This window comes from Vibrio zhugei (assembly GCF_003716875.1).
Lineage (GTDB): Bacteria > Pseudomonadota > Gammaproteobacteria > Enterobacterales > Vibrionaceae > Vibrio > Vibrio zhugei.
Genome location: NZ_CP033078.1, coordinates 1,672,475 through 1,730,145, shown reverse-complemented (window position 1 = coordinate 1,730,145; position 57,671 = coordinate 1,672,475). Strand labels below are relative to the sequence as shown.

Genomic DNA, 57,671 nt, shown 5'->3' with positions numbered 1-57,671 from the left:
CTTCAATCCAGCCGATCCGTCTTGGTCGCAGACGGCCTGGGGTTCTGATATCCACAATGCAGGCGGGCTATTTGGTGCGTGGGTGGCGGATACCTTGTTTTTTATATTTGGCTCATTGGCGTATAGCATTCCTTTTTTGTGTACGCTAGGTGCTTGGATTGTGCTTCGCAAGCGTTCCAGTGACGAGGAAATTGACTTTACCTTGTGGGGCACTCGCTTACTCGGTGTGGTGGTGTTAATACTGACCAGTTGCGCCTTAGCCGATATTAACTTTGATGATCTGTGGTATTTCTCTTCTGGCGGTGTGATTGGTGATGTGATCACTAGCCTGTCGTTGCCGACGCTGAATGTTCTTGGCACGACGCTGGCCATGTTGTTTTTGTGGGGGGCGGGGTTTACCTTGCTGACGGGAATTTCGTGGTTGCGTATTGTCGAAGGACTCGGCGAGACCAGCATTAAAGTGTTCCACTGGTTATTAGGGCGTTTACGTAAAGAGAAAGACGAACTGGTGACGCCAGATCTTGGTTCGCCATTGATGACCGATGAGGCGCTTACTTCGGACACGCAACTTTCCGATGAAGACGATGACGTTGTGGTTGCGCCAACAGTATCAGATACCAACAGCGATGATCCTTTGTTGACCTCGCAATCGGCAGTGCCCTCAGAGTCGTATGAGTCCGAGCCTGTCGACTCGGTTGAGACACCGGACGAGCCCGCACCGCGCCGTTTTAATATTCATATGCCGCAAGTGGCGCCAGCTCGCCAACCTGAACCGACTCGTTATACGTATCAAGATGACCAAGATGATTTGAGCGTATCACGCAGTCACCAGTTGGATGCGACGATAGAGTCATTAGATGAAGACGCGCGAAGTCACAACGATTATGCGGAAGACACTGAGTTCGGAGCGTCCCAATGGGAGACGCCAGAGCCCGTCTATGTCGATGCTGACTCACAGACGCACAGTGAGGAGCCATCTCACCCTTCCATTTCTAATTTTGATGCAGTTGACGATGAAGCGCCGCTCATGTCTTTAGATTCGACTGACCCTGAATTGTCTACTGCTTCTGCGCCGTTTGCACAGACAGAGGAAAGCGAGTCTGATTGGCGAGAAGACGATGATGAGACCGACGAAGCAGAGGATGTCGATGCGGATGTGCAAGCATTCCAAAGTTTGGTGTCCGATGCACAAGCGAATATGGCAGGTCAGCAAAATCCATTTTTAGTGAGTCAGGAAGAAACGTTACCTGTACCAGAAGAACCGATGCCAACGTTTGACTTGCTTTACCACCCAGAGAAGCGTGATAACTTTATTGATCGTGATGCATTGGAAGAGATTGCGCGCTTGGTTGAATCGAAGCTGGCTGATTATAAAATCAAAGCCAAAGTGGTGGATATTTTCCCAGGCCCTGTCATTACCCGTTTTGAGTTGGACTTAGCACCGGGCGTTAAAGTCAGCCGTATTTCCAATCTTGCGACGGATTTGGCGCGTTCATTATCGGCGATGGCGGTGCGCGTGGTGGAAGTGATTCCGGGTAAACCGTATGTCGGTCTCGAGTTGCCAAACATCACTCGTCAAACGGTGTACCTGTCTGACGTTATCAGTAGTGAAGAGTTTCAACAATCGAGTTCGCCGACTGCCGTGGTTCTTGGCCAAGATATCGCTGGTGAAGCGGTGATCGCTGATTTAGCAAAAATGCCGCATGTTCTCGTGGCGGGGACGACCGGTTCTGGTAAATCGGTTGGTGTGAACGTCATGATTTTGAGCATGCTCTATAAGGCGACGCCAGAAGACATTCGTTTCATCATGATCGATCCGAAAATGCTTGAACTGTCGATTTATGAGGGCATTCCTCATCTATTGTCGGAAGTTGTTACCGATATGAAAGATGCCTCGAACGCGTTGCGTTGGTGTGTTGGTGAAATGGAACGTCGTTATAAATTGATGTCGGCGTTGGGCGTACGTAATGTGAAGGGCTTTAACCAAAAACTCAAAATGGCCGCCGAGGCCGGACATCCGATTCATGATCCTCTTTGGCAACCTGGCGACAGTATGGACGCAGAAGCGCCTTTACTAGAGAAACTCCCCTTTATCGTCGTGATTGTTGATGAGTTCGCGGATTTGATGATGGTGGTCGGTAAGAAAGTTGAAGAGCTGATCGCCCGCTTGGCTCAAAAAGCCCGAGCCGCAGGGATTCACTTGATTTTGGCGACGCAGCGTCCATCGGTGGATGTTATCACTGGATTGATTAAAGCGAATATTCCAGCACGTGTCGCGTTTACCGTCTCGACCAAAACAGACTCACGGACGATTTTAGACCAAGGTGGGGCAGAATCGTTGCTTGGTATGGGGGATATGTTGTACTTACCCGCTGGCTCAAGTCATGCAGTACGTGTGCATGGCGCGTTTGCCTCTGATGATGATGTGCACGCCGTGGTCAACAATTGGAAGGCACGAGGTAAGCCGAACTATATTGAGGAAATTACGTCGGGCGATCAAGGACCTGAAGCGATGTTACCCGGTGAGAAAAGTGAAGCGGAAGAAGACACCGATCCACTGTTTGATCAAGTGGTTGAGCACGTGGTGCAAAGTCGCCGGGGCTCGGTATCTGGTGTACAACGCCGTTTTAAGATTGGTTATAACCGAGCTGCACGCATTATCGAGCAACTACAAGCTCAAGGCATTGTCAGTGCGCCAGGCCATAATGGTAACCGCGAAGTACTCGCACCAGCACCGCCACGCGAATAGACCGTTGTTATCATGTCATCGATGAAAAGAGCGCCAAACGGCGCTCTTTTTATTTTTAGGAGGCGCTATGACGAGAGGTTACATTGAGCGTAATGGTTTCACGCATTGAGAGGTGATAAGCAGCGCAAATGCGACAAGGTTTCCGATGAAAATGATGACCAACCATTGTGGCATGGACAGTGATAAGAATTGCCATACAATATCACCACAGTCGCCGTACGCTTTAAACATCCATGGCATCCAGTCATTGAGTGGTAGCCAACTTGGTAGTGTGACAAACCGATCACAGGTGGTGAACGGAGAAGGATGAAACTGAAGGTTGACGTGTTCTAATGCCAGCCTTACGCCTTTATATGTGCAGCCTCCCCACAGCAACAGACCGACCCAGCGAAAGACTCGGTTGTTAGGGGCTATCGCACCGATTAACGCGGCACCACCGATACCTAACATAGCGATACGCTCGTAAATACACATGACGCATGGTGCTAATCCCAGTACATGCTGAAAGAATAACGCACAGCCTTCAAAAAACACCACAAATGCGAACAGCAGCAACCAAGGTAAACGCTGGCGCGAAATAGTATTCAAATAGGAAAATAGAGTCACAATGATATCCTCGAAAAAAAAGCTCTGACATATCAGAGCTTTTTAAGCTAAATGAGTTCCTTATAGTAAGCCACTTTTAATGGCTTGTCCCTGATTGACCCGATAAAATCTCTGAGTGATGTGATATCCAACCCAGGTCATAAAAATGTTGAGTCACGGGATCCAGGAACACCATGATACCGAGTAAGCCGACGAGCGACAGGACAATGGTATAAGGCAGTGCCATCAACACCATTCTTCCATAGGATAAACGGATTAAGGGCGCCAGCGCTGAGGTCAGCAAGAATAGAAAGGCAGCTTGTCCATTTGGTGTCGCGACGGAAGGTAAGTTGGTACCGGTGTTAATGGCAACGGCTAGCATGGCAAACTGATCCGTATTGATGATGCCATGCATGAGGGCGGCTTTCACTTCGTTAATATACACCGTCCCCACGAACACGTTATCCGATACCATCGACAGCAGACCATTCGCGACATAAAACAGCGCGAGCTGCGTCCCGTTATCTTCAATATGTAATACCCAATCAATGATAGGAGTAAAGAGGTGCTGGTCGATGATGACCGCCACCACCGAAAAGAACACCGCCAATAATGCGGTAAATGGCATGGCTTCTTCAAACGCTTTGCCCAAGGCATGCTCTTCAACCACACCAGTAAAGGCGGTTGCCATGATGATGACCGAAAGTCCAATTAAGCCTACCGCCGCTAAGTGCAACGCTAAGCCTGCAATTAACCAAACCGCAATGACCCCTTGCACCCACAACTTGGCTACATCTTGACTGGTGCGATTCTCACGTTCTTGACGGTTAAAATCGACGAGAATTTTACGCACGTTGGTAGGCAGTGGGGAGCCGTAGCCAAAGGCTTTGAATTTTTCGACTAATATGCACGTGATGATGCCGGCAATAAACACTGGAAGCGTGACAGGCGCCATGCGTAAAATAAATTCGCCAAAAAGCCAGCCGGCCTTATCGGCAATAATTAGGTTTTGTGGTTCTCCGACCATGGTCGTCACGCCGCCCAGTGCCGTACCAATGCCCGCATGCATTAAGAGTGACCGTAAAAATCCGCGATATTGTTCTAAGTCATCACGGGTTAATTCGCTGATGTTTTCATCTTTGGTATGATCGTGATTGGAATTAAAATTCTGACCAGAAGCGACTTTGTGATAAATCGCGTAAAAGCCGACAGCGACACTAATGATCACCGCGATGACGGTTAGGGCGTCAAGGAATGCGGAGAGTAGGGCTGCTGCGACGCAGAACGCGACAGACAAGGCTATTTTGGAGCGAATACTTAATAAGATTTTAGTAAAAATGAACAACAGCAGCTGTTTCATGAAGTAAATACCAGCGACCATAAAAATCAGCAGTAGTAACACTTCCATGTTGTTGGCTAACTCGTGTTTCACCTGTCCTGGACTGGTCATCCCAATGATAATGGCTTCAATGGCCAGCAGACCGCCGGGTTGTAATGGATAGCATTTCAGCGCCATGGCTAGGGTAAAAATAAACTCAACAACGAGTAGCCAGCCAGCAACAAACGGACTAATAAAAAAGAAGACGAACGGGTTAATAACGAGAAACGCGATAATGGCAACTTTATACCAGTCAGGAGCTTTGCCAAGAAAGTTCTTAATAAACGCGTGTCCTAAAGTTATTGGCATGGTAATGACTCTTATCTGTAGTGTGTAGTTATGGAATCTCAGTGTAATTAAAGGCTTGGTCGCTTGAAAAGAAAGAATAATAGTGTGTTTAAACGTGACGACGAATGGCAATGCTGACCATTGATTGTCGTAGCGTACTTAACGACGTTCGCTTTTACCTTTGAAACCGTAACTGTCCTTTAAACAGTGAACAAAATAGGAACTTTTACTTCACTGCGCCTTGTAGCTCAGTATCTTATACAGGCTAAATCCTAATGAGCATATCACAACCTTGTCCTGCGAATCAGCAAAACTATTGACCAATTGAAAAAGCAATAAATCCCTACAAATCGCGTGTTTTTGTCGGTAATGGTGTGATAAACCCAAGACGTTCGCGTCTTTTCGTTATTGGAATTGTCAATATAGCACTGTGATTCGTGCAACAGGAAATATTTTGAAACACAAAAGGAATTCGGATTTTGTAACAATAAATGAGTGCTCTGGTTATTTTGTTAATGACGATTCAAAATAATGTAATAAATTGAACACTTTCTTGAAGATGGTTTTCGAGATCTCGCTTATAGTGGTATGATGAGTACTATTAGATTAATAAATAAAAACTGGAAACGTACTTAATGGTCATTAAGGCAAAGAGCCCAGCAGGTTTTGCAGAAAAGTACATTATTGAGAGTATCTGGAATGGACGTTTTCCACCAGGCTCTATTTTACCGGCCGAGCGCGAGCTCTCTGAGTTAATTGGTGTCACAAGAACGACACTTCGTGAAGTGTTACAACGTCTAGCGCGTGATGGTTGGTTGACGATTCAACATGGGAAACCGACCAAGGTCAATCAGTTTATGGAGACATCAGGGCTACATATATTGGATACCTTGATGACGTTAGATGCTGATAATGCGACTTCGATTGTCGAAGATTTATTAGCCGCAAGAACCAATATCAGTCCAATTTTTATGCGTTACGCTTTTAAAGTGAATCCAGAGCATTCGCAGCGTACCATTACCAATGTGATTGAATCTTGTGAAGCCTTATTACATGCACCGACATGGGAGGAATTTATTACTCATTCTCCTTATGCCGATAAAATTGTGCAGAATGTGAAACCCGATTCTGAGTGTGAAGAAGGGATGCGTGAGATTCATCTGGTCGCGAAAACGTTTAATTTTTACGATTATATGCTTTTCCAACGTTTAGCCTTTCATTCGGGCAACCAAATTTACGGTCTCATTTTTAATGGCTTGAAAAAGTTATATGATCGCGTGGGCAGTTATTACTTTTCTAATGCGGAAAGTCGCGAGCTAGCCTTGCAGTTTTATCGCGATCTTCTGAAGATTTGTGAAAGTGGTAATAGTGAACAGTTACCCAATACCATTCGTCAATATGGTCTAGACAGTGCGCACCTGTGGAATGAGATGAAAAAGACGTTGCCTTCGAGCTTTACTGAAGACGACAGCTAATTGAAGCGATGTGATTGCATAAAAAACCTGATGTTATCCGCATCAGGTTTTTTTATCTCATTTATAAACCTTGAGTTCGGCCGCCAGCGGCTTTAAACCAAACCGCAAGATGTTTTTTAAGATCTTTTAATTCATCCGGGCCAATCAAGGCCAATCCTAAATCTTCTGCTCGAGTGATGTCATTGTGACGCAGAGGTCGAAAGCTCACCAACATGGCTCGTGCTTGCAAGCCACCGAGTAAATCACGTAATGACTCAAGCTTGTACAAGGTGTCATCACCGTCGTCACGCATTCCTTTTGTTTTGCATTCGATAATATGCAGCTTATTGTTCACCACGCAGGCAATGTCTAACTCATTGCGAATTTCCCGCTCACCTCGTTGGCGATAGACTTGTACGTTGAGCGAGCGATCTTGAATCGTTGGCATATCGTCTTGAATTTGTTTCACCGTAGTATGAACAAGGGTTTCCAACCATTCCCCATTGGAAAAACGACGGGCATCCTCGTTCAAAAAGGTCAAAATGCCGTTCTCGTAAGTGGCAATTTGCGCACCGACAAGATCTTCCAACAAAATGTTCAGCTCGCGGTAGCCTTGTTGTTTTTCTGATAACTCAACGTCTAAGCGTTGCTCTTTACGACAGGTTGTGGCTAAGTAATTCAGTGTTGCTAGCCCTGGGCCTAATTCCAGTGCATGGCTTGCCCAGCGCTCTCCTAATTCGTACAACTTGCGATCCAATTGAGGGGATATTGGGTGTTCGGTAAATTCACCTCGTGCACCGAAAATGGTCAGATAATCGGATATGGTAATGTGGTCTTGTACTTGTCTATCTTTATTTTCATCAGGATAGAGCCAACACAACAAATCGCTGTTGGGTTCGACCACAAAAATCGGCCAATGATAAGAACGAAAGACTTCGTAAACGGCGAGTAAATGATGCCTTGCACCACAGCTCGCATTGAGGCAGACATTGGCATCACGTGATTTTAAATCGATGGCCAATTTGCGTGTGCTGTTTTTTATATCCGTAATATTGGTGCCTGGGGGGATAATAAAAAACTCGGTGCGAATACCGCGGTTATTCAGAACGGTTTCCAAGCGTTGATAGATGATTTCTTGATCTTGATTACCTACGAACACCATTTTAGAGCATTCGATTCTATCATCTAATAACGGCGTGATCAGGCGGATAGGATCTTGATCGATAATGCCAACATGAATATCCATTGAAGTGTTTATCCTCATGTACGACTTGCAAACTAATGACATAAAAGGGGGCGCGCAAGCGTATAACGGTTTAAAAGTAAAAAACGAGTGATTCTGCTATTGGAATCAAATAGAGCACGTGACTCTAAATACGACAATATCATGGTCAATTATTATCATATTCACACTATTATTCAGTATTTTGCGATACAAATGACATCATAGCGTAAAAGATTAGACAGCCTGATTGATAATAGTTCATCTTAGGGAAAATAAATCGTCCGTTCTCACAAGGATGAGCGAGTGAATCGGGTTTCTTGTTGAGCTTTACGAACCCATGTCGCATACTCATAATTATTTACTAACTCTCTCATTTACTTGGAGTCTACTCATGGCAGAAGAAACCATCTTCAGCAAAATTGTGCGTAAAGAAATTGCTTCCGATATTTTGTATCAAGACGATTTAGTCACCGCATTTCGCGATATCACGCCTCGCGCCCCGAGCCACATTCTGATTATCCCTAACAAGTTGATTCCAACCGTCAACGATGTGGAAGAAGAGGATGAGCTCGCGTTAGGTCGTATGTTTACCGTGGCAAAGAAAATTGCTCAGCAAGAAGGTATCGATGCGGATGGTTATCGCTTAATCGTCAATACTAATGCGTATGGAGGACAAGAGGTCTATCACATTCACATGCACTTATTGGGCGGACGTCCGCTCGGTCCTTTGTTAATGAGTTAAGTGTCCATGGGCTGGATGTGAAATTGACAGGAATGTGTGAATGGTGTGGTTATCAAAAGGAAGCGATCAGTGAATAGCTATCGACGCTATGTAATGTTAGGTCTAAGCACCTTACTTTTAAATGGGTGTGCAACATTTACCGCCAGTAATTTGTTTAGCCATTATAGTGCGCAAAACAGTGATGTTTATGAGGCGGTTGCGGCCGGAAGTTATACTGATGCGGCAGAGGCTTTAGATGATGGCACCATTGGTGGTGATATTTTAGATAATATGGAGCGTGGGCGTGTTTATTGGCTCGCTCAACAGTATCCCAAAAGCATGCAGGCGCTCCATGCATCGGACCACGCGGTCGACGTGTTGCAGCAGAAAGCCAAAATTTCATTAAGTGAAACCGCCAGTTCGCTGGGCGTCTTGGCGGTGAACGATAATCTGCATACGTATACGCCAGCGGATTATGAATTGGGTTTTTTACATTTATACCTAGGTTTAAATTATCTGCGTGATAACCACCTAGAAGATGCCATCGTTGAAATGCGACGTGCCAATGCGGTACAGAAAAAAGCCCGTGAACAAAGAGAGAAAGAACTGAACTCAGCACAGCGCAAGCTGTCTTCAGAAGGGGTTTCACCGAATCTCGGCAGTGTGTTAGCGCATTACCCGAATGCGGGAAAAACCTTGGATGCCGTTCAAAATGGGTACTTATTTTTATTGTCTGCTTTGTTGTATGAAGCCCAAGGAGATTTGAACGACGCGTACGTTGATTATCGACGTGCGTTGGCGGTTGCACCGAACAACCCGACGGTCATTCAAGGGACGCTGCGCGTGGCCAAGTCCCTCGGGATGCAGCAAGATTACGCGCAGTTACACGCTCGTTATGGCAAGCCAGTCACCCTAAGTGCGACACAAGGGCGTGTGATTATTATTGATGAGCAAGGAGTGGTTGATCAATTGAGAGGCTGGGAACTGTCATTACCTCTGTATGGCGGCCATGGAACTATGGCGTTGTATTCTGTCGCGCTCCCTCATTATCCGACGCGTTCTCATCCACCCTTAGCGCCACTCGTGATTAATGGTGATTCTCGGCAAGTGGCGTCATTGGTGGATGTGAATCGCATGGCGAAGTACAACCTGAGTGAGCGGATGCCTGTACTACTCTTGCGTCAAGCGATTCGAGTGGTGGCAAAAGATGAACTGCGTAAAGAAATGGCCAAAGAAGATCAAATTAGCGGTTTGGTTATGAACATATGGAATACGTTGACTGAGCAGCCGGACACACGAAGCTGGATGATGTTGCCCGCTCAGGTCGGAACGCTAAGTCGAGTGGTGCCTGCCGGAGAACAAACGTTAACGGTGTCTGGGCACAACTATCACTTTGATGTAGCAGCAGGAAAAACGGTGCTTGTATGGATGTCCCGACAAGGGCAGCAAGCAACATTGTGGCACAAACAATTGGGACAATTACAATGAAACTAGCATTAATAGGATTACTTGCCGTCACAGGACTGGTGGGGTGCAGCACGAATACCTCCGGGCTGCAAATTGATGGCGCCAACCAGCGGGTGATTTTTGGTCAGTCCGCGCTAGATGATGCGCTGAAAGTGGCCGATATCTCAACGGAAAAAGTGCACCATCATGTGCGCGGTTCTGTGTTCTTGGTCAATCAAACTACTCATGACCAGTCCGTCCAATACCGTTTTTATTGGTATGATCACCAAGGATTGCAAGTCAATATGCAGCCTTCTGCGTGGCAACCGTTATTGATACATGGTGGGGAAACGGTGACCGTCTCCGAAGTGTCAATCAGCCCACAAGGGCAGCAGTTCCGTTTACAGATTCGTGAAAACAAATAAGTCATTTAAAATTTTTGAGGATAAATAATGAAGAAAAGTCTCTGGATTGCACTAGGTCTTGCGATGGCGCTAAGTGGCTGTTCGAATACGGTGAGCTATGGCGATGCCCAAGGCGTAGAAAGCGTTAACGTTGATTTTGGCTCAACCGATTTACAAAAAATTGCCGCCAATATGGTCGACAGCATGATGAGCTCAGGTTCTGTCGCTATGCTGACCAAAGATCAGCGTCCGATTGTGTTTGTTGAGCGTATTAAGAACAAGACCAGTGAACACATTGATACTGAGTCGATCACCGATACCATCAGCACCAAAATGTTGAACTCAGGAAAATTCCGTTTTGTCGATATGAGCCGTGTTGAATCGGTACGTAAACAACTTCAATTCCAAAATAACGATGAGCTTGTAGACCAACGTTCTGCGGTGAAGTTTGGTAAAATGGTCGGAGCTCAATACATGCTCTACGGTAACCTATCTAGCATCGTTAAAAACAATTCGGACGTCAAAGATGTGTACTACAAGATGACGATGCGTTTAATGGATTTGAAAACCGGTTTGATTGAGTGGGCTGATGAAACTGAAATCCGTAAAGATGAGAAGAAAAGTCTATTTGGTTTATAGGCCTCGTACGGTTTAGTGGAGACGTGAATGGCAAAAATAGCTTGGGCTGATGCGTGTCAGCTCGATACCTCGTTGGCATCCTTGGAGCAATACTTCAATGCCACGCCTGCCTATGCACAAACATTGGCGGGAGGCTTAACGAATCGGTGTTGGAAAATTGACATGCCAGGGCAAGGGTGTTTTGTGTGGCGGCCGATATCGTCACTGACTCAAGCGTTTGCTATTTCACGTTTCCAAGAGTATCAAATTCTCAAAGCCCTTGATGCTGAGCCGTTTGTTCCACAAGCGGCTTTTATTAATAACGAAGGACTGTTAGTTGAATGGCTGGACGGCGAGCTTGTCTCTGCGGATGAAAACATCACTATGACGTTAAAATGTATGATGCATATTCATCAAATTGACCCACAGCGTATTCCCATCGCGCCTTTTAATTACACTGCGCGGGTGGATCACTATTGGCGGCAACTGTCGGCAGATGTGAAAGATGAGGCTCTATTAAAACTCTATCAAACCTGGCGGGATGTACCGGTTTTACCTCATGTCGACCTCACTCTGTGCCATTTTGATTTGGGGTTTCATAACTTGATCAAGCAAAGTGAGGGAGTGGTGGTCATTGATTGGGAATATGCCTGCATTGCCGATCCCCGGCTCGATCTCGCCTTGACGATTGGCATGGCTGATGTGAATTTACCGACTACGGTCGCTCAATACTGTCAGTTGCGTAATATCAAGGACATTGATGGTTGGATCAATGGGGTGAAGATCTGGCAACCTCGTACATTGCTGCTAGTGCTACTTTGGTGTTTGCTTGCGTTTCAAATTCGAGGTGAAGCGACGTATCAAGAGCAAGCACAAGACCTCAAAGCAAGGTTATGCCGTTAGGATCACGGTTTATTTAGCGGAATAATTTAGTCTAGGCTGAAAACACGTCGTGGAATCAATGAGAAGGAGCGATTCGGTATGATCATTTATTTGCATGGCTTTGATTCGACAAGTCCAGGTAACCACGAAAAAGTATTACAACTTAAGTTCATTGACGATGATGTCCGGTTTGTCAGTTACAGCACCTTGCATCCTAAGCATGATATGCAGCATCTGCTCAATGAAGTCCAAAAAGCGATTGAGACCAGCCATGACGAGCAAGCACTCATCTGTGGCGTCGGCTTGGGAGCGTATTGGGCAGAGCGTGTCGGCTATTTGTGTGGCATAAAGCAGGTGTTGTTTAATCCCAATTTACATCCAGAAAAAACCTTGCAGACCGCGATAGATCGCCCTGAAGAATTTGATGATATTGCCACCAAATGTCTGCCAGATTATCGAGAGCGTAACCAAGCTCGGTGTATGGTGATCCTGTCACGGCAAGACGAGGTTCTCGACAGTCGCGCAACGGCATCGGAGCTTGCGCCATTTTATGCCATTACCTGGGATGAAGAGCAGGGGCATAAATTTCCCAAAATCAGCCAGCATCTGCAAGCAATGAAAACGTTTAAAGCGGCCTAAAAAAGTCAAGCATACAAACGTAGCGGTGAAGCGGTAACAGTGCGTTCACCGCTTTTTTCATTGGATGCTTGATATGCTAGACTGAGGCACATTCTTTAGTTACAACACAGCCATTCGCCTTTATAATAAGGAAGAATTCAATATTACTGATAAAAATACCAATATTTTTTGAAATAAAGTGAAACTAAAGTAAAAATGGATGTCTAAGAAAGCCTGAAACACACTTATCAAAATACAATCGTGAATAATCGTGTTTTTCCAAGGCTGTTATCGCCTCGTATTCAATGAGAATTCCTTTGGTTCGAGACAATCGGGCCAAATTATAATTATTCACTTTTATTTTTGAGGATCTTTGTTTTGACACGCATAATTGTTGTAGGCGGCGGTGCTGGTGGTCTTGAACTTGTGACCAAGCTAGGCCGTACGTTAGGTCGAAAAAAGCGAGCACAAGTCACTCTTGTGGATCGAAATTCCAGTCACTTATGGAAACCGTTGTTGCATGAGGTTGCAACTGGCTCTATGGATGAGGGCGTGGATGCATTGAGTTATCGCGCGCATGCTCGTAATCACTCATTTGATTTCCAGTTAGGCAGTTTAGAAAATATTCACCGTGAGAGTAAGAAAATTACGCTTGCCGAAGTCCGCGATGACGATGGTGAGTTATTGATTGCGCAGCGGGAATTGGAATACGATATTTTAGTGCTAGCGATTGGCTCTACGTCGAACGATTTTAATACTCCTGGTGTTCGCGAACACTGTATTTTCCTCGACAGTCCAGATCAGGCAAATCGTTTTCGTACCCATATGAATAACGAGTTTTTGAAATTGCATGCCAAAGAAGGCCATGGTGAAGTAGACATCGCCATTGTTGGCGGTGGTGCCACTGGGGTGGAATTGTCTGCTGAATTGCACAATGCTGTGAAAGAGTTGAAAAACTACGGCTTTGGTGAACTCGATTCAAGCAAGTTAAATGTCAATCTGATTGAAGCGGGTGAGCGAATTTTACCAGCACTACCCCCGCGTATTTCAGGGGCTGCGCATCAAGAGCTCACTAAGCTTGGGGTAAATGTACGTACGGCCACCATGGTCACGCAAGCGGACAGCGACGGATTGACCACGAAAGAGGGTGAGAAAATCCATGCGCACATTATGGTGTGGGCGGCTGGCATTAAAGGCCCAGATTTTATGAAAGACATCGCGGGCTTGGAAACCAACCGAATCAATCAGCTTGTGGTGAAAGATACCTTGCAAACCACACGCGATGAAGACATTTTTGTGATCGGTGATTTAGCGCAATGCACTCAGCCTGATGGTAAATTTGTGCCACCACGTGCGCAAGCCGCACACCAAATGTCGACACGTGCCTATAAAAATATCATTGCGAAAATCAATGGTAATGAAATGAAAGGGTATATCTATAAAGATCATGGTTCGCTGGTGTCATTGAGCCGCTTCTCAACCGTGGGGAGCTTGATGGGGAACTTGACGAAAGGTTCGATGATGGTCGAGGGACGTATTGCTCGTATGGTATACATTTCATTGTATCGCATGCACCAAGTGGCGCTTCATGGCGTGATAAAAACAGGACTGGTGATGTTGGTGGGCCGGATTAACCGTGTGCTCAGACCTACGTTAAAGCTGCACTAAGCGATTGCAGTTCTTAATAAAAAACAGCGCGTTGGCGCTGTTTTTTTATGCGTGTTGCTGGCGAGGTAATACCGCATAGACCGCGCCATCTTTGGGGTGATTATGATCAATAAAGCGATTACGTGCGATAACTTCGAACTGTGCACCGCACGCTTGGGCAAGGGATTGACTGGGCTGATTCTCGGGATCACACACAATCTCTAAGCGAGTGAGTTTTAGTTTTGCAAAGCCAAATTCAATCAGTGCATTGAGCGCTTCTTTGCCATAACCGTGTCGCTGATGCGCGTCAGCGATCCAGTAGCCGAGGCTCGCCATATTGAATGTCGGATAAAATTCATTAATCGCGACCATGCCGACGAGCTCCTGCGTACGTTTGCAATAGACACCGAAACCATAGGCCTCCGACTTAACCCAATTAAGCCGCGTTGCTGAAATAAACCGCTCCGCTTCTATCAGAGAAAATGCCTCATGGCACCAGTCTATCCATCGATGCAGAGAGGGTGAGTGGCGAATACAGCGCGCCAAAGGCACGCCTTCTTCAACACCAATGAGTCTTAAGATTAAGTGCTGCGTAATGATATGAAAATCTGGAGCCATGGTTTCAATCCTTAAATCACATGGTCTGCACCATTTGGCATCATGCCAGTTATGATTTCACTTTACGCACTTGGATAATCATCCCCATCAATGGGTGATCCAAATAATGGGTTTCCCCACTGCGCATGCGACGTTTTTGATCCATACGATACGGTTTTAAGAAGGTTTCGACCGTTTTCGTCGGTGAAACGGACTCTAAATGGCCCAATTGAACGTCACTATCCGTATCTTCAGGACCCATTTCTAAATCCAATGGACGGTCTTTCAGTCCCACTTGCTGTGTCGTTGGCTCTTTTAAGTCCAATTCTGTTTGTACGTATAAATAGTGTTGTACGTAAACCTGTAACGTACCATCGAGTTCCGGAATGGGTTTCGATACGTTCTGCTCTTGCACACCGTCGCCTAAGCCGGCTTGATCTTGAGATGACGTGGTATCTTGCGACGCGTCAGACTCGGGTTCATTGGTAATTTCATGACCATTGGCGCGGAATTGATCTGAGTAATCTTTCCCAGCTTGAATGTGGAAGATCGGCGCTTGCTGGCTTCCTTCATCTCCTTGTCGCCAAGCCGTGTGTAATAACACGGTGTAGCCGGCATGCTCTCGTAATGTGTTGGCCTGTTGATCAAGTTGATAGGCCGACTTAGGCAGTAAAGTGACGCCTTTTTTCTGTAAGTAACTGGCATCACTAAAACTGCCTGCTCGTTTGAGCGAAACAGGCGGTAGGTTATTGGGCCACGATTCATTGACTTGCGCAGGATCCACCGAGCGCTTAAATAGAATGACTTCAATATCAAATTGGCGTTTTGCCCAAGTTGGCACAGATACCAACAACAGCAGTAAAGGGATCAGTGTTTTCATTATGACTCCATAATTAAGTGTTCCTTATCAAGCGTGAGGGACTCGTGAGTCACCCTGTCACGCTTAATAGAGCAAAGCTAAGCCGCTGGCAATAAGTTTTGTTCAAACTCATTGAGCATATGTTTAATAAATTCAACGCGTTCTCTACGATCAACCAACGGTAAAGTAAACTTGAACTTAGTCGGACCATCCATCGAAAATTGTTGTGGTTGCGCTTGTAGCAGCTTAACCAAAAACATAGGATTGATGTCAGCATTCGGATAAAACTCAATGTAACCGCCTCGTTCATGGGCTTCTATTTTACGAACTTTTAGCCGTGCTGCGTGCAGTTTCAGTTGTGATATTGTTAATAGATTTTGAGTGGCTTCTGGTAGGGCGCCAAAACGGTCAATTAACGCAACTTTCACCTCAGTCAATGCCTCTTCACTATCGACACTGGCGATTTGTTTGTACATCGACAATCGCGTGTTGACGTCGGGCAAATAGTCCTCTGGCAACAGTGCAGGAATACGGATTTCTACCTCGGTTTGCTCGCGCAGTAACTCATCTAGCGAGGGCTCTTTACCGGATTTTAGGGCTTCAACCGCTTGATCGAGCATTTCCATGTACAAACTAAAGCCAACGGATTGAATTTGCCCACTTTGCTCGTCGCCTAATAACTCGCCAGCACCACGAATCTCTAAATCGTGCGTGGCTAAGGTAAAGCCAGCGCCTAAATCTTCTAATGAGGCAATGGCTTCGAGACGCTTCACTGCGTCTTTGGTCATGGCTTTAGGAGGTGGCGTTAACAAGTACGCATAGGCTTGGTGATGAGAACGTCCGACACGCCCCCGTAGCTGGTGTAACTGTGCTAATCCGAGGTTATCCGCGCGGTTCATGATGATAGTATTCGCCGTCGGTACATCGATGCCTGTTTCTATGATGGTGGTACACACCAAGACGTTGTATCGCTGGTGATAAAAATCATTCATGATTTTTTCCAGTTCACGCTCTCTCATTTGACCGTGTGCGACGGTAATCCGCGCTTCTGGAATTAACGTTTCTAAATCCGTCGTCACCTTATCAATGGTTTCGACTTGGTTATGCAGAAAATACACCTGACCGCCACGCATGATCTCACGCAATATGGCTTCGCGAACGACGCTACTTTCGTTTTGACGAACAAAGGTTTTGACCGCTCGACGACGAGCGGGTGGGGTGGCAATGATCGACAAGTCACGCATCCCACTCATGGCCATATTCAAGGTTCGCGGAATCGGAGTAGCCGTTAGCGTTAAAATATCGACATCAGCGCGCATGGCTTTGACTTTTTCTTTTTGGCGCACGCCAAATCGATGTTCTTCATCGACAATCAGTAAGCCTAAATCGCGGAATTTTAGGTTATTGGAAAGTAACTTGTGCGTTCCGACCACAATATCGACTTTGCCTTCTTCGATATCGCTCATAATGGCTTTTTGTTCTTTCGCTGATTTAAAGCGCGATAAAACTTCCACTCTGATCGGTTGATTGGCAAAGCGATCTCTAAAATTATCAAAGTGCTGCTGAGCTAACAGGGTGGTTGGCACTAAAACGGCGACTTGTTTGTTATTATCGGTGGCTAAGAACGCCGCGCGCATCGCCACTTCTGTTTTACCAAAGCCGACATCGCCACAGACCAGTCGATCCATCGCTTTTGCTTGGCACATATCAGAGAGGACGGCATTGATCGCCATCGCCTGATCATCGGTTTCTTCAAAAGGAAAGGTGGCGGTAAAGTTGGCATAGGCTTCTCTGTCCAGTTTAAATGGATAGCCTGGTTTGAGCTCACGCTTGGCATACACATCCAGCAGTTCTGCGGCCACATCGCGGACTTTTTCCGCCGCGCGTCGACGCGCCTTCGCCCAGGTTTCTCCGCCCAATTTATGGATGGGGGCACTGTCTTCGGCGCCGCCAGAGTAACGACTGATTAAATTCAGCGATGAGACGGGAACATAGAGTTTCGCTTCGTTTTGGTACTCTAACGTGACATATTCGGTCGTCATGCCGCCCGCTTCTAGGGTTTGTAAACCTAGGTAACGTCCGATGCCATGATCAATGTGAACGACAGGCTGACCGGGTTTAAGCTCGGCTAAGTTACGGATCACCGCGTCACTATTGATATTTTGTCGGTTGTTTTTGCGACGACGTTGCAATACACGCTCGCCTAAAATATCGCTTTCGCAAATGAAGGCAAGTGGCGCATCGTCGTACACAAAACCGTGCTCAGTGTAGCCGGTAATCAAGCAAAGCTTGGCTTTATCATTCAGTGCATCAGTAAAAGACGCAAAGTAAGTCGGGCGCAGTTTTAAAGGGGCGAGCAGCTCCAGTAGCGCGTCACGTCGGCCTTCCGATTCGACGGAGAAAACCAATTTCCCGCTGAAGGATTCACAAAACTTACGCAGTTTAGAAAACGGTTCTTTTTGTTGCTGATTAACACTGAGATCGGGTAACGCTTGCAGGGGTATATTATGGCGGCCAGTTTTGGCTTGGACGGCGTCCACATCAAGTTGCACAACTGGCCATTGTTTGAGTGCACCAAACAGTTCGTCTTTCTTCAGCCAAAGTTCGTCCGGAGGCAGTAACGGGCGCAGTGGATCCACATTACGCTGGTCATAGCGCATTGCGGTATCGGTCAAGAAATGATCGACGGATGGTTCCAGCGTGCCTAAGGTCAGAATTTGGGTATTGTCTGGCAAATAATCAAACAGTGTTTCGGTTTCATCAAAAAACAGTGGCTGCCAGTATTCGATACCCGCGGGCCAAGTCCCTTTCGATACCTGCATGTAAACCGACTCTGGCTCCCGGCGTGCATCGAAACGTTGGCGCCAATGATTACGAAATTCCTCGATGGCTTCGTTCGTAGTTGGAAACTCATGGGCGGGCAATAAGCAGACATTGTCGATTTCATCGATAGAGCGCTGGGTTTCAGGATCAAATGTGCGAATGGTATCGACTTCATTATCAAAAAAATCAAAGCGATACGGTATATTGCTCCCCATGGGGAATAAGTCTAGTATCGAGCCTCGACTGGCGTACTCTCCGGGACCAAACACTTGATCAACATGGCGGTACCCCGAGTTTTCAAGCTGCTGACGCAATTTATCGAGAGAAAATTCGTCGCCGCGCTTCACGATTAACGTGTTTTGCAGTAAGTAACTGCGCGGTGATTGGCGCTGAAGTAAGGTGCTGACAGGCACAATGGTCAGCCCTTGCTTGAGATTAGGCAGTCGGTATAAACGGGCAATACGGTCAGAAATGATTTCTTGATGAGGAGAGAAATGATCGTACGGCAAGGTTTCCCAATCGGGGAAGAGTGCCACTTCCGCTGCTAAAAACTGTTCAATTTCATGTAAAATTCGTTGCGCCGTTTGTGGATCGGGCACGGCTAAAACGGTATGACTGGTGTGAGTTTTAGTCAGTTCTGCGATCGCGAGTGCAAGACTGGCGCCTGGTAAGTTGGCGTTGATTTTTTTGTCGCCTGCGCCGCTTGACGCAACGAGTGGCAATAATGTCTGTGTTGTCATATGACTTGTTATTATTTATTCCGGTCGAGTGAACGTTGACGTAGTAATTTTTGCTGTTGATGCAAAGCGCTCTTGATCAAGAGATCTTGATCGATTTCTCTTAGTAATTCGTATCTTACCGTAATTTTGTAGCCTTGTTCATCTTCTTCACAGTGCGTTATCACACCATAACAATAAATGGCCGCCGCGGGATACTCCAAAAACAGTTTTGCTCTGACTCGTGAGTGGACAGGTAACGCTTCATCCGCTAAATAGGAAAACTGACTGGCACCAAAGGTTGTCGTTTTATAGCGCAAGCCTTCATTGTCTTGTTGAGAGAGCATGAAGGTTAATAATAAATTCAATTTCGCGTTCTGTGTGTCAAGTAATTGGCAAACATGACTAAAACTGTTGTTTTTAAGCTCGGATTTCGCCTGTTCAGTGAGAGAGTCTAAATGACTGAATTCACTGGCCACGATGAATGGCGTTGGAATTTCTGACTCGAATCTTTCTACCGTTGGCAACGGAACTTCTGGGCCAAGTGGCTCTACATTAATAGTGAGGGCGTGATGTACGATAAAAAATTCTTGGTCGTTCATGTTAGATTCCTGCATTGTGCTTGTTTTGATTATCGTCATACAGCTCAACTAATCAAGCCAGTGAAGCCGGATAAACGTGAAAGACCTCGTCTCTTACAGAGATTTAGCAAAGAAAAGCTACACCCTGAGCCGGATTCCCGTTACAGTATCGCCATTCAAGTAGTATGGTTTGTATTATGTTTCATCCAATTTCAACCTTTATAGGGCTGCGATACCTGAGAGGTCGTTCTGGCGATCGCTTTAGTCGCTTCGTTTCCTATATGTCCACGACGGGGATCACCATTGGTGTGATGTCGTTAGTGACCGTGCTTTCAGTGATGAATGGTTTTGAATCACAACTGAAAAGTCGCATTCTCGGAGTCTTACCACAAGCGGTGGTGTCACAGGACTACGATAAAACAGCACGCACCAAAACACCACCAGAGTTTGTTCGTCAATTATCGACGGCGAGAGCCCCTGAGCCGATCGTGCGCAGCGATGCGGTTATCCAGAGCGCCAGCGAGTTGAGTGCCGGTATGTTGATTGGGATTGAGCCGCAAGACCACGATCCTATTGCACGTTATCTGATTGGCGGTAGAGTCAGTGATTTAACCTCGGGGACGTATCGTGTGTTTCTTGGACAAAGTTTAGCGCGCCAATTGAATGTGAAAATTGGGGATAAGGTGCGTTTGATGGTCACCAGTGCCAGTCAGTACACGCCTTTTGGCCGGATCCCGAGTCAGCGTAATTTTCGCGTTGCTGGATTGTTTAATACTGGCTCTGATGTGGATTCTCAACTGATCATCACCGATTTGTCTGATGCGGGACGCTTACTTCATTATTCGACCCAAACCATTTCAGGATGGCGTTTGTTCTTTGATGACCCATTTGTGGTCGGTGAATTGTCTCACCATTCATTACCGCATGGTTGGCATTGGAGTGATTGGCGATCGCAACGAGGTGAACTGTTCCAAGCCGTCGGCATGGAAAAGAATATGATGGGTCTCATGCTGGGTTTAATTGTCGGCGTTGCGGCGTTTAATATTATTTCCGCACTGATTATGGTGGTGATGGAAAAGCAACCAGAAGTGGCGATTTTAAAAACTCAAGGTATGACTGACCGTCAGGTATTAGCGATCTTTATGGTGCAAGGCGCCAGCAGTGGCGTAATTGGCTCATTGGTGGGCGGCGTATTCGGTGTATTACTCGCCGATAACCTTAATACGATTCTCCATGCCGTTGGTGTGGATCTGTTTGCACTGGGCGGCGCACTTCCTGTGGTGATTAATCCATGGCAAATTGCCATTGTTATCGTATTGGCCATTCTTTTGAGCTTATTGGCGACTCTCTTCCCATCTTACCGAGCATCCACTGTCAAACCCGCTGAGGCTTTACGTTATGAATAATTTATTATCTTGTCAGAATGTGTATAAAACGTATCAAGAAGGCGAGTTCCAAACCCAAGTATTGCAAGGGGTGACCTTTGACATGAAACCGGGAGAGTTGGTCTCGATTGTCGGTTCATCGGGGTCAGGCAAAAGTACGTTGCTGCATGTGTTGGGTGCGTTAGACGATATTTCTGAAGGTAGTGTATCGTTCCTTGATCATGATTTGAGTCAGTTGAGCTCGAATCGTCAAGCCAAAATTCGTAATACCCACTTAGGCTTTGTCTATCAGTTTCACCACTTGTTGAGTGATTTTACGGCGTTAGAGAATGTGTCGATGCCACTGTTGATTGGTGGCATGAAAGTGTCACAAGCCAAGCAAACGGCGCAGGCTCTACTGGAACGGGTTGGGCTCGGACATCGTACTGAGCATCGGCCATCTGAATTGTCAGGCGGGGAAAGACAGCGTGTCGCGATTGCACGCGCGCTGGTTAATAAACCGGATTTAGTGTTGGCGGATGAGCCAACAGGGAATTTAGATCATCAGACCGCATTGTCCATTTATGATCTGATGCGTGAATTAAATCAGGAGTCTGGAACGGCATTTTTGGTCGTGACTCATGATACGCAACTTGCGGCAAAAATGGATCGGCAGATGTTCATGCAAGATGGATTGCTTGTTGAAACGAAGAAGGAGGCGTAAGTGTTCTCCAGTCTCTCGCTTTTTATTGGCCGTCGGTTTAGCCGCGGCAAGCAACGTAACAAAATGGTTTCGTTTATCTCCATTTCTTCTACCATTGGCATTGCCGTAGGCGTTGCGGTCATTATTATTGGATTGTCGGCGATGAACGGCTTTGAGCACGAGCTCAAAAATCGCGTGCTTTCCGTTATTCCTCATGGTGAATTCGAAGGGGTAAAAGGTCCAATCGAAGATTGGCAATCGATCAGTACTCGTGCGCAAAGTAATCCTCATGTATTGGCAACAGCCCCTTATGTACGTTTTACTGCATTGGCTGAGCGTGGTAAGCAGTTAAAAGCGATTCAAGTCCGTGGCGTTGATCCTAAGCAAGAAAGTCAGGTTTCGAAATTATCACAGTTCATCACCAACAAGGCATGGCAACACTTTCAACCTGGCCATAAGCAAGTCATTCTTGGTAAGGGAGTGGCGGATAAACTCGGGGTGAAAGTGGGCAATTATATTACGCTCATGATCCCTAAGACCAATAACATTGGGCGAGTGGAAGCGCCGCAACGTGTACGAGTCAAAGTCACCGGCTTGTTAGTGTTGAATGGGCAGATTGATCATAGCTTAGCCTTATTGCCCATTGAAGATGCGCAGCAATACACGATGATGGGCGACAAAGTGACTGGCGTGGCAATAAAAGTTGATGATGTTTTCCATGCCACTCGGATTGTGAAATATGTCGGGCAGCAACTGAATCAATATGTGTATTTGCGTAGTTGGAAACAAAAATACGGCTATTTATACCGTGATATCAATATGGTCCGCACGATTATGTATTTGGTGATGGTGTTAGTGATTGGTGTGGCGAGCTTTAATATTGTCTCGACGCTAATGATGGCGGTCAAGGATCGTGCCTCCGAAATTGCTATCTTACGTACCATGGGTGCCAATGACGGCTTGATTAAACGTGTCTTTGTTTGGCAGGGCGTTTTCTCCGGTGTACTGGGCAGTCTTGTCGGAAGCGTAGGCGGCGTATTGCTGGCTTGGAACTTAACCGCGATTGTCAATGTGTTGGAAGAGATTGTCGGACATCATTTCTTATCCGGTGACATTTATTTTGTCGACTTTTTACCGTCGGAAGTACATCTCACCGATGTCATACTGGTGTCTGGAACCGCGATTGTCTTAAGTTTATTAGCCACCTGGTATCCCGCTAAGCGAGCCAGTCAACTCAACCCTGCTCGGGTATTAAGTGGCAAATAAAATCACGCTAAAATAAAAAAAGGACCCGCCAGGGTTAATGCCGATCAGTTAAGACTAAAATGATCGGTTGAAGGATCCATCTAACGTGTCAAAATCCGAGTGTATTCATGCACTCGGATTTTTTTATGTTTTTAAGACAAGCACTTAACCAAGTACACAAATTTTCTGCTGAACAACTTTCGGGGTTATCTGACCTACTTTCCCCTGAACTCATTTCGCAATGTTTAGAAGATACCGGAATTACCACAGTTCGTAGACGAAGATTGCCTATGGAGATGATGGTATGGAGTGTCGTTGGGATGTCTTTATATCGTCACTTGTCTATGGAGAAAGTTGTGTCGAAACTGGATATCCTCCTTCCAGGTAAGAAGCCATTTGTTGCTCCAAGTGCCGTCATCCAAGCCAGACAACGGTTGGGCTCCGATGTCATGAAATCCGTTTTTACTCAAACACAGAAAATTTGGCATGATAAAACGCCTCATCCAGACTGGCATGGACTCACGCTTCATGCAGTCGACGGTGTCGTCTGGCGAACGCCAGATACGAAAGAAAACGGTGAGACATTCAGTCGGACTCGGAATCAAAAGTGCTCGTCCGAATATCCTCAAGTGCGCATGGTCTGCCACATGGAGCTGACTAGTCATCTTCTAAATAGCGCTTCGTTCGATTCCACATCAACAAGTGAAGTGGACCTAACAACGGAGCTCATAGAGCAATCACCAGATAATAGCCTGACTATCTTCGATAGAGGTTTTTATGCGCTAGGGCTTTTACACCGTTGGCAGACAACAGGGACAGAAAGACATTGGCTAATTCCCATGCGTAAAGGGGCGCAATACACGACACTTCGCCAATTAGGACGTGGTCAAGAGCTGGTTGAGTTAACGCTATCCCCACAAGCGAAGAAAAAGTGGCACGATGCACCAGAAACACTCGAGGCTCGATTAATCACCAAGACGATAAAGGGGAAGGAAGTTCGGTTATTAACCTCAATGACAGACCCCTTGCGTTACCCAGGGCAAGACATAGCCGAGCTATATAGCCATCGGTGGGAAATCGAACTTGGTTATCGAGAAATGAAGCAATATATGCTGCAAAACACCCTAACCCTAAGAAGTAAAAAGCCTGAGCTAGTAGAACAAGAATTATGGGGCATGCTGCTGGCTTACAACTTACTTAGGTTCTTGATGTGCCAAATGGCTTACGATCAAAACAAGGTCATGCCTTACCAGATAGGGTTCAAACAAGCTTCGTTGTTCTTAATAGGGCAATTACAGCAACTGCCGTCAGTGGCACCGGGAAGGATCCCGGAGGTGATGAATTACATCTTAGATATGGCTGAGAGTTTTACGCTGCCAGAAAGGAGAGAACGAAGCTATTCAAGAGCAGTAAAAAGAAGGCCCAGTCGCTATGCGACCAGGCCTTCTAAAAGATGTTAAATGCCTCTTAACTTACAAGCATTACCCGCCAGGGTCCTTTTTTTATTGCTGGATGAAATGGTATTTAGGGCTTGCAAGAAAAACTGCTCGGTCACTCGCGTCGCTTACCTTGGCCTATCTGTTTATTCCATTCAGTCCAGTAAACTCTCTCAACACGGTTCAGTGTGAGGCTCGATACGTGGCGATTTACAATCTAGCGGCTTTATTATGTTGACGTTTCTGCCAACTACGGACGACAGAATAACGCCACAGGCCAAGAATCCCAAAATATCCGATGACGGAGGCAACAACGGCACAAATACCACTACCAACAAACAAAGGAACGACGATGGTATGGAATTGATCTTGTAAAAATTGCCAACTGAGCTCGAAATGAAACGCTTGAGACGGAATATGCATCACAAGAGCGCCTAACTTGTAAGTGAAATAAAAAATCACTGGCATCGTAATCGGGTTGGTAATCCAAACCAGAGCAATGGACAACGGTAAGTTCACACCAAACATCACCGCTAAACCTGCCGCCATGATCATTTGACTTGGCAGAGGAATAAACGCCATAAATAAACCCACAGCAAAGGCGCCAGCAGCAGAACGGCGGTTTAAGCACCACAGATTGGGGTTATATAACAAGTTGCCGAAAATTTTTAATGCCTTTTGGCGTTTGATGACGTCATGGTTAGGCATTAACCGCTTAATTAATTTCCTAGGCATGGGGGCTATGACTCGCTTATTCTCTAATTGGACGTTGATGACATTTGTACTCACGGTGATGTCTTCACCTTTATGGCCACCGATTCCTGGTTGGGGAGCGGTATGGAGTACTGTGATTTTTGTTGTTGTGAGCTCCGTCATACCAAGGTTGCGTGTGTGTGTCGGTATGGCAATTGCAGTGTTGCTGATCTTAACACATTGCCAGTTAATGCGAGTACAAAAACACGTAATTTTTCAATCCGAAAGCCCTATTTGGATCGAAGGTCGGGTAAATCAGGTTTTTGCTTCTTCACAGTCTGGATTCCGAGGGCCGATAACCATTACTGCCATCAACCATGTCGCCCTTTCTTGGTGGCAGCGACCCACGATAAAGTTGTTCTCTCCTATAAGAGTTTATCCGGGGCAACAAGTTCAGTTTTCTGTGACGATTAAGCCAATTTATGGGCAACTCAATGAGGTTGGCTTTGACTATGAAAAATACGCCATTAGTCAGGGGTGGGTGGCGCAAGGGCGTGTGACGAATCAGGGCCGCTATCAGATCCTCACTCATTATTCCCTGTTATCCACATTGTATCAAAGGGTCAGCCTCGCGACACACAACTCACCCGCTCAAGGTTTGATATTGGCGTTGCTATTTGGTGACCGCAGTTTGCTCTCGACGGAGCAATGGCAAGCTTTGCGTAATAGTGGTTTGTCCCATTTAGTGGCGATCTCTGGATTACATATCGGCATCGCGTTTGGTTTTGGTTTTTTACTCGCACAATTACTCAGCCGTTTTCATCCATCGTTATTATGGACCCCGTGGTGGGTTGGGTTGAGTATGGCCAGTGGCTATGCATGGTTAGCTGGATTTACCTTACCGACGCTGCGTGCTTTGCTGATGTGCCTGACCATGGTTGTTATTTTACGATTGCGTTTGCATGTTACGACGCTCTGGCGGTTATTATTCATTCTTGCCTCAGTTCTGACGGTTGACCCGTTTGCCAGTTATTCGAGCAGTTTTTGGCTGTCGTTCAGCGCGGTGATCGTTATTCTTTATTTGACCAAACGCCCAACATTCCCTGTTCGCTGGTGGTGGCAAATGCTGTGGTTGCAAGCGGGTATTTCTTTGTTGATGCTGCCGATTAGTATTGGTCTGTATCACGGCGTAAGTTATGTATCACTGCTATTTAATCTTATTTTTATTCCTTGGTTCAGTTATATCGTGATGCCACTGCTCTTTATGGCGTTGGTTTGGCTTGTGTTATCTCTACCCGGGTACGCTTGGCTCTTGCAGCTTGCTGAGCAGACATTGTCACCGGTGCTGACGACGCTGCATAGCGTTCCCTCAGGTTGGCTATCGGTCAGTGATACGATGATGTGGGTGGTGGTCGGTGGGCTGGTTGTGTGGCGTAGCCGAGATTGGTTAAGGGGACCGGCCATTGCGGCGTTACTGACCATTTTTATGCTGGCATGTTTTCACCAACCGAAGTTGTTGCAATGGCGAATGGATGTGCTCGATGTCGGTCATGGTTTAGCCATACTGATTCAACAAGGAAATCGCGCGTTGGTTTTTGATACTGGCGCCAGTTGGCAAGGTGGCAGTATGGCGCAAAGTGTGATTTTACCGATACTCGCGAAACGAGGGATAGCATTAGATAGTATTGTCATCAGTCATATGGATGACGACCATGCAGGGGGCTTGTCTGTATTGCAGCGGGAAGCGCCTGATGCTCGGGTGTTCACCAGTCAATCGTTGCCGAGTAGCCAAGCGTGTTTACGTGGAATGAATTGGTGGTGGGGCTCCTTGAGTATTGAGGTGTTATGGCCACCGAAACGCGTGACTCGGGCCTATAATCAGCATTCTTGTGTGGTACGTGTCCGTGATATGTATGGGCATTCAGTACTGATGACTGGCGATGTGGAAGCGGTAGGAGAATGGTTATTGGTAAGAAACCAATCGCATTTAACGTCTCAAGTCATGGTGGTACCTCATCATGGCAGTGCGACGTCCTCCACTCAACAATTGATAAAACGGGTTTCGCCAAAGTGGGCACTGGCATCCATTAATAAAGGAAACCGCTGGCGATTACCTTCTCCTCATATTGTCAAACGCTATCAACAATCGGGAGCCACATGGTTGGATACGGGATCCGCGGGACAAATTTCGGTCTTTTTTCATCCCAATGACATGAGAATAATGACGAAGAGGTTAGATGATAACCATCGATGGTATAGGCAGATGCTGCGTAACGGGTTAGAATAGGGAGAATTTTTTAACCAGTGATATTATTTCTATGTCGATAAATACTGACGAAACCACTTGGCAAACCTTCAAACGTTTATGGACTTACATTCGTAAGTATAAATCAGGGTTGTTTGTCGCGACTATAGCGCTAGTTATTAATGCGTTATCAGATACTTATATGATGTCACTGCTGAAGCCCTTGCTTGATGACGGGTTTGGCAAAGCAGAATCAGACTTTCTAAAAACACTGCCCTTTATTGTGATGGGGGTTATGGTCCTACGTGGCGCTAGTGGCTTTATTTCTACCTATTGCTTGAGTTGGGTCTCTGGGAATGTGGTGATGATGATGCGCCGCTCGGTATTTTATCAATTCATGCACATGCCGGTCAGTTTTTTTGATAAAGAATCCACGGGTAGCCTGTTGTCGCGCATTACGTATGATACCGAGCAAGTGGCCAATGCGACCAGTCGGGTCATGGTCAGTATTGTGAGAGAAGGCGCCAGTATTGTCGGCTTACTCGCGCTGATGTTTTGGCATAGTTGGCAGCTGTCTTTGGTATTGTTAGTGATTGCGCCTTTGGTGGCGGTCGCGATTGGTGTGGTATCTAAACGCTTTCGTAAAATCTCTAAAAATATGCAATCCGCAATGGGGCGTGTCACCGAGTCCGCCGAGCAAATGCTCAAAGGCCATAAAGTCGTATTAAGTTACGGTGGTCAGGAAGTGGAAGCGGAGCGTTTTGACAAAGTGAGTAATCGCATGCGTCAGCAATCGATGAAACTGGTTTCTACGCAAGCGATAGCCAACCCATTGATTCAGATGATTGCGTCATGTGCGGTGGTAACGGTGCTATTTCTCGCCAGTTACGATGACATTCGAGCCACTTTGACCCCGGGAACCTTTACGGTTGTCTTCACTTCAATGTTCATGTTAATGCGTCCAATTAAGGCGCTAACAGGCGTGACATCGCAGCTACAAAAAGGGGTGGCCGCGAGCCAGACGTTATTTGCGTTTATGGATATGGATCGAGAAAAAGATACGGGCATGTATGAGGTGGACTCAGTCCGAGGTGATGTGTCAGTAAAAGATGTCACTTTCACGTATGGCACGAAAGAAACGCCAGCACTAAAGAATGTGTCATTTGATATTCCTGCGGGTAAAACAGTGGCCTTGGTAGGACGCTCTGGCTCCGGCAAATCGACGATTGCCAACCTATTCACTCGTTTCTATGATGTGGATTCTGGCTCCATTGAGCTTGATGAGCATGATATTCGCGATTATAAGTTAAAGAACTTGCGCTGCCATTTTGGTTTAGTCTCGCAAAATGTGCATTTGTTTAACGATACCATCGCTAACAATATTGCTTACGCTGCCGAGAATGACTACACCCGTGAACAAATTGAAGAAGCGGCACGCTTAGCTCATGCGATGGAATTCATTGAGAACATGCCGCAAGGGCTGGATACCATGATTGGCGAAAATGGGACGAGTTTGTCCGGTGGTCAGCGTCAACGTTTGGCGATTGCTCGTGCACTTTTACGTGATGCGCCTGTGCTGATTTTAGATGAAGCCACCTCGGCTTTAGATACGGAATCAGAACGTGCTATTCAGGCGGCATTGGAAGAATTGCAAAAGAATAAAACCGTATTGGTGATTGCTCACCGTTTATCAACTATTGAGAACGCGCATCAAATACTGGTGGTCGATGACGGTCATGTCATTGAACGAGGTTCTCATAAAGAGTTGATGGCCAAAGGTGGAGCGTATGCGCAATTGCATACGATTCAATTTGGTGAGAACGCGTGATTAATAAATTATGGTTTAAAAAAACGTTTTTCTACTATGTGATGTGGCCAATATTGTGGCCACTGAGCCTTATTTATCGCATGGTGAGTCAATCACGGCGTAAAAGTTATCGTAAGGGTAATAAACCGACATATCGTGCTCCTGTACCTGTGTTGGTGGTGGGAAATGTAACCGCGGGCGGGAATGGCAAAACCCCGACGGTGGTTTGGTTGGTTGAAATGCTCAAGGCGCAAGGCCATAAGCCTGGCGTGGTCTCCAGAGGCTATGGGGGAAAAGCGCCACAGTATCCGGTGTTAGTCGATGATACGACGGCGACACAGCATTGCGGCGATGAACCAAAACTGATCCAACAACGCACAGGGGTCCCTGTTGCGGTCGATCCCAATCGGTCGCAAGCCGTGCAAACCTTACTTGCAAACCATGATGTGGATATTGTGATCACGGATGATGGTTTGCAGCATTATGCGTTGGAACGCGATATTGAGTTTGTCGTTGTCGACGGAACGCGACGTTTTGGCAATCAGAAGTTATTACCCCTAGGGCCATTGCGAGAACCCATCTCGCGTCTTACGAAAGTCGATTTTATTGTGACGAATGGTGGCATCCCTAAGCAAGGTGAGATTGCCATGACCTTGAAGCCTAACCTAGCGATCAATTTAGTGACGGGGGAAGCGCGTCAAGTCAATGAGTTACCACAATTGGTCGCGATGGCGGGAATTGGTCATCCTCCGCGCTTTTTTGCTACTTTGCAGGGGCTGGGGGCGAAAGTGTTAGCTCAAGAAGGCTTTGCCGATCATAAAGCATTTTCACAATCAGAGATCAATAGCTTAAGTGCGAAAGGTCAGCACTTAATTATGACCGAAAAAGATGCGGTAAAATGTCGTGACTTTGCGCAGGATAACTGGTGGTATTTGCCAGTGTCTGCTGAGATCAGCGCACGTGATACGCAGCGTATTATGAAAAAAATTAATGAGGTAACAGAACGTTATGGATCATCGACTTCTTGAGATTGTGGCTTGCCCTGTGTGCAAGAACAAATTGGCATACGATAAAGAAAAACAAGAGCTGATTTGTAAGGCTGATCGCCTTGCCTATCCCATTAAAGCAGGTATTCCCGTATTGCTAGAAAGCGAAGCTCGCTCAATGGGTATGGACGAGGGACGTTAAATGGCCTTCACGGTAGTGATTCCAGCCCGTTATCAATCGTCGCGTTTGCCGGGTAAGCCTTTAGTGGATATCGCAGGCAAAACAATGATTGAACGCGTGTACTCGCAAGCGTGTCTTGCAGGCGCAGAACATGTCATCGTGGCGACGGATGATGAGAGAATCGCCAGCGTTGTCAGAGGGTTTGGTGGGGATGTATGTATGACGTCTCCTGAGCATCAGTCAGGCACTGAGCGATTGGCTGAAGTGGTTGAACTTAAAAATATTGCCCCAGATACGATTGTCGTCAACGTTCAGGGTGATGAGCCGTTGATTCCCCCTCAAGTGATCAAGCAGGTTGCCAGTAATTTACATCATTATGCCGCTCCAATGGCGACGTTAGGCGTGAATATTTCTGATCCAGAAGAAATATTTAATCCCAATGCAGTGAAAGTCGTGACCGATAAATCAGGGTATGCCATGTACTTTAGCCGTGCTTCTATCCCTTGGGACCGAGAGCATTTTGCTACTCAGCAGGTGATACAGCCAGTACTGCGTCATATTGGGATTTATGCGTATCGTGCTGGGTTTATTTCTACGTACCTTAATTGGCAGCCAAGCCCATTAGAGCAGATTGAGAGCTTAGAACAATTGCGTGTTTTATGGCATGGTGAAAAAATTCATGTTGATGTCGCATCAGTCACCCCACCTGCGGGAGTGGATACACCAGCGGATTTAGAAGCCGTCAGACGTCATGTGCTTCAGGAATCTTGAGGCATCAAAACAAACGGGTTGTGGGTTAAGACGATGACCGTTTTATAGGATGATCACTTTATAAAAAGGCGCTTTCCAATGGAAAGCGCCTTTTTATGGTTTGACTTGTTGTTTGGTGTACCGAGAGATTAAAAAAGCAAGCGTGTTATTCTCATTCACGTTTGGGGCAGGTCGCGAGCAACTCTCTGCGTCCGGTTTCTTTTACTTCCTCTAACTTTACTTCGAACCCCCATAAACGGTGGAGATGTTTCAGTACTTCTTCGTAGCTAGAATCCAGTGGAATTCGGTCTTGTGGAACGTATTGCAGCGTTAATGAACGATCACCACGGATATCGACATTGTAGACTTGGATGTTTGGCTCAAGGTTACTGAGGTTATACTGATCGGCTAATTTCTCGCGGATCGCTTGATAACCTATCTCGTCATGAATGGCATTCACTTCAATGAAATTCTTGCGGTCATCATCCCCAATTGAAAACAGTTTAAAGTCACGAATCACTTTCGGTGACAGATATTGGCGGATAAAACTCTCGTCTTTAAAGTTATGCATCGCGAAGTGCACGGCGTCCAACCAATCTGTGCCCGCTAAGTTAGGGAACCATTCATAATCCTCCTCAGTTGGCTGTTCACAGATACGTTTAATATCTTGGAACATAGCAAAGCCAAGAGCATAAGGATTGATACCGCTGTAGTAAGGGCTGTTATATGGAGGTTGGGCAACGACGCTGGTATGACTGTGCAAGAACTCCAAAATAAATTTATCTGAGACAACGCCTTCATCGTAAAGATAATTCAAAATCGTGTAGTGCCAGAAAGTAGCCCAACCTTCATTCATCACTTGTGTTTGCTTTTGGGGATAGAAATATTGGCTGACTTTTCGCACGATGCGAACAATTTCCCGCTGCCAAGATTCGAGCAGTGGCGCATTCTTTTCAATAAAATAGAGAATGTTTTCTTGTGGTTCGCTCGGGAAACACGGAATATCTGGGACTTCTTTTTCCATCTTAGGCACGGTGCGCCACAGCTCATTGACTTGAGACTGTAAATACGCTTCGCGTTCTTCTTGACGCGCTTTTTCTTCGGCAATGGAGATTTTTTCAGGGCGTTTATAACGATCCACGCCATAATTCATCAGCGCGTGACAACTGTCGATGAGCGCTTCTACTTCCGCTTCTCCATATCTTTCTTCGCAGCGGTGAATGTATTTCTTCGCAAACAGGAGATAATCGATAATAGAAGACGCATCGGTCCACGTTTGGAAGAGATAGTTGCCTTTGAAGAAAGAATTGTGCCCATAGCAAGCATGCGCCATAACGAGTGCCTGCATCGTCACCGTGTTTTCTTCCATGAGGTAGGCGATACAAGGATCAGAGTTAATCACGATTTCATATGCTAACCCCATTTGGCCGTGTTTATACCCTTGTTCAGTTTGAATGAATTTTTTACCAAAAGACCAATGATTATAATTAATCGGCATCCCGATGCTTGAATAGGCATCCATCATCTGTTCTGAGGTGATGATTTCTATTTGGTTGGTATAGGTATCTAAACGGAAATGTTCGGCCGCTTGACGAATTTCAGTATGATACTGTTCGAGCAGATCAAAGGTCCAATCGGGGCCATCTGGCAGTCTTTCACGTTTGGACGCGTTTGCTGTTGACTCGGAGTTTTGGGTTTTTGTCGCCATACACTCGTCTCCCTATGCGGTCTCTTTTTGGAACAATTCACGAAATACCGGATAAATGTCTTCGACACTGCGAATATTTTTAATCGCAAAGTTCCCAAAGGATTCTTGTAGTTTTTCGTATTCGTGCCACAGCGTTTGGTGTGAACGCCGTGTGATCTCGATGTAGGCATAATAACGGCACTCGGGGAGTAAGGTGTCACTCAGTAACTCTTTACAGCGAGGTGAGTCGTCTGCCCAGTTATCACCATCAGACGCTTGCGCGGCATAGATATTCCATTCGTTCAGTGGGTAGCGTTTAGCAATGATGTCTTGCATGAGTTTGAGTACGCTAGAGACAATCGTGCCCCCAGTTTCTTGTGAATAAAAGAACTCTTGTTCGTCGACCTCTTTTGCTTGCGTATGATGACGGATATAGACAACTTCTACGTTTTCGTATTTACGGGTAAGAAATAAGTATAAGAGGACGTAAAAGCGTTTGGCGATGTCTTTGGTGGCTTGATCCATGGAGCCGGAGACATCCATTAAACAAAACATCACTGCTTGGCTGGATGGAATGGGGCGTTTCTCGTAATTCTTAAAACGTAGATCGAAAGTATCGATGAACGGGACCGATTCAATTTGGTGGCGCAGCGCTTTAATTTCCTCTTGTAAACGGCCCTCTTCAGTGGCTTGCGCAGGTTCTTGATGTTGTAATTGCTTTAATTCGGCTTCCAGTTCTCGCATTAAGCGGCGTTTGCCAGCCGTCATTGCGGTGCGGCGTGCCAGTGATTGTTGTAAAGAACGAACGATAGCAATGTTCGAGGGAATCCCAGCCGTTTGGTAGCCAGAGCGATGACTTTTCCACTCGGTAATTTTGCTGACTTGGTTTTTTTCCAAATTGGGGAGCTCTAAATCTTCAAAAAGCAGATCGAGATACTCATCTTTGGAAATTTGGAAGACGAAGTCGTCTTGGCCTTCGCCATCTTGGCTGGCGTCGCCTTCACCGGAACCGCTGCCCCCTTGTCCACCAGAAGGGCGCTCGATCCTATCACCACGCGTAAATTGATCATTGCCAGGATGAACGCGTTGACGTTCACCGCCTTTTCCTTGATGAAACGACGGCTCTTTGATGTCTCGATGTGGAATGGAGACATCTTCCCCCGTGTCAGTGTTGGTAATGGAGCGACGGTTAACCGCATCCGCTACGGATTCTTTGATTTGTTCTTTATAACGGCGTAAAAAGCGCTGGCGATTGATCGCACTTTTATTTTTACCATTTAATCTTCTATCAATAAATTGCGCCATGCATTCCCCCTTATACGTCACCACGCTCAATGGAGGATGAGCGTGATGCCGAATACCGTAGCCAGAAGACATATTGGGGCCTCTGGCTAGGGTTAATCAATGGATGTTATTACGAGGATTTGCGTACTCGTAAATACCATTCAGAAAGCAAGCGAACTTGTTTTTCCGTATAGCCTTTTTCCATCATACGAGCCACGAAGTTATCGTGCTTTTTCTGATCCTCGGAAGAGGTTTTGGTATTAAATGAAATCACTGGCAACAGTTCTTCGGTATTGGAGAACATTTTTTTCTCAATTACCGTACGCAGTTTTTCGTAGCTGGTCCATAGTGGGTTTTTCCCACTGTTATTGGCGCGCGCCCGAAGTACAAAGTTAACGATTTCGTTACGGAAATCTTTTGGATTACTGATCCCGGCTGTTTTCTCAATTTTTTCCAATTCACCATTGAGTGATGAACGGTCAAAGAGTTGGCCGGTTTCTGGATCGCGATATTCTTGATCTTGAATCCAGAAATCTGCATAGGTGACGTAGCGGTCGAAAATATTCTGACCATACTCAGAATAAGATTCGAGATAGGCGGTTTGAATTTCTTTACCGATAAATTCGACATATCGAGGAACCAGATAGCCCTTCACAAATTCTAAATAACGCTCTGCAATATCTTGTGGGAATTGTTCGCGTTCAATTTGTTGCTCAATCACGTAGAAAAGATGAACTGGGTTGGCGGCCACTTCAACATGATCAAAGTTAAACACTCGGGATAGAATTTTAAAAGCAAACCGAGTCGAGAGCCCTGACATGCCTTCATCAACGCCAGCATAATCTCGGTACTCTTGATAACTCTTCGCTTTTGGATCGGTATCTTTGAGTGTCTCGCCATCGTAAACCCGCATTTTGGAAAAAATCGAAGAGTTTTCTGGGACTTTTAGACGCGAGAGCACGCTAAATTGCGCAAGTAACTCAAGGGTGCTTGGGGCACATGGTGCGTGAAATAATTCACTATGCTCAAGCAGTTTTTCGTATATTTTGACTTCTTCTGAGACCCGTAAACAATAAGGGACTTTGACAATATAGACGCGGTCTAAAAACGCCTCGTTGTTTTTGTTATTGCGAAAGGTTTGCCACTCAGATTCATTTGAGTGGGCCAAGATCATTCCATCGAAGGGCAGTGCGGATAAGCCTTCGGTGCCGTTGAAATTACCTTCTTGCGTCGCGGTTAATAAAGGATGCAAGACTTTAATCGGCGCCTTAAACATTTCGACAAATTCCATCAAGCCTTGGTTCGCACGACACAACGCCCCTGAGTAGCTATAAGCATCTGGATCGTCTTGTGAGTAATGCTCGAGTTTGCGGATATCGACTTTGCCGACCAAAGCAGAGATGTCTTGGTTGTTTTCATCGCCAGGCTCGGTTTTGGCTATGCCCACTTGATCGAGTATGGACGGCCGCACTTTGACGACTTTAAATTTGGTAATATCGCCACCAAATTCATGCAGGCGTTTGGCGGCCCAAGGTGACATGATTGAGCGCAAGTAGCGCTTTTCAATACCATATTCTTGTCGTAATAACTCACCGTCTTCATTGACATTAAATAAGCAAAACGGGTGATCATTGACCGGACTGCGCTGTCCATTTGCTGAAAGCACATAGATAGGTTGTTGCTGCATGAGTGCTTTCAGTTTTTCTGCTAACGACGACTTACCGCCACCGACAGGGCCAAGCAAATACAAAATTTGTTTACGTTCTTCAAGACCCTGAGCAGCGTGTCGTAGATAGGAGACGATTTGTTCAATGGCATCTTCCATACCATAGAACTCTTTGAAAGGCTCATAGCGAGCAATTACACGATTAGAAAAAATTCGACTTAGACGAGGGTGCTTAGATGTATCCACCATTTCGGGTTCACCGATGGCTAGTAGCAAACGCTCTGCTGCATTCGCATAAGCACTTTTATCATCTTTACATTGTGCTAGAAACTCTTGTATTGATAACTCTTCATCCTTGGCGGCTTCATAGCGTGCCTGAAAGTGGTCAAAAATACTCATAGTGATTCCCCTCTAATAATGTCGGTTGACGTAAACCGCGAGCAACGCAATTCGTCCACTCTTTAATCCTAGTTCGGCTTGTTCTATTTTGCTTAACAATTATGCATTTATTTACATTCGCGAGTGGCATTATGCTTCATGCGGCCCTAAGATTACTGTCGTGAATGTTAGGTCAGTGCGACTTTATTTTGATTCATCCTATTACTAATTTAGGCTAAAAAAACAGCAATTGACTATTAGTTACATGAAGGAAGTCACATGAAAGTGATCAAAGTGTCATTTTGACTGAAAAAGGTGAGGTATGACGAATATATCGAGAACGATCCTGATGGCGGTCGCCAGTATGGCATTAGTTATCTCGTATTCTGTTCACGCACGTTCTGATGGGGTAGCCGTTGGTGGTGCTTATCATTACAGTAGCGACATTTATAAAGATACGGATAGTCACAATGAGGGATTTCCGTTGATCAGTTATCGAGGAGAGCATGTCTATTTTCAGGGAGTAGAGTTGGGTGTTGGATTGATGCCGCTTGATGCTCCACACAATATCTTATGGCAGGTGACGTATGATGGACGTCATTTTGATCCCGATGACTCTGATAATGCGGCCATGCAAGGCCTTAATGAACGTCATGCAACAGGGTTGACCGGGCCTGAATTACGTTATTCTTTGCCGGTCGGCCAGCTCGCGGTCAAAGCCGCTTTGGAATTTACCAATGAACACCATGGGTATTTGCTGGATGCATCATGGCTGTATTCCTACCGTTTTCAAGGAGCAACGGGACTCACCACACAGATCGGTTATCAATACAACTCATCGAAGATGAGCAATTATTTATATGGGGTCTCTGAGAGTGAATCAGCGCAGACCGGGATTACGTCATACGATGTCGGGGGTTCTGGATCCTGGTATGCCGCGTTGGGCGGTTTCGCGGAGTTAACCTCAAGCATTCGCCTTTTTGCAGGCGCTAAATTGACTTACTTTGATAAGGATATTTACGACAGTCCAATTGTGACTCATGAAGTCACCCACAGTCTCAATGTTGGGGTGGCGTATCGTTTTTAATCTGAGCGGTTAAATTTGGAATGGAAAAGGCGCCTAACGCGCCTTTTTTATATTGTGAAAAGGGGATATCACGCATTGAGGATTTGATGGAGTTCGGCCACAGATAAGTGATATTGCCTTGGACATTGCTGCCAAACCGCGAGCATTTTTTGGTATTTGTCTGCCATTGGTACTTGGCTATTAAATTCATGTTCATTGGGCAAAAATTGTGGATAACGCTGCTCAGTGTGCACGAGAAAACGCACGTAATTCATCGCTTGAGTTTCTGTTACAGCATCGTATCCTAAAAAACGGAGTCGACGTGCATCGATATCGTTTTGAGCCTCTTTGGACAACATATGATGGGATTCTTGCATCGCATGAAACATGTCCATAGTACTGATAATTGTCTGGCATTGTTCTTCAGGTAAGCAGTCAAACGCACGCGTTAATTCTTTGATTTGCAGATCGTAACCACGCTCTACTATGGTTTTTAAACGTTCATAATGTTCAGCATTGGCATTATCTAGCTGTGACATCAAAGTGTATTGATTCGATAAAATCAGGCGTTGTGCATGGGTCATTTCCATAAAAGGCCTCATGAAATTGCAGTGGTTAACTGAGTGTCTAGATGTAGATTACCCATCTTTTGCCCCGCAAAATATGATCTGACAACAGGGTTGCGGCGTATTTTGCATAAAAAAACCGAATAATGTACATTATTCGGTTTTCATGATCTTTGTTGCTATGAATCGATCAATTTCTCTTTCAATAAGGCGAATGATTAATAAGATACGTTCGATTTATAGTGTAATAAAATGCTTTTAATGCGCTCCATGGTGTCCTTGCTGGGCGGATTCACGCCTTCTAACGGATACTCTTCTCCCATTGCTTCCCATTTATGCGCCCCTAACTTGTGATAAGGCAACATTTCTATTTTTACAATATTGTCCATATCTTTAATAAATTCTCCCAACAAGTGGGCAGATTCATCATCATCGGTATAACCAGGAACAACCACATAACGTAGCCAAGTTTCTTTGCCGATTGTGTGTAGGTAACGAGCGAAGTCGAGAATGCGCTTATTTGAAACCCCGACCAAATTTTCATGCACGCTATTTTTCATTTGCTTAATATCAAGCATCACGAGGTCTGTCGCGTCCATAACTTCATCAATGACCTTGGTATATTTACGGACATAGCCATTGGTATCAAGACAAGTGTGAATGCCTTCAGCATGGGCTGCTTGAAATAAATCACGGACAAATTCGGGTTGTAACATAGACTCGCCGCCTGAGCAGGTAATACCGCCACCGGATGCATTCATAAAATGGCGATAGGTTTTTGCTTCGTTGATGATGTCTTCGACGGTAGTCTCTTTACCAATGTGTGTGTCCCATGTATCACGGTTATGACAATACTTACACCGCAATAAACACCCTTGTAAGAAGATGATAAAGCGGATACCGGGACCATCAACAGTACCGCAGGTTTCATAGGAATGTATGCGACCAATTGTAGACATGAGCATTTCTCTCTTCGGGAGTTTTCATGGTTATTTTATGACAAACTGACAGTGGAAAATAGGCGGTTAGGACATATTTACTTGGATTTATTCAAATAACGCCTTGATGATAAACCGATATAAATATGGCCCTCTATAAAGTTGGCCGATAAAAAAGCCTCGCCGTAGCGAGGCTTTTTCAGCATCAAGAATCAGCGTAAATTACATCGTTTCTGTAAATGTACGTGAAATAACATCTTGTTGTTGCTCACGAGTGAGCGAGTTGAAGCGAACCGCATACCCTGACACACGGATGGTCAATTGTGGGTAGTTTTCTGGATGCTCAACAGCGTCTAACAAGGTATCACGGTTCAGCACGTTGACGTTTAAGTGCTGGCCACCTTCGACATTTTCTTGATGGTGGAAGTAACCATCCATCAACCCTGCGAGGTTAGAGCGTTGTGAGTTTTCTTCTTTACCTAGCGCGTTCGGTACAATAGAGAAGGTATATGAAATACCGTCCTGTGCATCCGCGAATGGCAGTTTACCCACCGATGTCAACGACGCTACTGCACCTTTTTGATCGCGTCCGTGCATTGGGTTTGCACCTGGGCCAAATGGTGCGCCAGCGCGACGACCGTCAGGTGTGTTACCTGTTTTTTTGCCGTAGACAACGTTCGAGGTAATGGTCAGAATTGACTGAGTTGGAATCGCATCACGATAGGTTTTAAGCTCGCGAATTTTGTTCATAAACACGCGAACCAATTCACAGGCAATGTCATCAACACGTGGGTCATTATTACCGAATTTTGGATAATCACCCTCAATATTGAAGTCGATAGCTAAACCGTCTTCGTCACGCACAGGGGTCACTTTAGCGTATTTAATGGCAGACAACGAGTCAGCGGCAACCGATAGACCTGCGATACCACATGCCATTGTACGTTTTACGTGTAAGTCATGCAGTGCCATGAGTGATGCTTCATAGCTGTATTTGTCATGCATAAAGTGGATAGCATTCAATGCGGTCACGTATTGTTTTGCTAACCAGTCCATGAAGTGATCCATTTTCTCCCAAAGTTCATCGTAATCAAGAACTTCAGCCGTGATTTTTGGCATTTCAGGACCAACCTGAATTTTCAGTTTTTCGTCCACACCACCGTTAATGGTGTACAGCATGGTTTTCGCCAAGTTAGCACGAGCACCGAAGAACTGCATTTGTTTACCAATGACCATTGGGGAAACACAACATGCGATGGCGTAGTCATCGGAGTTGAAGTCTGGGCGCATTAAATCATCATTCTCATATTGGATTGATGAGGTATCAATAGACACTTTCGCACAGAATTTTTTGAAGCCTACGGGCAGTTTTTCTGACCAAAGTACGGTTGTATTTGGCTCAGGAGAAGGACCCATAGTGTATAAACTATTCAGGAATCGGAAGTTTGTTTTGGTTACCAATGGACGACCGTCAAGTCCCATACCACCGATAGATTCTGTTGCCCAAATTGGGTCACCAGAGAATAACTCATCGTATTCTGGTGTACGTAGGAAGCGGACCATACGAAGTTTCATCACAAAGTGATCAACCAACTCTTGTGCTTGGTCTTCATTCAGACGTCCTGCAGCCATATCACGTTCAATATAGATATCGAGGAAGGTTGAAGTACGACCAAGTGACATTGCAGCGCCGTTTTGTGATTTCACCGCTGCAAGGTAGCCAAAGTAAGTCCATTGAATCGCTTCTTGTGCGGTTTCTGCTGGGCGTGAAATATCACAGCCGTATTTTGCTGCCATTTCTTTGATTTGAGCAAGAGCGCGATGTTGCTCAGCCACTTCTTCACGAAGCTGAATGGTTGCCGAAAGATCGACACCGTTTTCGAAGTCTTCTTGTAAAGAGGTAAATTGAGCGTATTTATCTGCCATCAAACGATCAATACCATAAAGCGCGATACGGCGGTAGTCACCGATAATACGCCCACGACCGTAAGCATCAGGTAGACCTGTTAAGATACCCGCTTTACGACATTTTAGGATAGACGGAGTGTACACATCGAACACACCTTGGTTGTGTGTTTTACGATATTCAGAATAGATTTTTTTAGTGACAGGATCTAATTCACGGCCGTAGGCTTTGCATGAGCCTTCAACCATACGAATACCACCGTTAGGGATAATCGCACGTTTTAGTGGCGCTTCAGTTTGTAGACCAACAATTTTTTCTAGGTCTTTGTTAATATAGCCAGCGTCGTGAGATGTCACGGTAGAAATAACCGATGTATCGAAATCAACAGGGGCATGTGTCGCGTTTTCTTGCTTAATGCCTTCCATGACTTTGGCCCAAAGCGATTTGGTTGCTTCAGTACCTTCAGAAACGAGGAAAGACTCGTCACCTTCATAAGGAGTGTAGTTTTTTTGGATAAAGTCGCGAACGTTTACTTCGTTTTGCCATTCACCTTCAACAAAACTTTCCCAAGCTTTAGCAAATTGCTCTGCCATGACATACCTACCTTTGTAGTAGAAAAAACACGTACTGACTTAGCTTATTGAGTCTACTACCCGAAAGTGCCAGTACACTAATTTAAATAACATTATGGATGGGCACTGAGGAAAGTGGTCACTCATAATGCAATTTGTTCCCGTTGATAAACACTCTAAGCTAAAAAAAAGCTGCAAACCTTAAACTAAATCAATAAATGATCACAAAATACGATAAATTTTTGTTTAATGCGGCATCGTAAAGTGGGGGTGTGGGTGTAAGGCGTCAATTAAGTGAATTGCATACTACTCGGCAGAGTGCTAGTTTTATGAAACGCATAAGGAGTTTGCGCTCACCTCGTCATAATGTCATAAAGGAAATAGGGCATGAATGAAACCGTTTCACTGCACGTCAAAAATCTCTATAAAACGTTTGGATCCAATGAAGTGCTCAGCGGGATTTCATTAAAAGCCCATCAGGGGGATGTCATTTCTATTATTGGTTCTTCTGGTTCAGGGAAAAGTACCTTTCTACGTTGTATCAATTTATTAGAAACGCCGACCTCTGGTGAGATTTGGGTGAAAGATGAGCCAATAAAAATGGCGACTGACAAAGCTGGGCACACTTTTCCATCAGATGCTCGGCAGGTACAACGCATACGTTCACGTCTTGCGATGGTATTCCAAAGTTTTAACTTGTGGTCGCATTTGACGGTACTAGAGAACGTTATTGAAGCCCCTGTTCATGTACTCAGTGTTCCCAAACCACAAGCGATCGGACAGGCAGATAGTTTACTCCATCGGGTTGGGCTTTATGACCGGCGCCACGACTATCCAGGTCAGTTATCGGGCGGTCAACAGCAACGCGCTGCGATTGCTCGAGCGTTAGCTGTTGAACCAGAAGTGATGCTATTTGATGAACCAACGTCGGCCTTGGACCCTGAGTTGGTCGGTGAAGTTCTTGGTGTTATGCGCGGGCTCGCCGAAGAAGGTCGTACGATGCTGGTGGTCACTCATGAGATGTCTTTTGCTCGTGATGTGTCTAATCATGTTATGTTCTTGCATCAAGGAAAAGTTGAGGAACAAGGCCATCCACAGGACTTGTTTCCTCACCCCAAATCCCCTCAGTTAGCGCAGTTTTTATCATCGGTCTATTAGACCATGGTGAGTGAATTCGCTGGTAGAGATAAATGTTGTTCTAGGAAGGGGACAACACCATACGATATAACAGGAGTGACAGTATGAAAATAGGGTTAATGGGTACAGTATTAGCGGCGACAATGGTCTCCGGATTTTTACAAGCAAAAGAGTGGCACACGGTCAGGTTTGGAACGGAAGGCGCGTATCCTCCATTTAACTGGACAGCCCCAGATGGGACATTGCAAGGCTTTGATGTCGATATTGCTCATGCATTGTGCAAACAAATGAAGGTTCAGTGTAAGCTTGTCCGCCAAGATTGGGATGGGATCATTCCCGCTCTATTGGCTCGTAAATATGATGCGATCATCGCAGGGATGTCGATCACGGATGAGCGACGCCGAAAAGTGGACTTCACTCATAAGTATGCGCTCATGCCCAACAAATTTATCGCCAAGAAAACCACGCACATCGATTTCACTAAACAGGGACTAAAAGGCGTTAAGATTGGTGTTCAGCGTGCGACGACCCATGATAAGTATTTAAGTGATAATTATGGCGATGAGGTCGATATTGTTCGTTACGGATCATTTGATGAAGCCTATCTGGATTTGAAAAATGGCCGAATTGCCGCTGTCCTGGGGGATGCCTCCGCATTGCAAGATGGTATGTTGAATAAGCCCGGAGGAGATAAATATCACTTCGTTGGCCCAACGTTGACCGATCCTAAATGGTTTGGTGATGGTTTTGGTATCGCGGTACGTAAACAAGATAAAGACTTAACCAAAAAGCTCAATGCCGCCATTGACGCTATACGTAAAAATGGTCAATACCAAACCATTGCGCGTAAATACTTTGATTTTGATGTGTACGGCGAATAAAGCCTTTTTCCATTACTCAAAGGTGACTTGGTATCCTTGACAGGGATGTATGAATACCAAGTTTGAAAGGACATCATCATGTGGAATTTATATGGATATGGATGGGCGATTTTAAAGGGAGCAGCATTAACTGTTGAGGTCGCTTTGTTATCGGTTTGTATTGCCGTCATCCTTGGTATGTTTGGGGCATTGGCGAAGCTATCTTCAATCCGCATCGCCCGAGTACTCGCAACCGGTTACACCACATTGATTCGTGGTATTCCGGATTTAGTACTCATGATGCTCATTTTTTTCGGCGGGCAAATTTTTCTCAATAATACGTTATATAATGTCAATGAATGGCTCAATCAGGCCATCCAATACTGGCAACCGTCTCATGAATGGACTGCTTATCTTCCCGACTATATTGACGTCAGTCCGTTCTGGGCTGGCAGTATCACCATTGGCTTTATCTTCGGCGCGTATATGGCTGAGACATTTCGTGGCGCGATTTTAGCGGTCAATAAAGGGGAATTAGAAGCGGGTAAAGCCTATGGTATGAGTCCGTGGCTTAGTTTTCGGCGAATCTTGTTTCCACAAATGGTACGCCATGCCTTGCCTGGCTTTGGCAATAACTGGTTAGTGTTACTCAAAACCACGGCGTTAGTGTCGATCATTGGTTTGGAGGATATGGTGCGTGTTGGAGGGTTAGCTGCCGGGTCAACTCAGCAGCCTTTCACATTTTATATGACGATCTCGGTCATCTTCCTTCTATTTACCAGCCTCTCAAGCGGTCTTCTGACGCTACTAGAACGTCGGTATCGGATTTATACAAGGTAAGCACTATGGATATGACGGTCATTACTGATAATTTGCCCTTGTATTTACAAGGCATGTGGACAACGGCTTGGTTGGTGGGGGCTTCGTTACTGCTAGAGATCGTATGCGCCATTCCACTCGCCTTATTGCGTAATAGTACACGGCCAATCTTACGCTGGCCCAGTTGGGCTTACATCTACTATTTCCGCGGTACGCCGCTGCTTATCCAGTTGTATCTCATATACTATGGCCTGAACCAATTTATAACGGTCGTGGGGACTTGGTGGGAAAATGCGTGGTTTTGTGCCTTGGTATCTTTTGTGTTAAACACCGCAGCCTATACTGCAGAAATCATCCGCGGCGCGATTAATGGATTGCCGAGTGGAGAAATTGAAGCGGGTCGAGCATTCGGTATGAGCACCATGAAAATTTATCAACGTATTATCTTGCCCGGCGCTATGCGAAGAGCATTACCTGCCTACAGTAATGAAGTGATTTTCATGTTACACGGCAGTGCTGTCGCTGGGATTATTACCATTATGGATTTGACAGGCGCTGCCCGCCTCGTCAATGCACGCTACTACGCACCATTTGAAGCCTTTTTAACGGCACGCATTGGCTATATGTGTTTGAGTTTACTACTCATTGGTGGTTTTAAGTGGGCAGAGAAGAAATATTTAGCTTACCTGCATGTGTAGTACAAGCATACCGCTACTTGGCGGTATGCTGTGTATAATCGGGGAAACGTTAAGCGAAGGTTGACCAGATTGGGGCATGGTCAGACGGTTTCTCGATGCCACGTAATTCATAGTCGATTCCCGACTCTTGGCATTGTTTCGCAAGATTGCCCGTTGCCAGAATGACATCAATACGTAGGCCACGATTATCACCAAAGCCACGTGAGCGATAGTCAAACCACGAGAACTCACTATCCACGCTTGGGTAAAGTTGACGATAGGTGTCAATGAATCCCCAATCAAGCAACGTTTTCAACCATTCACGTTCTTCTGGTTGGAATGAACACTTCCCGGTTTTTAACCAACGTTTACGGTTGGCTTCACCGATACCAATGTCTAAATCTAGCGGACTAATATTAATATCGCCCATCACAATGACGTTGTCTTCTGGAGTGTGATGAGAGGTTAAATATGTCATTAAATCCCGATAAAACTGGCGTTTATATGGGTACTTCGTTTCGTGATGAATATTATCGCCTTGAGGGAAGTAGCCGTTTAACACCGTAGTTTTATGGCCATTTTCATCAGCCAAGGTGGTCATGATCATACGTTTTTGATGATCGTCATTATCGGTTGGAAAGCCGTATTGGACGTGAATAGGCTCTTTTTTACACAACATTGCCACACCGTAATGCGCTTTTTGTCCATGATAGTAGACGTGGTATCCCATGGCTTTTACCGCTTCTATAGGAAACGCATCATTATGGACTTTGATTTCTTGGAGACCAATGACGTCGGGTTGGTGTTTGTCGATTAACGCTTGTAATTGATGCAAACGTGCACGCAGTCCGTTGATATTAAAACTGACGACTTTCATAAGGGATCCTGTGCTCACTGTTAGGGTTGCATTCATATTACCATGCTTCTTTGTGGTAACAAGTCGCGACTGATGATGACTTAGGGTGTGTCAGTCGTCGCTTTTGCGGTCATTTTTGTTTGTAAATCGCGTTTGACCATCTCCAGTGCTGATAACGCGGTGTGCGGATCAACCTCATTACTTTCGAGTAAGTAAATTAAATCGACGGCCAGTTTTACATCATCGGGAGCACGATCCAAAGGGGAAGGGGAGTCACTCATTTACTGATTTCTCTCTCGGTAGGTGATTTGTTTTTCAATGTTTGCTTTCGCGTCTTGGCAGCGTTTTAAACGTTGTTCAACCGCGACGAGCGCTTGCTGAGCAGCGGTTTTGTCCGTGAGACTGGCACTATCGAGTAAATATTGTTTATCCCTCACCATTTCCGCGAGGCGACGTTCCCACTCTTGATGGCGAGCGAGATCTTGATAAAGCACATTAATTGGCTTGCGATAGTATGACGAATGCTTCGGCTCGGCATGACGAATCGTGGTCGTTGACAGTTCACGTTGAATGGCGCTGATCTGAGCGATTAAGCGTTCGGTGAGATATTCCGCTCGACTGGCGGTTAAACGCTGTGACGCTTGTTCTCGCGTGATGGAATCGAGGGTGCTTCTTGTTTCTTCTACGCAGGGGGTGACGAGCTTGGCGTGACAATGAAACAACACACCATCAAATAAAGGCTGGTGGTGCTCGCCACGTTGCCTGTCTAGCGCCGCGGCTTGCGTTGCTAAGGTATCGATAATTTGACTAAGCTGGCTTAAATCTTTCATATCACTTACTCATAATAGGAAACTAGTAATCAATCACACGTTTGAAAGGAGGGAGCGAATCGAGCAACTGCTTACCATAGCGTTTTGACACCACTCGGCGATCAAGTAATACAATGCGTCCACTATCATTTTCTTTGCGCAGCAAACGGCCCACAGATTGTATCAGCTTCTTGCTGGCATCGGGTACTGTAATTTGTAGGAAAGGGTTGCCGCCACGCGATTGAATATATTCGGCATGCGCTTGCTCAACCGGCGAGGTGGGAACCGAAAACGGTATTTTCGTAATCACCAGGTTTTGGAGTAAATCGCCAGGCAAATCTAATCCCTCTGAAAAACTACCTGTACCAAATAATATGCTGGTTTTTTGTTGTTTAATTAGATTTTTATGTTTTTTTAGAATTTCTGTGCGAGATTTATCACCTTGGATTTGTAGCGTCCAACCTTTCTTACGACAGGCTGACTTTATATGCTCAGCCACTTCTTTCATTTGCCAATAAGATGAGAACAATACTAAATTTGCTTGGTCAGCTTGCAGGTATTCGATTAGGTGTTCCGCAAGATACTGAGTAAATTGTGGTGCATTCGGTTCATACTGCATCGCAGGGACGTGTAAGGTACCGTTCGCGGCATAATCGAAAGGTGAAGCCAAGGCCAGAAAGCGCACACCATCTTCTTCTTTCATACTAATGCCGGCTTGGCGGCAGAAGAACTGGAATGAATTAAGCGCACGCATCGTCGCTGAGACCATAATTGCCCCGACACAGCGTGACCAAATCTTTTGGTCCAACTGCCAGCCAATTTCTAACGGGGAAACATGGACGATAAAGTCTTGGTCTTTATCCTTGCTCACTTCTAACCAGCGCGCAAGAGGAGCGCCTTTCTCTTGACGAGGTTCAGCCATAAGGTGCCAAACTTGCTGAAGGTTTTCCAAGCGCTGTATGTAAAACCCTAATTCTGATAAAGCGGGTTCTGCAAGCCGAGAGGCAAGTTCTCCCTCTCGTACGCGTTCTGAAATGAGGTCGGTGATTTTACCAACGGATTGCGTCGCCTTTTGACTGTCTTTTTTTAGCTGCCGAGAGAGTTCATCCAGCCAAGTAGGCAGCTCGCCATTTTCAAATCGGTAGATACCTTCTTCAAATTGTTCAGCTGAGAACTGGTTTGGCAAGCGAGATAGCTCGGGAATTAAGGCCTGAAAGGACTCTTGAGCTTGTTGACGAAAGCGAGCCACCCGTTTTTCATCCGCTAAAGCGGCAAACTTACTCAAGGATTGATTCAGTTTTTCGAGCCAATTGGCCGCGCCTTTCAAGGATGCAAAAGCAGCGGCATGGTCTCGGGCTACGTGTGGTAAATGGTGCGCTTCATCAAACACGTAAATCGTTTGTTCGGGTTCAGGTAGGATTACTCCGCCCCCCAATTCTGCATCCGCCATCACCAAACTGTGATTGGCAATCACGACATCATTTTTATCCAGCTCCGAGCGTGCTTTTTGAAATGGACAGTGTCGATGAGCTGTAAACCCATGATTACACGTATGTTTATCGCTGACGATCATATTCCAAAGCTCTTGCGGAATCGGGTCAGGCCAAGCATCTCTATCACCGTCCCATTTATTTGTGGCCAGTGATTGATAGAGCGATTGTAGCAATTCGACATCTTTTGTTTGAGGCTTACTCTCAAACATGGCCATCTGACCACCACCGGCCCCTGAGGCGACGGCCAACTTTTCTGCACAGCAATAACGCTGCCTACCTTTTGCAACGATAAAAGAAAAATCGAGTTCCGTAAGGCGACGATATAATGGAAGGTCTTTATTGAGCAACTGCTCTTGCAGCGCCACGGTTGCCGTGGAAATCACCACTTTGCGATTATTAAGAACGGCGACAGGAATAGCGCCCATCAAGTAAGCCAGCGATTTGCCAATACCCGTACCGGCTTCAGCGACGAGCATACGATGCGTTTTATGGTACTCACCACATAAGGTTTTTGCGATATCTGCGACTAAGTAGTTTTGGGCGCGTCGTGGAATAAAATTATCAAGTTGCGCTTGGAGATTTTGATAGCTGCTTTTTATGTGTTTTTGGATGGTTGGGGTCAACATAACGGTACTCAATGATCACTGAAAATCATTTTAACACAGTTTGATTTACGATGATAAATTTGTAAAACAACACTGTTTTAAATAAAAAACTGATCGTGTTCACAAAAAAAGATTGAACCTTATTATTGATGGATAAAGCAATAAGATTTATGGAATAAAGTACGAAAAAGAGGGGTTTGTCTTTATAAAACTCTGATTATTGACGTTGATTTACATTAAAATGAGATAATTATCCGGTTGTGCTTACTATTTGATAGTGACATGTCTTGATGTTTTTGCTCGTTTTTTGAACTATGTTGAGATAATTTTTTGTTTAACTTTTTGAAATTATTGGTTTTTTATGTTTTTTTGCGATTTTTTTTAGTTAGTTTGACACTTAGCATATTCTTTTGCAGTCTAAAGCTCGCATTACAAAGCGGCACCTTAATTAGTCGCAGAGTTGCAAACCTTCATCGAAAAAAATATGTGGGATTCAGGAACGACTCCCTAACTTAGAAAAGGCAGTGGATTATTATGAAAAAGACTCTGATCGCTCTAGCGGTACTTGCATCAGCAGGTTCAGTTAACGCAGCTGAGATCCTAAAAACAGATACCGCATCGGTAGATTTTTATGGTCAACTTCGCGAAGAAATCAAACAGATCAGCTATGACGCTGGCAAACTGAAAAGTACGCAAACATCAACAAGCGTTTCTTCTGGTTCTTCTCGTGCTGGTGTTAATGCTCGTTACGCGGTTTCAAGCGATTTGGATGTGCTTGCAACAGTCGAGTTTGGTATTGGCCAAACTAACAGTGGTGATAACCGTAAACACTACATTGGTTTCGCGTCAAAAGACTACGGAACACTAACACTGGGTAAACAATCTATCCTTACAGATGATATCTGGGGCGTCGAAAACGACTACATCGGTTGGGGTTACAGCGTACTTCCTGAAGCGGACGGTTACGACATGAACTGGCTGCAAGATGCAATGCTTAAGTACTCTTTCCAAAATGACAGTGGTTGGGTTCGCGCAGCATACTCTTACGACAACGGTAAGTCTGATCCAGAAACGGCTGAACTATACGCAGGTACTACGTTCGGTAACTTCGATGTTTACGGTGGCCTTGGTTACCAACGTGACGAAACATCAACAGACGCGTCAGTAGTTGCTGACAATGGTAAAGCGAAAGTAAAACCAGCGGCAACTAAAGACACAACCTTGACTCACGGTATGTTGACTGTAAACTACAACGGTGAAGGTTGGAACCTAGGTACGACTTACTGGCACGCAAAAGTTGAAGATGATACGGCGAACACTAACACCACGCTAAACACTGACTCTTACGTTGTTGCTGGTTCTTACAGCGTGACTAAGAAAACATCAGTATTTGGTGGCTTCGAGTACATCGATGACTTCCAAGAAGAAGACAACACTTACAACAACACTTACGCAGGTGTACTTTACCAATACGCAAGCTGGTCTAAGCTATACGTAGAAACAGGTATCTCTGATGATAACCGTTACGGCACAGACCGTTACTACGGCATCGGTACTCGTCTATACTGGTAATCGCTGTTAAAGTGAACGATTGATAAAAGCTCGGCATTGGCCGAGCTTTTTTTATCCAATTAATGTAGCAATTGTATGATTTACGCCTCGATGAGCAGTGAGAAGCTGATGAAATTTTTAATGGTTTCGTTACAATGCTTGGCAAACAAATGAATGTACATTGCATGTTTATAAAGGAATTCAGATGAAAAAATCAGCAGCACTGCTTCTCGCGTTCTCGTTCGTCGGCTTATCAAGCGTTGCTAATGCGAAAGTCGTTTTACAGATCCCGCAAAATGTTGACTTATTAGCGGTTAACGGCGAAGCGCCAGAAAAGGCGAAAGGATTGTTTCCTTCAGATAATGAGGAACTAAAAGACGGCATCAACCAGATTGTCTTTCAGTACATTCCAACGTTTACTGTACACAAATCGGATTTACGTAAGGCGTACAGCGACGTTTATGTGGCTAAGATCAAGGCCAGTGATACGTCGTTAACGTTTAAACTGCCAGAATACCGCAATCTTGAGCAAGCACGTCAAAGCATTACTCATATGGATTGGTCCTTAGTCGATGATAAGAATCAGAATGTGGTGATCGCTCAAGACAAGCTAGAAAAAGAGGGGGTTCAGTTTGGACGTGATTATGTGGCAGAAGTGCAGCGCTATAACCAAACAATGGGACCTGCTGTATTGACGAGTGGCGCAGTGGTGTTAAGTCAAGCGAAGAGCTCGTCGACAGAGGCATCCGCCTCGGCAGGAAAGAAAGCTCTGTCTTCCAATGCAAATGTGACTAACCTAAAACAGCTTAAGCTATGGTATAAAAAGTCATCGCCTCAAGAGCGTAAAGCATTCCGTAAATGGATTATCGATCAAGAGTAAAAAAGACACCGAAAAAGCCAGCCTTTAACAGGCTGGCTTTTTTACAGAAGCAACCCAAGTTTAGCCGCAACATTTCTTAAATTTTTTGCCACTGCCACATCGACACGGGTCATTGCGTCCGATTTTCGGCTGCAGGGGAGTGTCTGGGAAGGTTCCATCAATATAGTACCAGCGATGATTATGGCGAAGGAAACGTGAATTCTCTTCTAAACAGTGGGCTTGCTGTCCATCGGAGAAATGGGCTTTGAAATGCACGAACCCTTCATCTTCATGGGACCCTTTGGCGTGTCCCAATACCTCTAACTTTAACCATTGGCTTTGCACTGACGCCGCGATCTGCTCACGCTCTTGTTCTGCTTGGCAGGATGGGTGATACGTCTCGATGACAAAGTCAACTAAGCCCAGCACATGGGCACAATAGCGCGCTCGCATTAATTGTTCTGGAAGTAGGGCGTTACTCGGGTTGAGGTGAATTGGTTGGCAGCAATCCGTATAAGATGCCCCAGAGCCACATGGACATGTATTCATAAATAGTTATCGCAGTTCGTTGATGAGTCTCGGATACCTTGTCCACTGAACGCTATCAATGGATATTCGTTCAACGGGATAAACGCGTTATAGTGTAAAATCTCGATGCTCTAAAGCGTAGTCGTCCGGTGTGACGACTAATACGGAGCCTTGTTCGTACCAATCCCCTAACACGATTCGAGTTTGCTGATGCACTTCATCATGATGGATGTTGGGCCGATGAGTATGACCATGAATCATAAGATCGACCTGATGCTTGTGCATGACTTGCACCACTTCATATGGAGTGACATCCATGATTTCAAGCTGTTTGGTCTGTTTATCGCTACGGATATCCGATTGTATACGCGAGACAATTTTGCGTTTTAAGACCATAGGCAAACGGTTAAAGATAAATTGCAACCAAGGTTGATGGACCTTTTTACGAAAAGCTTGATAACTGACATCGGCGGTGCATAACGTATCGCCATGGAGAATCACCGCTTTGCGACCATACAGCTCAATCACATGCTCTTCGGGTAATAATGTGACGCCCGTTTGCCGTGCAAACCGTTTACCAAGTAAAAAATCGCGATTGCCTTGAATGAAATAACACGGAACCCCTGACGAGGTCAGCGCTTGAAAAGCAGCGCGAACCTGCTTAGCAAACGGGCTGTTATCATCATCACCCACCCAAAAATCAAACAGATCACCGAGCACATACAGCGCATCGCAATGAATGGCTTCATAACGCATGAAATGGAGAAAACACGCAGTAATATCAGGGCGAGAAGGAGTGAGATGAAGATCGGATATAAAAAATGTTTTATGCATAAGTGTCAGATCAAAGGAAGCGCCTAGTAATAGACGCTTCGTCATAAAATTATTCTTCGATAGTCGTGCCAGTAATCACAACTTCTTCTAGCGGTACGTCTTGGTGCATACCCATTGAACCTGTGCTAACACCTTTAATCGCGTTAACCACGTCCATACCTTCAACCACTTCTGCAAACACACAGTAACCCCAGCCATTCATGGTTTCAGAGCGGTGGTCGAGGAATGTGTTGTCATTGACGTTGATGAAGAACTGTGAACTCGCAGAATGCGGATCCATAGTACGTGCCATGGCTAACGTACCCACTTTATTGCTCAGACCGTTATTCGCTTCGTTACGAATCGACTCACGGCTTGGTTTTTCTTTCAGGCCAGAGGTCATGCCGCCACCTTGAACCATAAAGCCATCGATAACACGGTGAAATAGTGTATTGTCGTAAAAACCATCACGGCAGTACTGCAAAAAGTTTGCACTGGTTTCTGGCGCTTTTTCTTCGTTCAATTGAATTTTAATGTCACCAAAGTTAGTGTGAAGGGTGATCATGAGCATTACCTTTGCTTTGTTTGTAAGAAATCCAATTCTAACGTAACTTTTTGCCGATTCAAAACACCAAATGGATGACCGAGGGCGATGAGAGTTGTTATACTGTCTCACCTTATTCGTTTTTATAGATTAAATAGATAGAGATCATGCTGAAGATATATAACACGCTTACACGACAGAAAGAGGAATTTAAGCCCATCGTTGCCGGTAAAGTTGGCATGTATGTTTGTGGAGTCACCATTTATGATCTCTGTCACATTGGGCACGGTCGTACCTTTGTGTCTTTTGATGTTGTATCGCGTTACCTACGTTATTTAGGTTATGACCTAACGTACGTACGTAACATTACTGATATTGATGACAAGATTATAAAACGTGCGGCAGACAATAACGAAAGTTGCGATGACCTGACTGAGCGTTTAATCGGAGAAATGTACGCTGATTTTGATGCGCTCAATATGCGTCGTCCTGACATTGAGCCGCGCGCGACGAAGTTTATTCCGCAAATCATTGAATTAGTTGAAAAGTTGATCGAAAAAGGCTTTGCATACGTTGCCGACAATGGTGATGTGATGTTTGAAGTCGCCAAATATGCCGACTATGGAAAACTGTCTGGACAAAACTTAGAGCAGTTGCAGGCAGGCGCACGTGTGGACATTGAAGCGGCGAAACGCAGCCCAATGGACTTTGTGGTTTGGAAAATGTCGAAACCAGGCGAACCAATGTGGGACTCGCCATGGGGACAAGGTCGCCCGGGTTGGCACATTGAGTGTTCGGCGATGAACTCTTCAATTCTTGGCGAGCATTTCGATATTCATGGTGGCGGCTCCGACCTACAATTCCCGCATCATGAAAATGAAATTGCTCAGTCTTGCTGCGCGCACGATACCCAATATGTCAACACCTGGATGCATAGTGGCATGGTGATGATTGATCAGGAGAAAATGTCAAAATCACTGGGTAACTTTTTTACTATTCGTGATGTGTTGCAACACTATGATGCAGAAACGGTTCGTTACTTTTTGATGTCGGGTCATTATCGCAGTCCGCTGAATTACTCAGAAGATAACCTAAAACAAGCGCGTTCAGCATTAGAGCGTTTATATACGTCTCTTCGTGGCCTTGATGCGAACGTTGAACCTGTTCATCATGACGAATATGTCACTCGCTTTACTCAAGCGATGAATGATGATTTTAATACTCCTGAAGCATATTCAGTGCTGTTTGATATGGCGCGTGAAGTCAATCGTCTAAAAGGGGATAATCTTGAACATGCGAGTGCGTTAGGTGCGTTAATGCGCGAATTAGCGGATGTGATTGGTATTCTTCATCAAGATCCCGAGCAATTCTTACAAAATGGTGCTGGCAACGATGAAGATGCAGCAGAGATTGAAGCGCTGATCACATTGCGTAATGATTCTCGCGCATCCAAAGATTGGGCAAACGCCGATCTGGCACGCGATAAGCTGCATGAGATGGGCATCATCCTTGAAGATGGCCCGGGTGGTACGACTTGGCGTCGTAAGTAAAGACAGAGTGGGCTGCGGCCCACTTTGTTGTTTTATGGACTGATTAAGTCAGTCATCTTAGACGATAAAAGAGGCAATAATTCCACTTATGGCAATCATTTTAGGTATTGACCCAGGGTCACGTATTACTGGGTATGGTGTGATTCGCCAACAAGGGCGACATTTAGAATATTTAGGCAGTGGCTGCATTCGCACATCCGATGGTGGCTTACCACAACGCTTAAAACAAATTTATGCGGGTGTGTCCGAAATCATTACTCAATTTCAGCCTGATGTCTTTGCGATTGAGCAAGTGTTTATGGCAAAAAATGCGGATTCAGCCCTTAAGTTAGGGCAAGCACGGGGCAGTGCTATTGTTGCTGCGGTCAACGCGGATTTGCCTGTATTTGAGTATGCGGCGCGTTTAATTAAGCAAGCGGTGGTCGGGACTGGCGGGGCCGATAAAGCTCAAGTCCAACATATGGTCAAACAAATGCTAAAACTCCCTGCAACACCACAAGCAGATGCCGCTGATGCGCTCGGAGTGGCGATCTGCCATGCCAATACTAATAAAACGTTAGTCGCCTTGGCAGGAAAAGCAACCAGTGCACGTAAAGGTCGTTACCGCTAGAGAACCGAGCATCGCCAGTCCAATTCGTCAACGAGCAATGCCTCGTTGCGCGGTTTTACTGGCTATCCATCCAGTTATTGATTATCATCATTGATATGTTTCATCGATCCAAAAGGACCTCCCGTGATTGGACGTTTACGCGGCACATTACTTGAAAAACAACCTCCCGAAATTCTTATCGAAGTCAATGGTGTTGGCTACGAAGTACAAATGCCTATGAGCTGTTTTTATGAACTGCCAGAGATAGGACAAGAAGCGATGATCTATACGCATTTTGTCGTTCGTGAAGATGCGCAGTTACTCTACGGCTTTAGCTCTGTAGGCGAGCGTGCCTTATTTCGTGAAGTGATCAAAGCGAATGGCGTGGGACCTAAGATGGGATTAGCGATTTTATCGGGGATGACCGCGAGCCAATTTGTGTCTTGTGTTGAGCATGAAGACATCTCGACGCTGATAAAACTTCCCGGTGTAGGTAAGAAAACAGCGGAACGTTTGGTGATTGAAATGCGTGACCGTCTGAAGGGGTGGGGTGCGGGCGATCTGTTTACACCAGCAACGAATGCCGCTCCACTGGATAATTTAGCCGGTGTGGATCAAAGCGCAGAAGAAGAAGCCATGAGCGCATTACTGGTACTGGGGTATAAAGCTGCTCAAGCGGAGAAGGTGGTCCAGCAAATCGCTAAGCCAGGCATGACGAGTGAACAATTGATTCGTGATGCATTAAAATCCATGGTGTAAATGGTATTGTTGATACTGCCATCTTATATTTAGTGCTATAAACAGGCGACGTAATCTCTCGCCTGTCATTGTTTAGGAAACCATTCATGATTGAAGCTGATCGCCTAATTGCCGCTGAAAATCCGACTTATAAAGAAGAGGAACTGATTGACCGCGCTATTCGTCCTAAAAAGCTAACGGATTATCGAGGACAAGATCATGTGCGAGATCAGATGGAAATCTTTATTCAAGCTGCGCAAAAGCGCAGTGAGGCGCTCGACCATCTGCTGATTTTTGGTCCTCCTGGGTTAGGAAAAACTACATTGGCCAACATCGTGGCGAACGAGATGGATGTGAATATACGGACGACGTCAGGACCGGTCTTGGAGAAAGCCGGGGATTTAGCGGCTCTGCTAACCAATCTTGAAGAAAACGACGTGCTATTTATTGATGAGATCCATCGTCTTAGTCCTGTGGTTGAAGAAGTGTTGTATCCTGCGATGGAAGATTATCAGTTGGATATTATGATTGGCGAGGGCCCAGCAGCGCGCTCCATTAAAATTGATTTGCCGCCATTTACGTTAATTGGTGCCACCACACGAGCGGGGTCATTAACGTCACCATTGCGGGATCGGTTTGGCATTGTTCAACGATTGGAATATTACAAAATTGCCGATTTACAATTTATTGTTCAACGCAGTGCTGAATGCTTAGGATTGTCGATGGAGCCTGAAGGGGCACTGGAAGTGGCAAGACGAGCACGTGGGACACCCCGTATTGCCAATCGTTTATTACGCCGCGTGCGTGATTACGCGGAAGTAAAAAGTGATGGGCATATCAGTGCCGATATTGCCGATAAAGCTCTCAATATGTTGGATGTCGATCATCAAGGATTTGATTACATGGACCGCAAACTTTTGCTCGCGATTATGGAAAAATTTGCAGGCGGGCCGGTCGGGCTAGACAACTTAGCAGCGGCAATTGGCGAAGAAAAAGACACCATTGAAGATGTGTTAGAACCTTTCTTAATTCAACAAGGGTACTTACAACGCACCCCACGTGGACGCATCGCTTCGGACCGCGCGTATTTACATTTTGGTATTGACCGATAAATTGCGTCAGAAATAGTCATATTTATTTATATTTGTAAAAACGTGGTCGATCAAGATCACGTTTTTAAACATTTATCCCACTCATAAAAGTGACAACTTATTGTTGGTTTGTTACCACTATGTAGTAAAAAAATGCCTCCCACCTCTATATTTTACCCATTAGTAACAAGACGGCCGCTAATCTATTGATCTGGATCATTTAGAATTTGTCTTATGTGGTTTTCAATACGGAATATTGATTTTTATTACAGTGGGTCGCTTCTATAAACCTTTTGAAACATTCCGTTTTCCACAGTATTATTAGCTCAAGCTATATTAGCTCGTGCTTAACAATTACCTAACCACATTGGTACATTGAAACAACATAAGTCACTTTTTTATAACAATTAGTTAAGTTATACAACGCGGCCGGTGTTTTAATGTATTTAACGTGTCTTTCAGCCGACACAAAGGAGTTACTATGATTGACGTAGTTGATCTATCGCGGTTGCAATTTGCGCTGACAGCGATGTATCACTTCTTATTCGTACCTTTGACTCTGGGCATGACATTTTTGCTTGCCATCATGGAGTCTCTATACGTAATGACCGATAAACCTGTCTACAAGGACATGACAAAGTTCTGGGGCAAACTGTTCGGTATTAACTTTGCACTGGGTGTTTCCACCGGTTTAACGATGGAATTCCAGTTCGGAACCAACTGGTCTTATTACTCGCACTATGTGGGTGATATTTTTGGTGCTCCGCTTGCTATCGAAGCCCTCGTTGCCTTTTTCCTTGAATCGACTTTCGTCGGACTGTTCTTCTTCGGTTGGGATCGTCTATCAAAACGTCAACACTTAGTAACTACGTGGTTAGTGGCGATCGGTTCAAACTTCTCTGCGCTTTGGATTTTGATTGCGAACGGCTGGATGCAAAACCCAGTAGGTTCCACATTCAATTATGAAAGCATGCGAATGGAAATGGTCAGCTTTGCGGACATCATCTTTAACCCGGTCGCTCAGGTTAAATTTGTGCATACCGTTGCTGCTGGTTATACCACTGGTGCAATGTTCGTTCTGGGTGTCA

The 57,671-nt window shown here is 45.4% G+C and carries 51 protein-coding genes (2 of these 51 running past the window's edge); 30 read left to right on the top strand and 21 right to left on the bottom strand.

The features are described from left to right. Positions 1-2,749: the 3' portion of a DNA translocase FtsK gene (locus tag EAE30_RS13240; protein ID WP_123016346.1), read on the top strand. Its footprint begins 152 nt before the window's first position; the window shows 2,749 of its 2,901 coding nt (coding positions 153-2,901); the start codon falls outside the window, past its left edge; it ends in the stop codon at positions 2,747-2,749. Positions 2,750-2,827: 78 nt separating this feature from the next. Here EAE30_RS13240 and dsbB read toward each other — a convergent pair whose 3' ends face one another. Both dsbB and nhaB read right to left on the bottom strand, forming a co-directional pair. Next, positions 2,828-3,355 (bottom strand): disulfide bond formation protein DsbB, encoded by a 528-nt coding sequence (gene dsbB, locus EAE30_RS13235; RefSeq protein WP_123016345.1) that lies wholly within the window; start codon positions 3,353-3,355, stop codon positions 2,828-2,830. Positions 3,356-3,431: 76 nt separating this feature from the next. Continuing rightward, the gene (gene nhaB, locus EAE30_RS13230) at positions 3,432-5,021 is read right to left on the bottom strand and encodes a Na(+)/H(+) antiporter NhaB (RefSeq protein WP_123016344.1); all 1,590 of its coding nucleotides are present in this window, start codon (positions 5,019-5,021) and stop codon (positions 3,432-3,434) included. Between the two features lie 614 nt (positions 5,022-5,635). Between nhaB and fadR the strand changes: the two genes are divergently transcribed. Continuing rightward, positions 5,636-6,475 (top strand): fatty acid metabolism transcriptional regulator FadR, encoded by an 840-nt coding sequence (gene fadR, locus EAE30_RS13225; RefSeq protein ID WP_123016343.1) that lies wholly within the window; start codon positions 5,636-5,638, stop codon positions 6,473-6,475. A gap of 61 nt (positions 6,476-6,536) precedes the next feature. Here the strand turns inward: fadR and EAE30_RS13220 are convergent, their stop codons facing one another. Then, positions 6,537-7,700 (bottom strand): DUF1887 family protein, encoded by a 1,164-nt coding sequence (locus tag EAE30_RS13220; protein ID WP_123016342.1) that lies wholly within the window; start codon positions 7,698-7,700, stop codon positions 6,537-6,539. Positions 7,701-8,070: 370 nt separating this feature from the next. Between EAE30_RS13220 and hinT the strand changes: the two genes are divergently transcribed. From hinT to EAE30_RS13185, 7 genes are all read left to right on the top strand, one after another. Further along, positions 8,071-8,421, top strand: coding sequence for a purine nucleoside phosphoramidase (hinT, locus tag EAE30_RS13215; RefSeq protein WP_123016341.1), 351 nt, complete (start codon positions 8,071-8,073; stop codon positions 8,419-8,421). Between the two features lie 93 nt (positions 8,422-8,514). Continuing rightward, positions 8,515-9,888 carry a COG3014 family protein gene (locus EAE30_RS13210; protein WP_123016340.1) on the top strand — a complete coding sequence of 458 codons (1,374 nt, stop codon included), beginning with the start codon at positions 8,515-8,517 and terminating at the stop codon, positions 9,886-9,888. Next, the gene (locus EAE30_RS13205) at positions 9,885-10,271 is read left to right on the top strand and encodes a YcfL family putative periplasmic lipoprotein (protein ID WP_123016339.1); all 387 of its coding nucleotides are present in this window, start codon (positions 9,885-9,887) and stop codon (positions 10,269-10,271) included. Before EAE30_RS13210 ends, EAE30_RS13205 begins: the two co-directional genes overlap by 4 nt. 27 nt (positions 10,272-10,298) lie before the next feature. After that, the gene (gene lpoB / locus EAE30_RS13200) at positions 10,299-10,889 is read left to right on the top strand and encodes a penicillin-binding protein activator LpoB (RefSeq protein ID WP_123016338.1); all 591 of its coding nucleotides are present in this window, start codon (positions 10,299-10,301) and stop codon (positions 10,887-10,889) included. A 27-nt stretch (positions 10,890-10,916) separates the two neighbouring features. Next, positions 10,917-11,771, top strand: a complete 855-nt coding sequence (locus EAE30_RS13195; RefSeq protein WP_123016337.1) for a phosphotransferase — start codon at positions 10,917-10,919, stop codon at positions 11,769-11,771. Between the two features lie 78 nt (positions 11,772-11,849). Next, entirely contained in the window at positions 11,850-12,389 is a 540-nt protein-coding gene (ycfP, locus tag EAE30_RS13190; RefSeq protein ID WP_123016336.1) for an alpha/beta hydrolase YcfP, read from the top strand. A 357-nt stretch (positions 12,390-12,746) separates the two neighbouring features. Beyond that, the gene (locus EAE30_RS13185; protein ID WP_123016335.1) at positions 12,747-14,036 is read left to right on the top strand and encodes an NAD(P)/FAD-dependent oxidoreductase; all 1,290 of its coding nucleotides are present in this window, start codon (positions 12,747-12,749) and stop codon (positions 14,034-14,036) included. A 45-nt stretch (positions 14,037-14,081) separates the two neighbouring features. On the opposite strand, the gene EAE30_RS13180 is transcribed toward EAE30_RS13185, so the two are convergent. The 4 genes from EAE30_RS13180 to EAE30_RS13165 form a co-directional block, all read right to left on the bottom strand. After that, the gene (locus EAE30_RS13180; RefSeq protein ID WP_123016334.1) at positions 14,082-14,633 is read right to left on the bottom strand and encodes a GNAT family N-acetyltransferase; all 552 of its coding nucleotides are present in this window, start codon (positions 14,631-14,633) and stop codon (positions 14,082-14,084) included. 49 nt (positions 14,634-14,682) lie between these two features. Next, positions 14,683-15,492 (bottom strand): peptidoglycan binding protein CsiV, encoded by an 810-nt coding sequence (locus EAE30_RS13175; RefSeq protein WP_123016333.1) that lies wholly within the window; start codon positions 15,490-15,492, stop codon positions 14,683-14,685. Positions 15,493-15,569: 77 nt separating this feature from the next. Next, positions 15,570-19,034, bottom strand: a complete 3,465-nt coding sequence (mfd, locus tag EAE30_RS13170) for a transcription-repair coupling factor (protein ID WP_123016332.1) — start codon at positions 19,032-19,034, stop codon at positions 15,570-15,572. Positions 19,035-19,045: 11 nt separating this feature from the next. Next, positions 19,046-19,612, bottom strand: a complete 567-nt coding sequence (locus EAE30_RS13165) for a PilZ domain-containing protein (RefSeq protein ID WP_123016331.1) — start codon at positions 19,610-19,612, stop codon at positions 19,046-19,048. A gap of 176 nt (positions 19,613-19,788) precedes the next feature. Between EAE30_RS13165 and lolC the strand changes: the two genes are divergently transcribed. From lolC to EAE30_RS13145, 4 genes are all read left to right on the top strand, one after another. Continuing rightward, positions 19,789-20,997 (top strand): lipoprotein-releasing ABC transporter permease subunit LolC, encoded by a 1,209-nt coding sequence (lolC, locus tag EAE30_RS13160; protein ID WP_164711864.1) that lies wholly within the window; start codon positions 19,789-19,791, stop codon positions 20,995-20,997. Continuing rightward, on the top strand, positions 20,990-21,679 hold the full coding sequence (gene lolD, locus EAE30_RS13155; RefSeq protein ID WP_123016329.1) for a lipoprotein-releasing ABC transporter ATP-binding protein LolD: 690 nt from the start codon (positions 20,990-20,992) through the stop codon (positions 21,677-21,679). Before lolC ends, lolD begins: the two co-directional genes overlap by 8 nt. Then, complete coding sequence (gene lolE, locus EAE30_RS13150; RefSeq protein ID WP_123016328.1) at positions 21,680-22,924, top strand: lipoprotein-releasing ABC transporter permease subunit LolE; 1,245 nt, start codon at positions 21,680-21,682, stop codon at positions 22,922-22,924. 125 nt (positions 22,925-23,049) lie between these two features. Then, the gene (locus tag EAE30_RS13145; protein WP_123017376.1) at positions 23,050-24,363 is read left to right on the top strand and encodes an IS4 family transposase; all 1,314 of its coding nucleotides are present in this window, start codon (positions 23,050-23,052) and stop codon (positions 24,361-24,363) included. 186 nt (positions 24,364-24,549) lie between these two features. Here EAE30_RS13145 and EAE30_RS13140 read toward each other — a convergent pair whose 3' ends face one another. Next, positions 24,550-25,074 carry a DUF2062 domain-containing protein gene (locus EAE30_RS13140; protein WP_123016327.1) on the bottom strand — a complete coding sequence of 175 codons (525 nt, stop codon included), beginning with the start codon at positions 25,072-25,074 and terminating at the stop codon, positions 24,550-24,552. 7 nt (positions 25,075-25,081) lie between these two features. Between EAE30_RS13140 and EAE30_RS13135 the strand changes: the two genes are divergently transcribed. The 5 genes from EAE30_RS13135 to kdsB are packed head-to-tail and all read left to right on the top strand — an operon-like array spanning position 25,082 to position 31,022. Then, complete coding sequence (locus tag EAE30_RS13135) at positions 25,082-27,319, top strand: DNA internalization-related competence protein ComEC/Rec2 (RefSeq protein ID WP_164711863.1); 2,238 nt, start codon at positions 25,082-25,084, stop codon at positions 27,317-27,319. 31 nt (positions 27,320-27,350) lie between these two features. Continuing rightward, positions 27,351-29,105 (top strand): lipid A ABC transporter ATP-binding protein/permease MsbA, encoded by a 1,755-nt coding sequence (msbA, locus tag EAE30_RS13130; RefSeq protein WP_123016325.1) that lies wholly within the window; start codon positions 27,351-27,353, stop codon positions 29,103-29,105. After that, entirely contained in the window at positions 29,102-30,112 is a 1,011-nt protein-coding gene (gene lpxK, locus EAE30_RS13125) for a tetraacyldisaccharide 4'-kinase (protein ID WP_123016324.1), read from the top strand. The genes msbA and lpxK overlap by 4 nt, the downstream gene beginning before the upstream one ends. Then, positions 30,093-30,272, top strand: a complete 180-nt coding sequence (locus tag EAE30_RS13120; RefSeq protein ID WP_123016323.1) for a Trm112 family protein — start codon at positions 30,093-30,095, stop codon at positions 30,270-30,272. The genes lpxK and EAE30_RS13120 overlap by 20 nt, the downstream gene beginning before the upstream one ends. Further along, positions 30,273-31,022 (top strand): 3-deoxy-manno-octulosonate cytidylyltransferase, encoded by a 750-nt coding sequence (gene kdsB / locus EAE30_RS13115; RefSeq protein ID WP_123016322.1) that lies wholly within the window; start codon positions 30,273-30,275, stop codon positions 31,020-31,022. Between the two features lie 151 nt (positions 31,023-31,173). Here the strand turns inward: kdsB and EAE30_RS13110 are convergent, their stop codons facing one another. From EAE30_RS13110 to EAE30_RS13100, 3 genes are all read right to left on the bottom strand, one after another. Continuing rightward, a complete protein-coding gene (locus EAE30_RS13110) occupies positions 31,174-32,709 on the bottom strand; it encodes a SpoVR family protein (RefSeq protein WP_123016321.1) in 1,536 nt (511 codons plus the stop codon). 12 nt (positions 32,710-32,721) lie between these two features. After that, positions 32,722-33,993 carry a YeaH/YhbH family protein gene (locus EAE30_RS13105; protein ID WP_123016320.1) on the bottom strand — a complete coding sequence of 424 codons (1,272 nt, stop codon included), beginning with the start codon at positions 33,991-33,993 and terminating at the stop codon, positions 32,722-32,724. A gap of 109 nt (positions 33,994-34,102) precedes the next feature. Then, positions 34,103-36,037 carry a PrkA family serine protein kinase gene (locus EAE30_RS13100; protein ID WP_123016319.1) on the bottom strand — a complete coding sequence of 645 codons (1,935 nt, stop codon included), beginning with the start codon at positions 36,035-36,037 and terminating at the stop codon, positions 34,103-34,105. Positions 36,038-36,338: 301 nt separating this feature from the next. Between EAE30_RS13100 and EAE30_RS13095 the strand changes: the two genes are divergently transcribed. Then, on the top strand, positions 36,339-37,103 hold the full coding sequence (locus tag EAE30_RS13095) for a MipA/OmpV family protein (protein ID WP_123016318.1): 765 nt from the start codon (positions 36,339-36,341) through the stop codon (positions 37,101-37,103). A gap of 68 nt (positions 37,104-37,171) precedes the next feature. On the opposite strand, the gene EAE30_RS13090 is transcribed toward EAE30_RS13095, so the two are convergent. The 3 genes from EAE30_RS13090 to pflB form a co-directional block, all read right to left on the bottom strand. Continuing rightward, the gene (locus EAE30_RS13090; protein WP_123016317.1) at positions 37,172-37,672 is read right to left on the bottom strand and encodes a YfbU family protein; all 501 of its coding nucleotides are present in this window, start codon (positions 37,670-37,672) and stop codon (positions 37,172-37,174) included. A gap of 194 nt (positions 37,673-37,866) precedes the next feature. Further along, on the bottom strand, positions 37,867-38,607 hold the full coding sequence (pflA, locus tag EAE30_RS13085; RefSeq protein ID WP_123016316.1) for a pyruvate formate lyase 1-activating protein: 741 nt from the start codon (positions 38,605-38,607) through the stop codon (positions 37,867-37,869). 201 nt (positions 38,608-38,808) lie between these two features. Next, positions 38,809-41,085 (bottom strand): formate C-acetyltransferase, encoded by a 2,277-nt coding sequence (gene pflB / locus EAE30_RS13080; protein WP_123016315.1) that lies wholly within the window; start codon positions 41,083-41,085, stop codon positions 38,809-38,811. 366 nt (positions 41,086-41,451) lie between these two features. Between pflB and EAE30_RS13075 the strand changes: the two genes are divergently transcribed. The 4 genes from EAE30_RS13075 to EAE30_RS13060 all read left to right on the top strand — a co-directional run bounded on the left by EAE30_RS13075 (position 41,452) and on the right by EAE30_RS13060 (position 44,578). Continuing rightward, positions 41,452-42,222, top strand: a complete 771-nt coding sequence (locus EAE30_RS13075) for an ABC transporter ATP-binding protein (RefSeq protein ID WP_123016314.1) — start codon at positions 41,452-41,454, stop codon at positions 42,220-42,222. Between the two features lie 83 nt (positions 42,223-42,305). Further along, positions 42,306-43,082 carry an ABC transporter substrate-binding protein gene (locus EAE30_RS13070; protein ID WP_123016313.1) on the top strand — a complete coding sequence of 259 codons (777 nt, stop codon included), beginning with the start codon at positions 42,306-42,308 and terminating at the stop codon, positions 43,080-43,082. 78 nt (positions 43,083-43,160) lie between these two features. Further along, the gene (locus tag EAE30_RS13065; protein ID WP_123016312.1) at positions 43,161-43,901 is read left to right on the top strand and encodes an ABC transporter permease; all 741 of its coding nucleotides are present in this window, start codon (positions 43,161-43,163) and stop codon (positions 43,899-43,901) included. Positions 43,902-43,906: 5 nt separating this feature from the next. After that, complete coding sequence (locus tag EAE30_RS13060) at positions 43,907-44,578, top strand: ABC transporter permease (RefSeq protein WP_123016311.1); 672 nt, start codon at positions 43,907-43,909, stop codon at positions 44,576-44,578. A gap of 49 nt (positions 44,579-44,627) precedes the next feature. Here the strand turns inward: EAE30_RS13060 and xthA are convergent, their stop codons facing one another. The 4 genes from xthA to dinG form a co-directional block, all read right to left on the bottom strand. Beyond that, complete coding sequence (gene xthA, locus EAE30_RS13055; RefSeq protein WP_123016310.1) at positions 44,628-45,434, bottom strand: exodeoxyribonuclease III; 807 nt, start codon at positions 45,432-45,434, stop codon at positions 44,628-44,630. 80 nt (positions 45,435-45,514) lie between these two features. Next, the gene (rsmS, locus tag EAE30_RS13050) at positions 45,515-45,694 is read right to left on the bottom strand and encodes a pleiotropic regulatory protein RsmS (protein WP_123016309.1); all 180 of its coding nucleotides are present in this window, start codon (positions 45,692-45,694) and stop codon (positions 45,515-45,517) included. Further along, the gene (locus tag EAE30_RS13045; RefSeq protein ID WP_123016308.1) at positions 45,695-46,243 is read right to left on the bottom strand and encodes a primosomal replication protein; all 549 of its coding nucleotides are present in this window, start codon (positions 46,241-46,243) and stop codon (positions 45,695-45,697) included. Between the two features lie 22 nt (positions 46,244-46,265). Continuing rightward, complete coding sequence (gene dinG / locus EAE30_RS13040) at positions 46,266-48,341, bottom strand: ATP-dependent DNA helicase DinG (protein ID WP_123016307.1); 2,076 nt, start codon at positions 48,339-48,341, stop codon at positions 46,266-46,268. 513 nt (positions 48,342-48,854) lie between these two features. On the opposite strand from dinG, the gene EAE30_RS13035 reads away from it, so the two are divergent. After that, on the top strand, positions 48,855-49,892 hold the full coding sequence (locus tag EAE30_RS13035; RefSeq protein ID WP_123016306.1) for a porin: 1,038 nt from the start codon (positions 48,855-48,857) through the stop codon (positions 49,890-49,892). Positions 49,893-50,076: 184 nt separating this feature from the next. Continuing rightward, the gene (locus tag EAE30_RS13030) at positions 50,077-50,751 is read left to right on the top strand and encodes a DUF2057 family protein (RefSeq protein WP_123016305.1); all 675 of its coding nucleotides are present in this window, start codon (positions 50,077-50,079) and stop codon (positions 50,749-50,751) included. A 60-nt stretch (positions 50,752-50,811) separates the two neighbouring features. Here EAE30_RS13030 and EAE30_RS13025 read toward each other — a convergent pair whose 3' ends face one another. From EAE30_RS13025 to EAE30_RS13015, 3 genes are all read right to left on the bottom strand, one after another. Continuing rightward, positions 50,812-51,279, bottom strand: a complete 468-nt coding sequence (locus EAE30_RS13025; RefSeq protein ID WP_123016304.1) for a YchJ family protein — start codon at positions 51,277-51,279, stop codon at positions 50,812-50,814. A gap of 87 nt (positions 51,280-51,366) precedes the next feature. Beyond that, positions 51,367-52,092, bottom strand: coding sequence for a UDP-2,3-diacylglucosamine diphosphatase (gene lpxH, locus EAE30_RS13020; protein ID WP_123017375.1), 726 nt, complete (start codon positions 52,090-52,092; stop codon positions 51,367-51,369). A 49-nt stretch (positions 52,093-52,141) separates the two neighbouring features. Beyond that, positions 52,142-52,636: a peptidylprolyl isomerase gene (locus tag EAE30_RS13015; RefSeq protein ID WP_123016303.1), complete on the bottom strand. Its 495-nt coding sequence runs from the start codon at positions 52,634-52,636 to the stop codon at positions 52,142-52,144. A 146-nt stretch (positions 52,637-52,782) separates the two neighbouring features. Between EAE30_RS13015 and cysS the strand changes: the two genes are divergently transcribed. The 5 genes from cysS to cydA form a co-directional block, all read left to right on the top strand. After that, complete coding sequence (cysS, locus tag EAE30_RS13010; protein WP_123016302.1) at positions 52,783-54,165, top strand: cysteine--tRNA ligase; 1,383 nt, start codon at positions 52,783-52,785, stop codon at positions 54,163-54,165. 88 nt (positions 54,166-54,253) lie between these two features. Then, positions 54,254-54,775 carry a crossover junction endodeoxyribonuclease RuvC gene (gene ruvC, locus EAE30_RS13005; RefSeq protein WP_123016301.1) on the top strand — a complete coding sequence of 174 codons (522 nt, stop codon included), beginning with the start codon at positions 54,254-54,256 and terminating at the stop codon, positions 54,773-54,775. Between the two features lie 123 nt (positions 54,776-54,898). Continuing rightward, entirely contained in the window at positions 54,899-55,513 is a 615-nt protein-coding gene (gene ruvA / locus EAE30_RS13000) for a Holliday junction branch migration protein RuvA (RefSeq protein WP_123016300.1), read from the top strand. Positions 55,514-55,599: 86 nt separating this feature from the next. Further along, positions 55,600-56,604 carry a Holliday junction branch migration DNA helicase RuvB gene (gene ruvB, locus EAE30_RS12995; protein ID WP_123016299.1) on the top strand — a complete coding sequence of 335 codons (1,005 nt, stop codon included), beginning with the start codon at positions 55,600-55,602 and terminating at the stop codon, positions 56,602-56,604. A gap of 460 nt (positions 56,605-57,064) precedes the next feature. After that, positions 57,065-57,671: the beginning of a cytochrome ubiquinol oxidase subunit I gene (cydA, locus tag EAE30_RS12990; RefSeq protein ID WP_123016298.1), read on the top strand. It continues 980 nt past the right edge of the window; only the first 607 of its 1,587 coding nucleotides appear in the window; its start codon is at positions 57,065-57,067; its stop codon lies off the right edge, out of view.

What these genes read in the sequence shown, in the direction of transcription:
- EAE30_RS13070 (WP_123016313.1), top strand. Translation starts at nt 42,306, where the DNA reads ATGAAAATAGGGTTAATGGGTACAGTATTAGCGGCGACAATGGTCTCC.
- ruvC (WP_123016301.1), top strand. Translation starts at nt 54,254, where the DNA reads ATGGCAATCATTTTAGGTATTGACCCAGGGTCACGTATTACTGGGTAT.
- nhaB (WP_123016344.1), bottom strand. Translation starts at nt 5,021, where the DNA reads ATGCCAATAACTTTAGGACACGCGTTTATTAAGAACTTTCTTGGCAAA.
- EAE30_RS13195 (WP_123016337.1), top strand. Translation starts at nt 10,917, where the DNA reads ATGGCAAAAATAGCTTGGGCTGATGCGTGTCAGCTCGATACCTCGTTG.
- mfd (WP_123016332.1), bottom strand. Translation starts at nt 19,034, where the DNA reads ATGACAACACAGACATTATTGCCACTCGTTGCGTCAAGCGGCGCAGGC.
- EAE30_RS13165 (WP_123016331.1), bottom strand. Translation starts at nt 19,612, where the DNA reads ATGAACGACCAAGAATTTTTTATCGTACATCACGCCCTCACTATTAAT.
- EAE30_RS13100 (WP_123016319.1), bottom strand. Translation starts at nt 36,037, where the DNA reads ATGAGTATTTTTGACCACTTTCAGGCACGCTATGAAGCCGCCAAGGAT.
- dinG (WP_123016307.1), bottom strand. Translation starts at nt 48,341, where the DNA reads ATGTTGACCCCAACCATCCAAAAACACATAAAAAGCAGCTATCAAAAT.
- EAE30_RS13030 (WP_123016305.1), top strand. Translation starts at nt 50,077, where the DNA reads ATGAAAAAATCAGCAGCACTGCTTCTCGCGTTCTCGTTCGTCGGCTTA.
- msbA (WP_123016325.1), top strand. Translation starts at nt 27,351, where the DNA reads ATGTCGATAAATACTGACGAAACCACTTGGCAAACCTTCAAACGTTTA.
- EAE30_RS13025 (WP_123016304.1), bottom strand. Translation starts at nt 51,279, where the DNA reads ATGAATACATGTCCATGTGGCTCTGGGGCATCTTATACGGATTGCTGC.
- lolD (WP_123016329.1), top strand. Translation starts at nt 20,990, where the DNA reads ATGAATAATTTATTATCTTGTCAGAATGTGTATAAAACGTATCAAGAA.
- EAE30_RS13015 (WP_123016303.1), bottom strand. Translation starts at nt 52,636, where the DNA reads ATGATCACCCTTCACACTAACTTTGGTGACATTAAAATTCAATTGAAC.
- cysS (WP_123016302.1), top strand. Translation starts at nt 52,783, where the DNA reads ATGCTGAAGATATATAACACGCTTACACGACAGAAAGAGGAATTTAAG.
- EAE30_RS13060 (WP_123016311.1), top strand. Translation starts at nt 43,907, where the DNA reads ATGGATATGACGGTCATTACTGATAATTTGCCCTTGTATTTACAAGGC.
- EAE30_RS13105 (WP_123016320.1), bottom strand. Translation starts at nt 33,993, where the DNA reads ATGGCGCAATTTATTGATAGAAGATTAAATGGTAAAAATAAAAGTGCG.
- EAE30_RS13205 (WP_123016339.1), top strand. Translation starts at nt 9,885, where the DNA reads ATGAAACTAGCATTAATAGGATTACTTGCCGTCACAGGACTGGTGGGG.
- EAE30_RS13140 (WP_123016327.1), bottom strand. Translation starts at nt 25,074, where the DNA reads ATGCCTAGGAAATTAATTAAGCGGTTAATGCCTAACCATGACGTCATC.
- ruvB (WP_123016299.1), top strand. Translation starts at nt 55,600, where the DNA reads ATGATTGAAGCTGATCGCCTAATTGCCGCTGAAAATCCGACTTATAAA.
- EAE30_RS13120 (WP_123016323.1), top strand. Translation starts at nt 30,093, where the DNA reads ATGGATCATCGACTTCTTGAGATTGTGGCTTGCCCTGTGTGCAAGAAC.
- EAE30_RS13220 (WP_123016342.1), bottom strand. Translation starts at nt 7,700, where the DNA reads ATGGATATTCATGTTGGCATTATCGATCAAGATCCTATCCGCCTGATC.
- EAE30_RS13175 (WP_123016333.1), bottom strand. Translation starts at nt 15,492, where the DNA reads ATGAAAACACTGATCCCTTTACTGCTGTTGTTGGTATCTGTGCCAACT.
- EAE30_RS13180 (WP_123016334.1), bottom strand. Translation starts at nt 14,633, where the DNA reads ATGGCTCCAGATTTTCATATCATTACGCAGCACTTAATCTTAAGACTC.
- ycfP (WP_123016336.1), top strand. Translation starts at nt 11,850, where the DNA reads ATGATCATTTATTTGCATGGCTTTGATTCGACAAGTCCAGGTAACCAC.
- EAE30_RS13110 (WP_123016321.1), bottom strand. Translation starts at nt 32,709, where the DNA reads ATGGCGACAAAAACCCAAAACTCCGAGTCAACAGCAAACGCGTCCAAA.
- kdsB (WP_123016322.1), top strand. Translation starts at nt 30,273, where the DNA reads ATGGCCTTCACGGTAGTGATTCCAGCCCGTTATCAATCGTCGCGTTTG.
- EAE30_RS13145 (WP_123017376.1), top strand. Translation starts at nt 23,050, where the DNA reads ATGTTTTTAAGACAAGCACTTAACCAAGTACACAAATTTTCTGCTGAA.
- lolC (WP_164711864.1), top strand. Translation starts at nt 19,789, where the DNA reads ATGTTTCATCCAATTTCAACCTTTATAGGGCTGCGATACCTGAGAGGT.
- EAE30_RS13035 (WP_123016306.1), top strand. Translation starts at nt 48,855, where the DNA reads ATGAAAAAGACTCTGATCGCTCTAGCGGTACTTGCATCAGCAGGTTCA.
- EAE30_RS13045 (WP_123016308.1), bottom strand. Translation starts at nt 46,243, where the DNA reads ATGAAAGATTTAAGCCAGCTTAGTCAAATTATCGATACCTTAGCAACG.
- EAE30_RS13135 (WP_164711863.1), top strand. Translation starts at nt 25,082, where the DNA reads ATGACTCGCTTATTCTCTAATTGGACGTTGATGACATTTGTACTCACG.
- rsmS (WP_123016309.1), bottom strand. Translation starts at nt 45,694, where the DNA reads ATGAGTGACTCCCCTTCCCCTTTGGATCGTGCTCCCGATGATGTAAAA.
- lpxH (WP_123017375.1), bottom strand. Translation starts at nt 52,092, where the DNA reads ATGCATAAAACATTTTTTATATCCGATCTTCATCTCACTCCTTCTCGC.
- EAE30_RS13065 (WP_123016312.1), top strand. Translation starts at nt 43,161, where the DNA reads ATGTGGAATTTATATGGATATGGATGGGCGATTTTAAAGGGAGCAGCA.
- EAE30_RS13075 (WP_123016314.1), top strand. Translation starts at nt 41,452, where the DNA reads ATGAATGAAACCGTTTCACTGCACGTCAAAAATCTCTATAAAACGTTT.
- pflA (WP_123016316.1), bottom strand. Translation starts at nt 38,607, where the DNA reads ATGTCTACAATTGGTCGCATACATTCCTATGAAACCTGCGGTACTGTT.
- lpoB (WP_123016338.1), top strand. Translation starts at nt 10,299, where the DNA reads ATGAAGAAAAGTCTCTGGATTGCACTAGGTCTTGCGATGGCGCTAAGT.
- EAE30_RS13090 (WP_123016317.1), bottom strand. Translation starts at nt 37,672, where the DNA reads ATGGAAATGACCCATGCACAACGCCTGATTTTATCGAATCAATACACT.
- fadR (WP_123016343.1), top strand. Translation starts at nt 5,636, where the DNA reads ATGGTCATTAAGGCAAAGAGCCCAGCAGGTTTTGCAGAAAAGTACATT.
- xthA (WP_123016310.1), bottom strand. Translation starts at nt 45,434, where the DNA reads ATGAAAGTCGTCAGTTTTAATATCAACGGACTGCGTGCACGTTTGCAT.
- hinT (WP_123016341.1), top strand. Translation starts at nt 8,071, where the DNA reads ATGGCAGAAGAAACCATCTTCAGCAAAATTGTGCGTAAAGAAATTGCT.
- EAE30_RS13095 (WP_123016318.1), top strand. Translation starts at nt 36,339, where the DNA reads ATGACGAATATATCGAGAACGATCCTGATGGCGGTCGCCAGTATGGCA.
- EAE30_RS13210 (WP_123016340.1), top strand. Translation starts at nt 8,515, where the DNA reads ATGTTAGGTCTAAGCACCTTACTTTTAAATGGGTGTGCAACATTTACC.
- pflB (WP_123016315.1), bottom strand. Translation starts at nt 41,085, where the DNA reads ATGGCAGAGCAATTTGCTAAAGCTTGGGAAAGTTTTGTTGAAGGTGAA.